The organism is Allopseudospirillum japonicum, from assembly GCF_900108915.1.
GTDB classification, from domain to species: Bacteria; Pseudomonadota; Gammaproteobacteria; order Pseudomonadales; family Halomonadaceae; genus Pseudospirillum; species Pseudospirillum japonicum.
Map to the genome: position 1 here is coordinate 57672 of NZ_FNYH01000003.1, position 57671 is coordinate 115342.

The following is a 57671-nucleotide window of genomic DNA, read 5'->3' on the forward strand; positions in this document are numbered from 1 at the left end:
ATGCGGAAATTTCCAATTCATTATGCGTCTTGCCAGCTATATTTTAAACAAAGAGAGTTAAACCGCTGGCAATTATTGGCCCGCCTACGCGAAGGGTTAGTGACGCAAATGCATGAGTATCAACCGCATATTTTGCGTCTTTTGGATCAATTTCATGCATTACTCGCGAGCAAGCAATCACTGAATGCCGAAATTCAGCAAATGCAGGAAAATTTTGCGCAGTTACACCAAGAGTTAGCACATCAGTTACAAAATCAGCGCGGTTTGCAAAGTGAATTTGCGGACTTACCCAAAAATGCTCAGCAAATCGAAACGATTATGGCTACTATTGCAGGCATTGCGGAAAAAACCAATTTATTGGCCTTAAATGCAGCGATTGAAGCGGCACGCGCTGGTGAGCAGGGGCGAGGTTTTGCAGTGGTTGCCGATGAAGTCCGTACGTTAGCAAGCCATGTGCAGGCTTCTTTAAATCAGACCAGTGATTCTATCCAACGCCTGACTCAAAGTGTAGGCCGTATTAGTGAGCAATTAAGCGGCAGTGAAGCAGGTATTGAGCAAGTCGAAAATCAGTATGCACAGGCAGAAAACCTAATTACTGGATTATTAAGCGAAAATGCACGCAATTTAGCACAGGTACAGGAAGTATTAACTGAGGTTAACCAAGTCAATCAGCAAGTGGATGCAGTAGGGAGAGAAATTCAATTGATTGATCGGCTGGAATCCCAACAAAACGCTATTTAAATCAGATGCCGGCCGCCATCCATAGGTAAGGTTGCGCCGGTAATATAATGATTTTCTAGTAAAAAAAGTAAACTTTGTACAATGACTTCTTCGCCCGGCTCAATTTGCATAGCGGATTTTTTAAGTGCCTGCATTTTATAATTTTCATCGTCATCATCATTGAACTTAATTAAAGCCGGTGCAATTGCATTCACTTGAATATCTGGTGCATAAAGTGCAGCAAAAGAACGTGTGAGATTATCTAATCCTGCTTTGGTTGCTGCATAAGCCGCATGTTTTTTGGAACCTTTTTGCACGACATAATCTGTCATATGGACAATATCTTTATGGGGATCAGGTGATTTTAACAACAAATCATGGCAGTGCATATTGATTAAATAAGGTGCTAGCATATGCACTCTAAATAAGGCTTCAAAGTTATCAATTGCAGCCATCCCTAGGGTATCTTTACTCCAAGTCGAGGCATTATGCACAATGCCTCTTAGGCTATCTGTAATCATTTGTAGACGGTTAATAAAGTCTAAAATCCCTTGACTGGTAGAAAAATCTGCATGCAAAGTGCGTATGCCTAAATGCTCTAATTCTTCAATTAAAGGCCGATGTGTACGATAGCTAATAATGACTGGGTAGCCGGCATGATGTAAACGGCGTGCGCAATATAAACCCAAACGTTGTGCACCTCCGGTAATCAAAATCGGCGAACGGCTACCCATCAATTTCTCCTGCAAAATGTTCTATATCCCAGCATCTGGGCGGTCGGCTTATTTTAGCTCTTTAAGCTCTGTACGCGGCGCATAGGCAAATACATCAGAATGAATGCGGTCGTGGAATAGCTCGCGCGCTTCGAGGGCATCTTGTACGGCGTATACCATACCGGGTGAACCACTCACATACACTTCGCAATCACTAAAATCCGTATGATCTGCTAACAGAGCATCCACAACATGCCCTTTGCGACCACTCCAAGTGGTATCCACTTGTTCAGCTAAAATGACGGCTTCAAAATTAGCGTACTGTGCGTCCCAAGTTTTAACCAGTTCTTCTAAATAGTGGCCACCACTGCTACGCGCTGCCCAGTATAAAGTGATTTTATTAGCATATTGTGTTGGATTAGCAAAAGCATGCTCTAGCATGGCCTTCATTTGTGAAAAGCCAGTACCTGCGGCAATAAGTAATAAATGATCTTGCTCAGTTGGGCGCAAGATACAATCGCCTTTGGGGATATTGACTTGTACAGGCTCGCCAGATTGCAGCAAAGCAAGCAAGGCTTTGGAGTTTTCCCGTTCTGGTAAATATTGGATATGCAATTCTAGACTTTTACCATCACAAGCACTCGCAATTGAAAAGGCTGGGGTTTCACCCGTTGGCAAGACAATTTCTAAATACTGGCCTGCATCATACACCAGTTTGGTACCTTCTGGGGCATCAAGGCGTACACGGTATACATTGGCGGTGAGGTCTTGTACCTCTTGCACCTCTAAAGTCAAAGTTTCCACGTTTGCGGCTCCTTGGTAAGGGTCTGTTCTAGGGAAGATGAGTTTTTAGCTTTCTATGCCTAAATCTGGCCAGAGAGCATCAATTTTTTGTTTAATTTTTGCGTCCATGGCGATGGCACGCCCCCATTCACGTTGGGTTTCTCCCGGCCATTTATGCGTCGCATCCAAGCCCATTTTGGAACCTAAACCAGAAACAGGGGAGGCAAAATCCAAATAATCAATGGGGGTATTATCAATCATGACGGTATCGCGTTGTGGATCCATACGCGTGGTCAGCGCCCAAATCACATCTTGCCAATCACGCGCATTAATATCCTCATCGGTGACAATCACAAACTTGGTATACATAAACTGGCGTAAAAAGCTCCATACCCCCAGCATGACGCGTTTGGCATGCCCTGGGTATTGCTTTTTGATGGTCACCACTGCCATCCGATAAGAACAGCCTTCCGGTGGTAAATAGAAATCAACAATTTCAGGAAATTGTTTTTGCAAGATAGGCACAAATACCTCATTTAACGCCACACCTAAAATTGCAGGTTCATCAGGGGGACGTCCAGTATAAGTACTGTGATAAATGGGATTTTGTCTGTGCGTGATACGTTCCACAGTAAAAACTGGGAAGTGATCCACTTCATTATAATAACCTGTGTGATCACCAAAAGGACCTTCAGGGGCCATATCCTGTGGGTAAATATGGCCTTCCAATACGATTTCCGCACTGGCAGGCACTTGTAAATCTGAACCTAAACAAGGGGTCACCTGAGTACGACTACCACGTAATAAACCTGCAAAGGCGTATTCAGATAAGGTATCTGGCACTGGGGTAACAGCACCTAAAATGGTGGCTGGATCTGCACCTAAAGCCACTGCTACAGGAAAAGGGGTATTCGGATGGGCTTGTTGCCACGCCTGGAAATCTAAAGCCCCACCACGGTGCGATAACCAACGCATAATTAAACGGTTTTTACCAATGACCTGCTGGCGATAAATCCCTAGATTTTGCCGTTTTGCATGCGGTCCTTTGGTAATCACTAAAGGCCAAGTAATTAAAGGTGCGGCATCTTCCGGCCAGCAATGCATAATCGGCCATTGGCTTAAATCAACTGCATCCCCCTCTAACACGACCTGCTGACAAGGTGCCTGTTTAATTTCTTTGGGGGCCATTGCTAGCACTTGCTTAAAAATAGGCAACTTTTCCCAAGCATCACGCATACCCTTGGGGGGATCTGGCTCTTTTAAAAAAGCTAATAAACGCCCGACTTCACGCAGGGATTCGACTTGGGTTTGCCCCATACCCATAGCTACCCGTTTAGGAGTACCAAATAAATTGGCTAGGACAGGGACATGGTGACCTTTAGGATTTTCAAACAAGAGCGCAGGCCCGCCTGCCCTTAAGGTACGATCACAAATTTCTGTCATTTCCAAATAAGGATCAATCGGCTGGTGAATACGTTTAAGTTCACCTTGGGCTTCGAGTTGCTGGATAAAATCCCGTAAGTCCTTATATTGCATGTAGAAAGTCCCCTAAAAGGATCAGGCACGCGGCTAGATACTTGAGTAATTGAGTCGGATAAAACCTTAAACCTTATGTGGATTTTGATGATGACAAAAATGCGCAAGGGCAAGCCTGTGCCTGCCCCCTGCTTGGGTAACGCAAAAATACTGAATTATTTGCGTTTCATCGCTTCAAAAAATTCATCATTGGTTTTGGTATCCTTTAGACGCTCAACTAAAAATTCCGTTGCGGCCACATCTTCCATTGGGTTGAGCAGCTTGCGCAAAATCCACATTTTTTGCAGCTCTTCTTCAGTGGCGAGTAAGTCTTCACGTCGAGTGCCAGAACGGCGGATATTGATGGCAGGATAAACACGTTTTTCTGCGATCTTACGATCTAAATGCACTTCCATATTGCCTGTGCCTTTGAACTCTTCGTAGATGACTTCATCCATTTTAGAGCCCGTATCGACTAAGGCTGTGGCAACAATTGTCAAAGACCCACCAAACTCGATATTACGAGCGGCACCAAAAAAACGTTTCGGTTTTTCTAATGCATGGGCATCAACACCCCCTGTCAGGACTTTACCAGAGGAAGGTTGCACTGTGTTATAAGCACGTGCTAAGCGGGTAATAGAATCAAGTAGAATGACAACGTCTTTTTTGTGCTCCACCAAACGCTTGGCTTTTTCAATGACCATTTCAGCCACTTGCACATGGCGAGCCGGTGGCTCATCAAAGGTAGAAGCAACCACTTCGCCACGTACGGTACGCTGCATTTCGGTCACTTCTTCGGGGCGTTCATCAATTAATAAAACAATTAAATGACATTCAGGATTGTTACGTGTAATCGAATTAGCGATATTTTGTAACATTAAAGTTTTACCCGCTTTTGGCGGGGAAACAATCAAGCCACGTTGGCCTTTACCAATAGGGGAAACAAGATCAATGACACGCGCGGTTAAATCTTCGCTGGAACCATTGCCGACTTCCATATATAAGCGGGATTGGGGAAATAAAGGGGTGAGGTTTTCAAATAAAATTTTATGTTTGGCGTTTTCAGGTTTATCAAAGTTAATTTCGTTAACTTTCAATAACGCAAAATAGCGTTCCCCTTCTTTAGGCGGGCGAATTTTGCCTGAAATCGTATCCCCCTTACGTAAATTAAATCGCCGTATTTGACTGGGGGAAACATAAATATCATCTGGGCCGGCAAGATAAGATGAATCAGCAGAACGTAAAAAGCCGAAACCATCTTGTAAAATTTCTAGGACACCATCGCCATAAATATCTTCACCACTTTTAGCATGTTTTTTCAGTATGGTGAAAATAATATCTTGTTTGCGTGAGCGGGCGAGATTGTCGATCCCCATTTCATGGGCGATATCCAGCAGTTCTTGGACTGTCTTTTGCTTGAGTTCGGTAAGATTCATGAGTGCAAAGAGTGATTATTATTGCTCGAGTTGATGGCGTATCGGCACATTGGATTGGGTAGTGGCGGGACATGTATCCATAGAAACTTAACATCCTTAAACACACAAGGGGTAACAGCAAGCGTCTATAATGCAATGACAGCGTAACGCCACAACTAGGATCCACACAGCTTAGAGTTTACACTGCAGCGGCTGGGATAAGCGACCGACAATATATATGCTGGTGTTCTTTGTCTACAAAACTTCTAGTCTTGTTTAGAACATCACTAGATTATATTCCAAAGCCAGGTCGCTTGCCTGTCTTTGATATAAGCGGGAACTGTGACTCTGTGAGTGTACGGCTACAACTTAATTAAAGTACCCTAAATAATCCTAGTTAGCCTGTAGACAGGAAAACTTGGAAGGCCTGTACGAGCCAGAGGGAGATCGGGTATCACTTTAGGGCTGGCTAAACGTAGGCCTTGAATTTGATTGCATTCGAAGATAACCGAATTTAATACGTATTGCAACTGGCATCCCTGCCATTAAGACTCCCTCACCTTTAATGGAGGAGGGAGCTTACAAACGCAACAGCGCATAGATTAAAGGCTAGCATCCAAAAAAGCCACGAGCTGAGACTTAGATAAAGCACCCACTTTAGTTGCCTCCACTGTGCCATCTTTAAATAACATCAAAGTGGGGATACCACGAATACCAAATTTAGGCGGGGTATCGCTATTCTCATCAATATTGAGCTTGCACACTTTCAACTTGCCCGCATACTCTTTGGCGATATCTTCCAAAACAGGTGCAATCATTTTACAAGGGCCACACCACTCTGCCCAATAATCCACCAACACAGGCATATCGCTTTGCAATACGTCTTCTTCAAAGGAAGCATCAGTCACGGTATAGATGGCGTCACTCATGGGGATTTACTCCAAAGGCTAATTGTATAAAACAACTAATATAACATTTTTTACAGAGAAAAAGCGTGGTACTTGCTGGCATTCTAGAGGAGTCTTAGCAAAGCTGACAACCAGCAAAATGTGTCTCTCGTTTGCAAAAGTTGACGTCCTACCCGCCCTGAAAGGACAGGGGTTCCCGCGCAAAATTATTCGAGCGCTTCTTTTAAGGTCAGGTGAGATACTCAAACTTCAAGAAGAAAACGCATCGACAATCGACCCATGACACCAAGATGGCAGCATTTGGCGTGATCGCGATATCGACTACCAGTTTGATACAAAGTATGGGACTGAGTGCGCATCTTAGTCATTTTTTTGTCATAATTGCTCGCTAACTTGTAACACCCACACTTTCAGTCGATGATCTAACCTGCCTGCTAAAAAAATCCAGTATCCGTCACAAGCCGGCCGGCTTGATCAACACGGATCTATGATGTGAGGAAACTTGTATGCCCCTAAGTCACGAGCCAAGCGAACAACCAGAACAAGAAGCGCCCCAAGGCATCTTAGAAGATGCACCCCTTGCCGCCATTGATCTAGGTTCTAACAGCTTTCATATGGTGTTGGCGCGTGCTGTACAGGGGGAGTTGCGTGTTTTGGAGCGCCTAGGAGAAAAGGTGCAGCTCGCCGCAGGTTTAGATGAGCACCATTGTCTGACGCCTGAAGCACAAGAACGTGCCCTCGCTTGTTTACAACGTTTTGCGCCTTTTCTTAAAGGGATTCCCAATTCCAATATCCGTATTGTCGGCACCAATGCCCTACGCGCTGCGCACAATAGCCACGAATTTTTGCCACAAGCAGAAGCTATTTTGGGCCAAAGTATTGAGATCATTGCCGGCCGTGAAGAAGCACGCCTGATTTATTTAGGGGTTTCACACACACTTGCAGATAATGGCGGCCAGCGTTTAGTCGTTGATATTGGTGGTGGTAGTACAGAATTTATTATTGGTGCTAAGTTTGATCCTATTGAGCTAGAAAGCTTACATATGGGTTGTGTTTCCTATATGCAGCGTTTCTTCCCTGATCAACAAATCAACGCGAAAAATTTTGAACGCGCTGTTGTGGCTGCCCAAAGTGAGCTCCTTAATATTGCCAAACCGTTTAAAAAGTTGGGCTGGCAACAAGCGGTCGGTGCTTCCGGCACGATTAAAGCCGCTGCCCAGTTATTATTACAACAAGGTTGGGGTGATGGCTCTATTACCGCAGATGGCCTTGCCAAGTTAACCAAGCTGATTCTTAAATATAAACATGTCAAGGATTTAGATTTTGGTGGTTTAAAGCCAGAACGTGCAGCAGTTTTACCTGCCGGTTTGGCAATACTACAAGCAGTTTTTGTCACCTTTGATTTACAACAGATGTTCTATTCGGAAGGAGCATTGCGCGAAGGCTTACTCTATGACCAAATCGGGCGCAATAATCATGAAGATGTACGCGAACGCACAGTCGCAGCCTTGATGGAACGTTACACCATCGACAAATTACAAGCCGCCAATGTTGAAGCCACTGCAGAATTTGCCTTGCAACAAGTGCGCGAAGTGTGGGGATTAACGCCCACGCATTTGCAACAAAAACTCCGCTGGGCCGCGCGCCTCCATGAAATGGGCCTTGCGATTGCACATAGTCAGTTCCACAAACACGGTGCTTACTTGTTGCAATATTCTGATCTTGCTGGTTTTACCAAACCTCAGCAAGCCTCCTTAGCGGCTTTAGTACGTGGTCATAGACGTAAATTCCCGCTCAGTGATTTTCGTCAACTTAACCCAGGGTTGCAGCCACAATACACCCGTCTTGCTATCTTGCTGCGTTTGGCTGTGTTATTGAATCACTCCCGCCCTGAAGCGCCGATTCGTAATTTCCGTCTTAAAGTACAAGCAGAACAAATTATTTTAGAGTTCCCCCCTGAATGGCTTGCAGATCAACCTTTACTACAGGCAGACCTTGCCCAAGAAGCTGAATATTTAACGGCTGTAGGTTGGCAATTGAGCTATCAATAGCAATCAAACACCCCAAGGGCGAGTGAGTGTACAAAAGTCTGGCTCGCCCCCTTTTGCTCATGCTGCAAGTGCGCTAAAGTGAAACCTCTTCTTCTCTTTTGATACCTAGTGCTTGTTTGCGGAGTTTGCTCCATGTCACAGATGCGTTATCGCTTCACGCCTGATCTCCAACTTTTTGATTTTGAAGCTTTCCGAACGGCATTAGCAACTGCGCCTCAGCCTATCCCTCTTTTTAAAGCCGCGCTGACCCAAGTCCAACAAGGTCTAGATGCGCGCTTTCGTGCTGGTGCAGATATCCGTGATTTAATCCATGGCCGAGCTTGGTTTATGGATCAATTACTTGCGGCAGCTTGGTATCTATTTGATTGGCCTGATGATCATATTAGCCTGATTGCTGTCGGCGGCTATGGTCGTGGTGAGTTGCATCCCAAATCAGATATTGATTTGCTGATTTTATTAGGCGATGAAGAAGATACGCCTTATCGGGAACATATTTCCGCTTTTATTACTTTTTTATGGGATATACGTTTAGATATTGGCCATAGTGTGCGATCTTTGCAAGATTGTATCCGTGAAGCCGCTGCAGATATCACGGTTGCCACCAATTTATTAGAAAATCGCACCCTCGTTGGTAGTGATCAACTCCGCCAACGTATGGTCGCGAGCCTAGCGCAAGAACATATGTGGCCAAGCGATGCATTTTTTGAGGCCAAATGGCAAGAACAAATTAGCCGTCATTATAAATTTAATAATAGTGAATATAATTTAGAACCTAATATTAAAAGCTCCCCTGGTGGCTTACGTGATATTCAAATGATTGGCTGGGTGGCAAAACGTCATTTTGGGGTTACCAGCTTTGATGATTTAGTCGAACGCAACTTTATTAGTGACACTGAGTTAAGAATTCTCACCCAAGGACAAGCCTTTTTATGGCAGGTGCGTTATGGATTACATATGTTATCTGGGCGTTCTGAAGATCGATTATTATTTGAATACCAACGCCAATTAGCAGAACTTTTTGGTTATAGTGATAATGATGAACGTCTTGCTGTTGAGCAATTTATGAAGCGTTATTATCGTGTGGTCATGTCCTTAGCTGAACTCAATGATGTGTTATTGCAACACTTTGATGAGGTCATTTTAAGTGGTCAACATAGCGAAGAAATTACCACCCTCAATAAACGTTTCCGTATTCGCAACGGTTATATTCAGGCCAATAACAGCCAAGTCTTTGAGCGTCATCCCTTTGCGCTACTAGAAATTTTTCTGCTGATGGCACAAAACCCTGAGATTCAAGGAGTGCGTGCGAGTACCATTCGCGCGATTCGCGATCATCGTCATTTAATTGATGAAGTCTTTCGGCAAGATTTACGCAATCTCAGCCTGTTTATGGAACTCTTGCGTTCAGAAGGTGATGTTGCACGCCAGTTATCACGCATGACTCGTTATGGCGTGTTAGGTAAATATTTACCCGAATTTGGCCATGTGATCGGTTTGATGCAGCATGATCTTTTCCATATTTATACTGTAGATGCGCATACGTTAAAATTGTTAAGATTTTTGCGTGAATTTCAAACTCCAGATGCGCACGAGCGTTTTCCAGTAGCCAGCCAGGTGATTATGCAACTCCCTAAAATCGAGCTGCTTTACATTGCTGGTTTATATCATGATATTGGCAAAGGGCGCGGTGGTGACCACTCCACCTTGGGAGCAGCAGATGCACAAGCTTTTTGTCAGCGTCATCATTTATCTGGCCGAGATACGCGCTTGGTTTGCTGGTTGGTCGAGCATCATTTATTAATGTCTATGACCGCGCAAAAACGTGATATTTCTGATCCAGAAGTGATTCGCGACTTTGCCATCAAAATGCGTGATCAGGTACATTTAGATTATTTATATGTACTGACGGTCGCAGATATTAACGCGACCAACCCAAATTTATGGAATGGTTGGCGCGCGGCTTTATTACATCAGGTGTACACAGAAACCAAACGTGCGCTAAGACGTGGCCTAGAAAATCCGATTGATAAACAAGAATGGATCGAAGAAACCCAGCAAGAAGCCTTAGCTATCTTGCGTGCTTTAGGGGCAGATGAAGCCCAAGTGGCTGTGTTATGGCAACGCTTAGACGATGATTATTTTTTACAAGATTCGCCCAGTGAAGTCGCTTGGCATACCCAAGGCATCTTACAACATGGTGATAACCCTGACCCTTTAGTGCTCATCAGTGCTCCAACCGATGATATGCGTGAGGGCGGGACCAAGGTCTTTATTTATGCACCCGCGGTCGACCATTTGTTTGCAGCAACCGTGGCTGCTATGGAGCAATTAAACTTAAGTATTCATGATGCACGTATTAGTAGCACTTGCGATCAATACAGCCTAGATACCTACATTGTCCTGGAACAAGACGGCAGTGTGATTCGTGATCCCGAGCGTTTACAACAGATCCGCGTACGCTTGATTGAAGAATTGGATGATCCCGAAGATTATCCTGTGATTGTACAAAGGCATACACCGCGTCAGCTCAAGCATTTTACTTTGCCGACGCAAGTGACTATCAGTAATGATCCAAGTAATCAAAGAACCGTGCTTGAAGTCATTACCCCAGATCGTCCCGGCCTTTTAGCACGTTTGGGACGTTTATTTTTGGAGTTTGGTATTAGTCTACAAAACGCCAAAATTGCTACTTTGGGGGAACGTGTCGAAGACATCTTTTTTATTACCGATGCTGACCAAAGCCCAATTAGTGATCCTGAACTGTGCCAGAATTTACAGGCCCATATTTGCGCTGAACTCGACCGACAAGCGAGCCGCTAACGCGGGTGATATGTAAGTTGGCACTGTGCTTGCTTGTGGATAAGCTTATTTTTTGTTTTGACTGACGTATTTTTATTCTTATGACGGATTCAAGCCCCAGCACCACTTTGCCCTACATTATCGACGTTGAAGCCTCTGGCTTTGGACGAGGCAGTTACCCGATTGAAATTGGGATTGCTCGTCCAGATGGTTCCTTGGCGGCTTGGCTGATTCGTCCTGAACCAGACTGGCAACACTGGGACCCAAGCGCGCAAGAAATCCATGGCATTAGCCGTAACCAACTGGTGCAAGAGGGTTTGCCCGTGGCACAAGTGGCCGATGCTTTAAACGAAGAGCTGCGCGGGCAAACTGTATACAGTGATAGCTGGGGATTTGATAGCAGCTGGATTGCCTTGTTGTTCTATCATGCACACAGGTTACAAGGCTTTAAAATCGATGCGTTAACCAAGCTTTTAAGTGAGCAACAAACCCAAGCTTGGGGGCAAATGAAACACCAAGTGATCCAAGAGCTCAAAATCACCCGCCACCGTGCCAGTTCAGATGCCCATATGCTACAACATACTTTTAAGCGTGCGGCCCATGTCCGTAACCAAGTATAAGGACAGCTAAGATGTTAGATTCACTGAAAACCTATGCGTTAGTTTCTCAGCTGATTGGTTTGGTATGCATTGTGGGCTTGCGTACCTATGATGAAAACACCCTGTATTGGCAAGCTTGGGTGTTAGTGGTGATGATGCTAATTGCTTTTGCAATTGCCATTGCACGCTTGTATCAAGCAAAAAAGCTCGCCAAAATCCATGCCGAACGTCAAGCACGTCTTGCGCAATATCAAGCACAGGACCAGGAAGACGCTTAAGTGATCTCCTAGCAAGCGAGGGCACCTTCTACCCTCGCCCAATACAGGCACGGGTTGATGACGGATTTTTGCTAAGTTTGAAACTGCATTGAAGAGTGATGCATCTCGTGAGACAAGCCGCGTAGATTTCTAGCCGCCTGCGCAATTTGGCTAACTGCCGCGTGAGTTTGTTCAGCCATTTGGGCAATTTGCTCTATTTGATAAGCAAGTTGCTGGCTGACGCCTGCTTGTTCATGGAACGAATCATTTAATGCTTGGATTGATGTCGCTGTCTGACTGGATTTTTGTGTGACATCACCAATCACATCACGCGCATTTTGTGCCAACTGGCTGCCTGTATGCACCTGTTCAGCTTGCGACTGAGTAAACTGGTTCGCTTGTGTGGCGCACTGGGTTACTTTTTGAATCATGGTTTGGATTTCTAAGGTCGCACTTGCGGTACGCTCAGCTAGCTTGCGTACTTCATCAGCAACCACCGCAAACCCTCGTCCTTGTTCACCAGCACGCGCGGCTTCAATCGCAGCATTGAGTGCTAAGAGATTCGTTTGATCGGCAATATCGCGAATAATATTGACCACAGAAGCAATTTGCGCCGACATGGCATCGAGTTGGGCCACCGTTTGGCTAGATTCTTGTGCCAATTCTGCAATCTTATTAATTTCATCATCTAAACGTTGAATCACAGCTATCGCTTCATTGATTTGCTGTGCCGTATGTGTAGAGCTTTGACTGACCCCTTGGGCTTGTTCTGAGACATACTCAATACTGGTGCTTAATTCTTCCATCGACGCAGCCATACTTGATGCAGATTGCGATTGCTGCTGGGCGGCACCGCCGATTTGTTCCGTTGCTGAAGAAAGCTCTGTACTTGCGCCTTCAACTTCTTGCGCCTTATGTTGAATCAAGTGAACCGCGTGACGCAAAGCTGTTTGCATCTGGTAAACATGATGCAAAAGACTATCTGTGGTTACTTGTTGCTGTGTTGCGCGCAAATCCCCCGTTGCAATTTGCTTGACCACCTTAAGCACCGCCAGAGGTTCATCACCTAATATCTTGATTAATAAACGATAACTATACAAAAGACCCGCAGACAAACCGATCAGATTAATCGCCAAGGCTGTCCATACCCAAGTGGTAGCGGTTTGTTTGGCATCCAGCGCTTGATCAACAGCACCTTGGGTTCTTTGGTCAAGCAAGACAAAAAACGCATCAATCGGCTGCATAATTTTGGCTTTTTCTTGATGGTAAGCTTGATCATGCATCAAACGTCGTGCCAGTTCGGGGTCAGGCGGGCCTTGACGGGTAAAGTCACCATTTTCGTCAGCAAAAAGGCCCTTCATTGCTTTCATCGCGATGGTTTCTGTCCTAACTAAACCATCAGAATTCGCTTTGGCTTGGTTTAACTTGGCAAACTCAGCGTCAGAAAATCCCGCTTCTTTCATCAAGTCTAAGAGGGCAACTTGGCGGCCCGATGGGCGAGGTTGATTTTGACCGGCAGCAACAAAATCCCAGTAAATCCGCTCATAAGCCTGAGGCATCGGCTTTTCACCATTACGAATTGCTAGAATATCCCAGTATTGTTTTTCGTAGCTATCATCCCCAGTAACGACATAAGTACGTGCTAAACGGGTTAAATCATCTGAACTTTGGCGGAGCATGTCCGCCAATAAATAGGATTGGTAGCGTTTCGCACTTGCCGCCGCCAGCTCGTCGGAAGCACTTGATAGTTTGGTTAAAGCCCCCAAAATCAGTAATAACAAAAGTGTCGAGAAAACAATCAAAGCAAGAAAAATAGCACGCACCCGTACCCCAGACATACTCACTCCTTTATTATTGTTAACTTTTATTACCGCAAAATGTCAGACAATTGATTTTATGCGACCTGCCGATAAAGCGGCAATTATTAATTTTGCACAAATGAATATCAGTCTAAAAAAATATAAATATGTACAATAACACCTAGGTTGCTGGGTTGATCTGATGAGCAAAGATCTTATCTGCTTATAACTCAGCTATAATGCCGCACACTTTCAGCAAACAGACTTTGATCACCTATCAACAACTCACTGTAGGGAACCAAGCCTAGTTCGCTTGATTCTGAATCACGTATTGATGGGTAAAACAGATTCTTTCTTGATACATCTTACTTCATCCATCACAGATCCAGGTTTGACGGGGTGTTTGACCCCAGTGGAATAGAACCCAAATACAGGTAAAGACCTATGCAATGGATACAAGCACTTTTGGCCCTGATAGTGACCTTGGGCATTTTAATTAGCATTCACGAATTCGGACATTTTTGGGTCGCTCGCCGTTGCGGTGTCAAAGTTTTGCGCTTTTCTGTTGGTTTTGGTAAGCCGCTGTGGCGTACCCAAGATCGGCAAGGCACAGAATATACCCTTGCCGCGATTCCTTTAGGTGGCTATGTGCGTATGCTAGATGAACGCGAAGCCCCTGTGCCTGTGGAACTGCAAGCCCAAGCCTTTAACCGCCAAAGCGTGGGAAAACGGATCGCGATTGTGGCCGCAGGCCCTTTAGCTAATTTTTTGTTAGCTATTTTTGTTTACTGGTTAGTTTTTTTACAGGGGATTCAAGTCACACCCCCAGTGATAGGTAAGGTGATCCCTGACTCCCCAGCAGCGCAAGCCGGCTTACAGATACAAGATGAGATTTTAGCCGTTGAGGGTGAGGCAACGCCGAGCTGGCAAGAAGTGAGCTTGAAATTAATTGCGCATCTTGGGCATACCGGCCCGTTAACATTAAGTGTGCAAAGTCATCCGGACCAAGCTCCGCAAGAGGTACAAATCCAAGTCCAACGCTGGCTTGCGGATCAAAGCCAACCAGACCCTTTAGCTGGCTTGGGGATTCAGCCTGATTTACCCCCTATTCCAGCAATTTTAGGAAAAATTCAAGCACAGGGTGCAGCGGCACAAGCAGGTTTACAAGTCGGTGACCATATTCTTTCTGTTGATCAAACTCAGGTAGAAACTTGGCCGCAATTTGTTGAGCTTATCCGCGCTTCTGCGGGACAAGTATTGCAAGTCGAAATCATGCGTGATCAGCAGGTGCAAAGCCTAAGTTTGATTCCTGCGAGCAAGCCCACAGAAGAAGGCGTTTCCGTTGGTTATATTGGCGCAGGCGTGGCACCGTTTGAGACTCAAAAACGTACCCTAGATTATTCACTATTTGGTGCCTTGGGCGCTGCTGTGGCCAAAACGGTAGAAATGAGCCAGCTGACCCTAGCTTCCATCGGTAAAATGCTGACCGGCTTGATTGCGCCAGAAAATCTCTCCGGCCCAATTACCATTGCGAAAGTTGCCAGTGAATCCGCGACCTATGGCTTACAAAGCTTTCTCAGCTTTTTAGCCTATGTGAGTATTAGTTTAGGCGTGTTAAACCTACTACCTATTCCTGTGCTGGATGGTGGGCATTTAGCCTTTTATTTAGTGGAAGCACTACGCGGTGGCCGTCCTTTATCAGAGCGTACACAAGAAGCGGCATCCCGTTTAGGACTCGCTGTCCTTGCCAGCTTAATGTTAATGGCCTTCTATTTTGATTTGATGCGCTTATAAATCCCAGTGAACTGTAACCCATGTTAACCGACTCCTAGGGGTCGGTTTTTTTATGCCTCGCTTTGGTCTATGGGTATGTCAAAGGCCTGTCATAGAAAGCTTACTAAAATGTCATTTCGCCTATGCACAATAAAGCGGCACAGGTGCCAGAGTCAGGAAGGATGCAAATCAATAGGAAAATTAGCCAGTGCTGACATATCTATACTGAAATCTTTGGATAAAGAGGCCAGCAATGCAAGCGTTAGCAAAACGATTTGGCGTACAAGCACGTTTAACAGGGCTGTTATTAATCGCATTTTCAGCCTTAATTTTTGCGATTATTTATTCGGCTAATCTGACTTATCAGGCCGTGCTAGAGCAAAAACGTTTTAAGCTAGGGCAGTTAATGGAACTGGCACTTTCCACCTTAGAATATGCCCATCAGCAAGGCAGCAGCCAAGAAGAAGCTTTACAACGTCTAACCGCCCTCTCCTTTAGCTCAGAGGAGGGAGACAATTATTTTTGGGCAATCAATCGTCAAGGCGAAATTCTTGCGCATCCTTTGTTAGGCACCCAGGCAGCGAGTATTCACCGCTCAGGGCAAAAGATCATTCCGGAAATTTTGCAAGGTCTACAAGGCCGCCATGACTATTCCAGCACCTACCTTGCCCCGAAACAAGGGCACTCAGAACTGGTAGAAAAAATTGGCTACAGTCGCGTGTTTGCACCTTGGGGATTGATTATATCCACCGGCGTCTATCTAGATGATGTAGATACGGCTTTTCGTCAGCAGTTGATTGATATTTTATTGGTCATGGGACCGGTATTTATTGTGATGGCCATCTTATCTAGTCTCGTGGCGCATTCAATTGTCGTACCCATTCAATCTGTGGTAGCCATGCTCAATACTATGGCGCAAGGCGAAGGTGATTTAAGCACGCGCTTACCGAGTGATCAAAGAGGCACCTTGGGCGATTTAGCACGCGCTTTTAATGCCTTTGTCGAGAAAATCCGTGAACTTGTTATTGCCGTAGGACAGTCAGCAGATACCGTCAGTGCCGCCTCAGAAGAATTGTCACGACTCACTGCGCAAAGTGCGGAAAATAATGCAGAACAGGCACGCGAAACGGAACAAGCAGCAGCCGCCATGGAGCAAATGAGCGTCAGTGTGCAAGAAATTGCCCATAATGCCGGCGAAGCTGTGACCAGTACGTTAGAAATTCGTGAAGCCACCCAAACAGGTCAAGGGCGCTTAGATAGAACCATGCACAAGCTAGAATCCCTAGTGGCAAGCATGGATGAAACCCGTGAACAAATGCAGGCACTGAAACAAGGCACAGATAAAATAGGCACTGTATTAGAGGTGATTAGCGGGATTGCCGAACAAACCAATTTACTGGCTTTAAATGCGGCCATTGAAGCGGCCCGCGCTGGCGAACATGGACGCGGTTTTGCCGTGGTCGCCGATGAGGTACGCACGTTGGCGGCAAATTCACAAAAAAGCACCTTGGAAATTCAAGGGATTATCGATGAGCTACGCAACCGGAGTGATTTGTCTTGGCAGAAGATGCAACAAAGCCGCGCCTGGGTAGAAGAGGCAGTTGATGATGCGCAAAGTATGCACGGGGTTTTATCTCAGGTAACCCAAGCCATTGATTGTATTTCAGGAATGAATCAACAAATTGCCAACGCGGTAGAAGAACAATCGAATGCCACAGAAGAAATTAACCGTAATGTAGATACCCTCAATCAACTCAGTGCCATGACAGCCCAGCACGCGCAGGATATTACTCAAGCTAGCTTAGAACTTGCCCAGCAAGCCGAGGCATTGCGTGGACAAGTAGGAAGTTTTAAAACTTGATATCCTCAAGAATCGTTGCATTGTCCTTCCTCGTACTAAACTGGCGAGGTTTAACACGTATTTTGATCATCACGGTAGGTTTGCTGAATGTGTGCTACTTCTTGTGGATGATCGTGCAAAGCTTGAATACAACGGGCATCCAGCTTGCCTAAAGCCAACATACGCTCTAGCTCAGCAAAGGCTTGTGCATTAGACCAAGCCTGTTTATAGGGACGCGCGGTCGTTAAAGCATCAAAAATATCTGCAACACTAATAATGCGCGCAGCCAAAGGCACTTGATCGCCTACTAACCCTTGGGGATACCCTTTGCCATCAAGGGTTTCATGGTGGCTGTAAACCACTTGGCGCAGTAGATGAATATTCGGCAAAGCATCTAATTGGTGAAATTTCACAATGGCATCCACCATTTGCGCTCCCTTGGTCGTGTGCTCACGCATCAAGGCAAATTCTTCTTCGGTTAAACGTGCAGGCTTGTGCAAAATTCGATCAGGAATCGCAATTTTCCCCAGATCATGCAAGGGTGCAAATAGGTAGAGATGCTCCACTTCACGATCATTAAGCGCACCTTGCGCACTTAAATCAGAGGCAATCAAACGCGTGTAATGCGCCATACGTTGCAGATGACTTCCAGTTTCAGGGTCTCTATCACTGGTGATATGCAAAGCCGAACGCACCGCAGCGACAAGGGTTTGCAACGCGAGTCGTTCTTGATGGATCAGTAAGGCAATTAATTGAGAGGCTAGCTCAAGGGTTTGCAAGGTCGCACCGACAAAAGCACGACGCTTACCAGAATTAAAAAATACAAAGCCTAGAAAATCCTTATTGTGTAATAAAGGTGCCGTATAACTACTACACCAACCCTGCTCCTTCACCTTTTGTGTATGGGTTCGTTCTGTTTCTAGCTGGCCAAGATCATGCAAAATGCGCGGACGACGTTGACGCGCGATGGTCATCAAAGAACGTGACATCGACAAAGGCGCCTGATACGCACGTAAAGCGCGGCTTGGGGCACTGGTAGAATAAAAGGTTTTCAGCAGATCCGTTTCCGGTTCATAAATCGCTACTGAAAAGCGCTCAATATGCGGATGCATACTACGCAGGCGTTTCCCTAAGTAACACAATTTATCGGGCAAGTGTTCACGTGCATTCATTTCAGCAAGTAGACTGTGTAGCGCTAGCATCCTATACATCCTTGCATGACTTTAAACCAGTGGGCAAAGATCTTCACTTGGTGACTCTTTATAGAGCAAGATACTCGCCAAGAAATTCCGCATACCCCTAAAGTCGAGCCTCACTTAAGGGAGGAACTTGTGCACTCACCTGTAGCGCAGAGTTCAACCTAAGCTCCACTTGATCCCCCGGATGAAGCTCACCGACGCCTGCTGGCGTTCCTGTTAGAACCACATCACCTGGATACAAGGTAAAATGCTGCGCAATAAAGGCCACCAGCGACAAAATAGGCGTTAGCATGTGTTCACTACTCCCTTGCTGGCGTACTTGTTCATTAATGCGTACTTCTAAAGTGAGCTTATCCCAGCGTAAATCCTCAGTCACAGGAATAAAAGGCGATAAAGGGCAACTGGCATCCCAAGTTTTCGCCACTTCCCACGGGTGGCCTGCTGCCTTAAGTTGATCTTGGCGCTGTCTTAAGGTGAGATCCAACGCCAAACCCAAACCGATAATGGCTTGATTGGCTTGCTCTAAACTCGTGTTGCCTTGTAACTTCTGGCCGATTAACAGCGCGATCTCGCCTTCAAAATGACAACTCCCGCGTCCTTGGGGCCAACGAATCTCACCAGGTAAAGCAGTCACTGCGTTCGCTGTTTTACAAAATAATAAAGGCTCGCTAGGAATCGGGTTATTGAGTTCTTGTGCATGAGCGGCGTAATTGCGCCCCACACAGACAATTTTGCTAATCGGGTGTGGATAAGTTTCTTGGTTAATCCATTGTGCGTAAGGCAAAAAAGAGACATCTGACATACGTCCTCCAAAAAAATCAGTGTGTTTGGATCATCCAGCCAAGGCGAGCAAACTTTGCACAAACCTTTCTTTGTACAAACCTTTACCCAATACGGGCGTGGATACAAGCGAAAACTGTGCAAAGGCTTTTCTTGCATCCACCAGCGTACTGATGTCCTGTTCTTGTGAATAGGGGAAGGCGCTGGTTTTTATCTCACTCACTTTCAACAATTCTTTGTACTTTTGGCGCCTTGTGCTCCTTGGCAAAACTCGAGATACTCAAGTTTTGTGCAGCGCAGAACGCACCCTTAACATTGAGGTATTTCAAGGTGGCCAATAAGCTCCAGCAATTACAACAAATGACACTTGTGGTCGCAGATACTGGGGATTTTACTGCGATTAAGGCACTTCGACCCCAAGATGCCACAACAAACCCTTCGCTTATTTTGCAAGCCGCGCAAGACCCCAACAACCAAGCTTTATTAGCACAAGCTTGGGCAGATGCAGGCAAGCAACCCATGCCAACAGAGGCACGTGCCCAAGCGGCCGTCGATATTTTAGCGGCGCGTGTGGGTTGTGCGATTCAGCAAAGTATTCCGGGCTATGTTTCTACAGAAGTGAGTGCACGCCTTTCTTTTGATACTCGGGCTACTGTAGAAAAAGCACGGCGGATGCTGGATTTATATGCAGGTTTAGGGGGAGATACTCAAAGGGTCTTGGTGAAAATAGCAGCTACTTGGGAAGGTATCCAAGCTGCGCAAATTCTGGAAAAAGAAGGGATTGGCTGCAACCTCACCTTATTATTTAGTTTTGCGCAAGCACGCGCCTGTGCCGATGCGGGCGTGACCTTGATTTCACCTTTTGTGGGCCGTATTTTGGATTGGTATCAGGCGCAATACCCAACCCAAGATTTTAGCGGCTTGCAAGATCCTGGAGTGCAGTCGGTCCAAAAAATTTACCAATATTATAAAACCCACGGCTATTCCACCATTGTGATGGGTGCGAGTTTCCGTAATCAAGGACAGATCGAATCTTTAGCTGGCTGTGATCGTCTCACCATTAGCCCCAAGCTCTTGCAAGCTTTAGCAGAAGATACCGGCCAGTTAACACGCCAACTCCATCCACAAGCAAGTACACAAACACCCGAAGACGCCCTCAATGCCGCTGAATTTCGTTGGCAACTCAACGAAGATGCCATGGCAACGGAAAAATTAGCTGATGGTATTCGACGCTTTATGCAGGACCAACAAACATTAGAAAACCTCCTAGTGCGCACCTTTGCTTAAAGGCTTTGTTCACTTAAAAGCTTTGACGCGCGCTCGTGCAGATGTCTTGGATTACTTCGAAGGCATCTGCAACAAATTCCTTCCTAGGCTTGGCCCGCTTTCTGTTACACTGAAATAACCCTTCTCAGGCAGATTCCTCAACACTTTTACAACAATAAAAAAAGGTAGGCTATGACTATCCTGCATAATTTCATCTTACGTACCCTTGATGGGCGTGATATCAGTGCTGCGCAATGGGCGGGATACCCAGTGCTGATCGTGAATGTCGCCAGCGAGTGCGGCCTCACCCCGCAATACCAAGGTCTACAAACCCTGTATGACACACATCCGGGTTTGATTGTGTTAGGTGTGCCTTGCAATCAATTTGGTGGCCAAGAGCCAGGCAGCGAGGCGCAAATTCAGCAGTTTTGTACGCAAGAATACGGTATCAGCTTTCCTATGTTGGCTAAAACCGAAGTAAACGGCAGTAATCGCCATCCCTTGTACGAATGGCTTGCGGGGGAAGGCTCGCCCTTTGCGGGTGATATTGAATGGAACTTCGCCAAGTTTTTGATTGATGTCCAAGGCCACAGGCGCGCGCGTTTTCATCCGCAAATTACGCCTGAAGATCCCAGCCTACGCCAAGCCATTGCGCAGGCTTTGAGTGAACAAGCAAGCTAGTATCGGTAAACCAAGGCAATAAAAAAACCGCCCGTCCAATCACAAGGTTAGGCGGTTTGGGTTTTACCTAGGCTGCGACGATGACCCGAATCGCATCTAGGTGTACTTGGGTTTGATTCAAGGCTTCTGCTAAGGCTTGCTGGCGAATTTTTAACACTTGTACTTCTTCTTCACGGATACAGGTATTAATCTGCTGCAAAGCATGCAAACGCGCAATTTCTTGTTCTAGCTGTTGATGCATTTGGGTTTGTGCTTTTTCCACCAAGGTAGGCATTTCCGCTTGGGCCAGCTTATCCCCTTGTTCGATCAGCTCACGCAAGATGGGCGCGCGCATTTTAACCACTTCACGCGCGACAGATTTTTTCACCCATTCCAATTGGCGACTTAAACCTTTAAAAGAAACACTAGCCGCTAGATTGCGTCCTTGGGTGTCAAGCAATAAACGTATCCCAGTCGGTGGTAAAAAATTCTCGATATTCAAAGCTTTAGGAGCGCTACAAGCCACACGATAGATCAACTCGACTAACAAAGTCCCCGCAGGAATTTTAGGGTTTTTCAGCGTAGCTACCGCACTATTGCCCATTTGGGTGCTGCTGGTACGCTCCATAAAATTTTCGATCAGGGGATGTTCCCAAGTCACAAACTGCAGATCCTCGCGCGCTAAGGCTTGTTGGCGCGAGAGAGTCAGACTAAAACCTTCTTCATCATGACGAATATTGGCAAAAGCATCGGCTTGCATTTCTTTACCGGGGCGCACATGCAGACTGTGCTCGTCTAAATCGTCGCTATCCACGCCAAAGACATCAAAAGCTAACTCAAGATACTCGCGCAATTCTGGGTCTTTATCTTCTGCAGCCAAAGCAGCTAATAAAGGTTGTGCCAGATGTGACCGATTCGAGCTCAGCTCCAACAAGGTATTGCGTCCTTGATCGAGTTCTTCGGTGAGGTGTTCGCGCGCTTGGGCAACCTCTTGTAAAAAGACATCAAGTGCTTGCGCTCGCTCTTGACGTTGACAAAAGGTAGCAAAATAACGATGCCATAAGGTGGCAGCGGCAGCACTGGGTTGGCGAATACAAGCTAATCCCTGATCGTACCAAGTGAGCAAAGCGTGCTGCCACGAGGCTTGCAAATAAGGAATATGCACTTGGATTTGATGCTTTTGCCCGATACGGTCCAAGCGCCCGATACGCTGTTCTAATTGATCAGGATGCAAAGGCAAATCAAATAACACCAGGTGGCGTGCAAACTGGAAGTTGCGTCCTTCCGAACCTATCTCTGAACAAATCAGTGCAGGGGCACCTTCGTCATCGGCAAACCAAGCGGCGGCACTATCACGCTCAATAATACTCATGCCTTCATGGAACACAGGCACATATAAACCACCCAGAATGCGTAAGGCTTCGGTCAGGTCAATCGCGGTTTGCGCATGTGCACAAATTACCAGCACTTTCTCATCTTGTTCCTGCAAGAGAAAATCTAATAACCAATTTAATCTTGGATCAAATTGCCACCAAGGTTCGGCCTCTTCCGCTTGCAGTAAACTATATAAACGCTCTGGATAAGCCGCATTTAAAGGCCAACTCGCTTTGCAGGCATCATCCACCAGTTCTTGCGCGGTTTCATCCTGTGCCAACTGGTGTAACACCTCCTGATAGGCAGAAGGCATACTTTGTGGATAAGTCAGCAGGGTTCGCCCTGCAAAACCTTGTACATGTGCGCGTCGGTTGCGAAATAACACACGCCCTGTACCGTAACGATCCAGCAAATGCTCAATCAGTTGAGTACGTGCACTTTGTTTCTGTTCCGCGCTAGTTTCCGGGTGACACAAGGTCGCTAATAATTCTTGGCTATCATCACTGTGAATCTTCGCTTGCAGCAAGGCTTGATCTTGTGCAGATAAGTTTTGCCCTTCCAATAAAGCACGCACCGCTTGGGCAATGCTTTGGTAATCGGCTTCCTCAGCACGAAAGCGCTCTAAATCTGTATAACGTGCTGGATCGAGTAAGCGCAGGCGGGCAAAATGGCTTTCAATGCCTAATTGTTCTGGGGTGGCCGTTAACAAGAGGACGCCGCGGCTGTGTTCTGCTAAGCTTTGTACCCCTAAATATTCTGGGCTGGCATAGTCTGGCGTCCAACGCAAATGATGCGCCTCATCGACAATCAGCATATCCCAGGTGGCGCTTTCTGCTTGTTGTAAACGTTCCGGATCATCAATCAGCCAATCCAGTGCACAAATGACCAGCTGACTTTGCTCAAAAGGATTTAAACTCGGATCTTCTTCTTCCAAAGCCTCACAATGGGCATCATCGAGCAAACTAAAATGCAGGTTAAAACGCCGCATTAACTCAACAAGCCATTGATGCAATAGGGGTTCTGGTACCAAAATAAGTGCACGTTGGCAACGCCCTTGAATCCTTTGTTGCTGTAAAATCAGGCCGGCTTCTATGGTTTTACCCAAGCCCACCTCATCCGCTAACAGTACACGCGGGGCAAAACGTTTGCCCACCTCGTGCGCGATATACATTTGGTGTGCAATTAGATCAACACGCGGGGCACGCAAACCACGCACTGGGCTTTGATGGAGGCGCTCTTGTTGGCTTAAAGTCAGATAGCGCAAGTTAAACCAAGAGTTGCGGTCGACTTGTCCGGTTAAGAGGCGGTCTTTAGCCTGTTGTAAACGTAGCCGATGGCTTAATTGGGCTTCAGGGAGTTCGCGCCAATCGCCGTCTTCGGTTTCACCGATATAAATCACATGGCCGTCAATTTCTTTAAGGTCATCTACCTGCAAGCGCCAACCCGCATGGCTTTCAATCACATCCCCCTCTGCAAATAACAAACGGGTTAAAGGGGCATGTTGCGTTGAATAACAGCGTGTTTCATCCGCTGCAGGGAAAAATAAAGTGACACTACGCAAATCAGCAGCAAGCACTAAACCTAAGCCAAGATCCTGCTCAGCATCACTAATCCAGCGTTGTCCGGGGGCAAAAACAGACGACATGATAACCTCAAATTTCAGGCGGGAAATGCAAGAAAGAATATGGTAACTCATTTTGTCGTGCGGCTTGAACAAAATGGCGTGCTTTTGCGCAGCCAGTAGGTTGGGTTATTTTGATGTATGAGATTGCCATTAGTAGCCCAACCCACTAGGTGACTTCTTGATGTACTTAAAGTATATTAACGCGCGCGAACACGCTTGAAGACTAAAGTAATTTGATAAATATCAAATCTAATGCGAACGGGTGACTTGCCGACAGGTAGAGAAACTGTAATCATAGTCGCGTATGTTACCCAGTTGAAACAACTTACATCTTGATAACTTGCTTTGAAATCCGCATTCTTAGCCAAGTAAAGTACGACTAGCAAAGTATCAAACGCCTGCGACAAGCAAAGCGATGAATAAAGTAACCGCACCTTAGACCTTGGATCCGCTTTATTCGCGCTGATTTACGGAGAAAAATGGATGGCATTATTAGATGATTTTATCGGTGGTAGCGGTGACGCCAGCGTCACAGGTACGACTGACAACACAGACACAACCACCACAGATACCAGTACCACAGACAGCACACCTGTCACCACAGATACCGGCCTCAGCACAGGCGCGACCGGTGGTTCTGAAACCATTTTAGATGAGCTATTAGGTAACCAAACGGATACCACAGATAGCACGACAGATACAACAAGCGAAGACACTAACGCTTCCGACGATAGCACCAGCAGTGACCAAGGAGAAACTCAGATGACGGCAACTGAAACTTTAATCAATGGCTTGTACAACGAAGTTCTGTATCGTGATGCAGACACAAGCGGCTTAAGCTTCTGGGCTGCGCAATTTGATGCAGGCACCATCAACGAGCAAGGCGTGCGTGATGCACTCGCTGGCTCTGCGGAGTACACCAATTCAGTTGCACCGATTCAAAAACTTTACACTGAAGTCTTAGGTCGTGATGGCGATGCAGACGGCGTAAAATTCTGGGTTGGCTCTGGTGCAGATGCAAAAGCCGTTGCGGCTTCTTTTGCTACCAGCAGCGAGTTTACTGCTTTAGGTTTGAGCGATGCCGATGCGGTTGCGCGTCTAGAAGCGGGTCTCGGTATTGATTTAGCTGGTACTACCCTAGATGCGGTTGTTTCTGAACTGACATCTACTGGTACAGATACCACCACAGACACCACTACGGATACCAACACAGACGACACCACAGATGATGCAGATGGTGGTTTGTTTGATGACTTCCTCGGTGGTGGCAACAACACAGTGAACGACTCAAACGGTGCCGTTGCTGATGGCGGTAGCGATTCTGCTAACACAGATACCACTACAGACACCACAACCGATACCAACACAGACGACACCACAGACGATACTACAGATACCAACACAGATGATGTCATCACAGACGACACGACAGATGACACCACAGACACCAACACAGATGATACTACAGACGACACCACGCCTGAAACTGTCGACGGTGATGCGCTGACCACTGAGTTCGATGCCTCTGCTGGTGCTTTCATCTTTGAATTTGAACAAAAAGCAGCAGTTGTCACTATCGACGGCTTCGGCGAAGACGACGTGATCAAATTCCTTGATGGCGTGGTAGAAGGTGATGTTAACGTAACCAACACCGCCTTCGGTGACGGTGAATTGTTAATGCTGGTCGGTGAGTTAGAAGTGACCCTCACTGGCTTAGCCAACGACTCTGCAATCAATGGCGCAACTTTCGCACAGAATGTAGGCACCATCGAGTACGCGTAAGCTTTAGCTTGCGATTAATCACTGGGGTAAGAGGGTTTTCTCTTACCCTAAATAAGATTTGCGCAGACGTGCGCCTATGATAAAGTGCCGTATCTCTTAAATAGAAGCACTTCATCCAACTTAACTAAGAAGGTTTTAAGTTCATGGCCAAGAACAAACTCGTTTTAAGTGGCGAAGACCAAACGATTACTTTGCCTTTCGATGCAAATATTATCGGTACCAATGCGAACGAAACTATCAAAGTCGTTGCTGGTGTGGATGCCGATTTCTCTGTAGGTTCTGGTGACCGTGTCGAAGTTGCGGGTAACCTTGCAGACTACACAGTGACTGCAAGTGGTAATACGCTGATCCTGACTGATGCTGATGGTAACGAAATCATTTTAGCAGTAGGCGATACCGGCACTTTGGCTTTTGCTGATGGTTCTGCAGCATTAGATTTTGATCTTGCGAACCTGGCAGTGACTGTCGGCGGTGTTACCGTTGATGATAGCTTTGATGCTACTAGCGTGACTTTAGATGCAACTGATAAATCGACTGTAGGTGATAGCACAGTCGATGCAGGTGAAGGTCAAACCTTCACGCTCACAACGGGTGCAGATACGCTATCAGGTACTTCCGGCAGTGATACTTTTGATGCTACAGCATCTGGTACTTTAAACACGACAGACAAGCTGATTGATACCTCCACCACAGATATGGACGTACTCAATGCGCTCTTGCCAGTGGGTAACAGCATCAAACCAACTATCACTAACATTGAGACTTTCAATGCAGAAGTGCAGTTTGGTTCTATTTTGGATTTAGATGACGCTTCTAACCTGCAAGCCTTGAATCTAACGACCAACCAAACCGGTGTTACTTCAACAACTTTGACGAATGTTTCTGATCTATATGCGATTAATGTAGATACAAGCAAGCTCAAAACCTTGAATGTTGATGATGACGCTAAACTGGTCCTTGATGGTGATACACTCACTATTAACAATACCGCAACGTCTGGTAATGCATCCCTAGAAGTAAACAGCACCAATGCTGCAAATACCCTAACCCTAGAAGCTGCTACTAGTGATTTTGATAAAATCACTGTGACCGGCGATCAAGATCTCACCCTCAAAGGTGTAGAAGGTGATGATGAAGTCACCAATAACCTAAGCTCTGGTAGCTTAACGGTTCAATTGGCAGCGGCTGCCACTGGTGATTACACTAAAGTTGATGCAGATACTTTTGTTGGTTCTACTATCGGTACTAAAATTACGGTCGCTGATGGCGCTAGCTTGACGCTAACAGAAGCAAACTCAGGCGATACCATTGACGGTACGGGTACCTTGAATCTAGGTTCTACCTTTGCCAATGAAAATAGTACAGATGAAGATGTCAACATCAATGTGACTGCCTTTAGCATCGTCAACTACACGGTAGGTGCTGATAATCAAGAAGTGACTTTGACTGCCGACACAGGGGATACCTTAAATATTCTTGGTGATAAGACTTTGACCTTTACGGTCGGTAATGATGCCACGCAAACTGTTAATGCCTCAACTTATACAGGCAATATCACCTTTGAATCAGTTGCAAACGCAGCGAATGCAACAACCGCTGAATCTTCTTCTGTGATTGGTGGTACGGGTAACGATACCTTCAAGCTGGGTGCACTTGCTGCCAATGAAGGGATTATTGTGATGGGCGGTGCCGGTGATGATACTGTCCTGATGACTACTGCCAATATTGCTGATAGTACCGGTGAATCCATCGCGATCATTGGTGGTGAAGGGACAGATACTGTCTTATTCCGTACAGATATGAGCGCGGCGTTTACAATTGGCAAATCTGGTGTAGACTCTCAAGTTTACTTTGATGTTGATCAAGTTAAACTCGATGCTAAAGGTGCTGCGGGTACTGCTGGCAATGTGAAATTGACCTTTACTGATGATGATCTGCTCAATGATCAAACCATCAACTTTGTGGGTGCGAATAATACCCAGCTAGTGGATGTTGCTGTTGAGATTAAAGACGATAATGGCAGCATCGATCTGACCGATAGCAATCTAAGCTTCTCCGGCCTAGATGCCTTTAACGTTGTTGCAAATGCTGCAACCACTTCGATTAAAGGTTCTAATGCGGGTGAAACTATTATTGCCACTGCCGCTACTGGTAGCGTAACCATCTATGGTAATGATGGCAATGACACTATTTATGGTGGTGGTGATAATTCTGCTGATGTAGACACTATTTATGGTGGTGCTGGTAACGACATCATTATTGGGGGTGTTGGTGAAGATATCCTCTATGGTGATGAAGGTAACGATATCTTTAGATTAACTGTATTAACTAAAACTGGTGTTGCGACCGGTACACCTGCTGGTGTTGACGCAGCTGTCAGCGCAACAGCAATCAGCGGTGTAGCAGATTTAATCAAAGACTTTACCCAAGGTGAAGATAAGATTGATCTGAGTGAATTACTAGACGCCTATACTGCTGTTGGTGTTGATTTAGCAACTGCTGTTTCAGGTACCTTAGAAGTTGTTGAGAAAGAAGCGACTCAGGTAAGCACAGCTGATGCCACGGCTGATAGTGTTGTTGGAGCTAATGAACTTCTCTTCTGGACTGAGTACAGCAGCACAAATAACGAAACCACTGTTTATGCCCTCTTTGACAAAGATGGTGCCCTTGGGGCAACAACAGGCTTTGATGCAGTTGCAGTGACCTTAACCGGTAATATTGACGTCACTGTTGATGACTTTATCTTTATCTAAGGGTGCAATAATCCTTTAAGATCAATAGGCGTTTAATCTAAGCCGCTTAGGGCCTGTTCCTAGGCGGCTTTTTTCATCTTTGGCTGAAAACGAGCTTTTATTCCTATGCAAACTTCTTTCATTACCCAAGCAGAGCAAGCCTTGCAACAAGATCAGCTAGTGCAAGCCCAAGAAATTTATCAACACCTGCTGGCAGAAGACCCCACCTCGGCACTTGCTTTAGGCGGCATGGCCGCTTTAGCGATGCGTGCACGCGATTATGTGAAAGCCCAAGCCTTTATTCAGCGTGCTCAAGCGGCTGCTCCTGATTCCCTAGGTGCTAAAATTCAACAAATTGATTTAGATCTGATCACGGCAAAATATCCCCAAGCGTATCAAGCCAGCCAGCAAGCGTTACAATTAGTACAACACCCAGTGTTGCATTGGCGTGCCGCTAAAAGCGCCCAAGCGTTAGGCCAATGGACACAAGCAGAAGCTGCTTATCAACAAGCTTTGCAAGGGATGCCGCAAGAGGCTTTATTAGAGTTGGATTATTTATATAGCCAGCAAGAGCAACCACAGGCCCCGCAAATCCCAGACAAGGTGTTTAATACCCCAGTACAAGCGCATTCAGAAGCCATTAATGAGGCCATGGCTTTGTTATGTTTAGCAGGGGAAAAATATACACAGGCAGAATCTTGGATTGCGCCCCGTTTACAAGTCACCCATAAATCGCCAGTGGCTTTGGCGATTCAAGGACGGATTTGTGCGCAGACAGGACGCTTAAACGAAGCGGAAACTTTATTCAATGCGAGTATTGCGACGTTAAGACGTAATCCTTATGCTTATTTTTGGCTTGGTGAATTATTTATCCAATTACATCGTTATACAGATGCTATTTTCTGTTTGCACCAAGCAGTACAACTGCGTCCTAATTTACATCAAGCCTGGTGGCAGCTGGCAGAACTGGTTTATCATCGCAAACATACACCCGACAAAGCCTTTGCTATTTATCAAAAAGCGGTACATTTTAATCCACAATCGGTCCATATTCGCTTAAAAGCGACCTTATGTGCATTAGAAACACAAAAATGGCAGGCAGCGCGTACCCACTTGGATACTTTGATAGAGCAAAAATTAAAGGGAGAAGCGGCAGGACGTTGCGCCGCTTTAAACGCTTGGTGGGCAGCACAGCATCAAGATGAAATCGGTTTTCGTACTTGGCTCAATCAAGCACGGATGCAAGCACCAAAAGATATGTACACCTTAGCGATGCAAGGGCAAGCTGCGCTTAAAGACAAAGACTATAAGCAAGCAGAGACTTATTTTAAACAGGTGTTAAAAACCAGCGAATATCCAGAAAAGTACCGTATTCAGCTCGCAGAAGCGCAAATGGGACGCCACAAATGGGCACAAGCAACGAAAACGCTAGAAATCTTGCTACAAGAACGTCCCCATTTTTTAGCTGCCCGTGAAATGATGATGGAAGCCTTGTTTAAACAAAAGCGCTTGCCTGAAATTCTTCCGCACGAAAACTGGATTATGCAATATGCACCAGCAAAAGCGGAACAAATGGTGAAAGAAGCTTTAGAAAAAGATCCAGAAAACCCTAAGCGCTTATTTAATTATGCCAAAGTGCTATACAAGCAAGAAAAACGTCGCCAAGAAGCGCTTGATTATGTGAATCAAGCACTAGAAAAAGATCCAAAGTTTTATAAAGCTTGGAACTTAAAAGGGAATATAGAACGTGATTTAGAAGACTTTTCTGCTGCTAAACAGAGCTTTGAAAAAGCGATTGCTTTAAAACCAGAAGATAACTCTGCCTATATTGGTTTAGCACAAGCACAAGTTGCATTAAATGCTTGGCAAGAAGCACGTGACGCTGCTGAAAAGGCCTACAGCTTACAATTAGATTATCAAGCCTGTATTAGCTTGGCGCTAATAATGAAGGAATTAGGTGGTAATGTAGAGCAAGTAATTAATTTATATGACCAAGCAATCACACTTGCCCCTCAAGACCCTGTAGCTAAATGGAATAAGTCCCTTGTATTACTTGACTCAGGTTCTATAAAAGAGGGCATGGAGTTATATGATTTTGGTTTTGAAGCTGGCCCACGCAAACCAAACCGAAAATTTGCAGTGCCGCAGTGGCAGGGGGAATCTCTTGAGGGTAAGAGCATTTTAGTTTGGCGTGAACAAGGTGTGGGTGATGAAATTAAAGATATGCAATGTCTGCGCCCTTTAGTCGAGCAAGCCAAAAGAGTTGTAATGGAGGTCAGCCCGCGTCTAAAGCCTTTGTTTAAACGTACCTTCCCAAATGCTGATGTGGTAATGCAAAGCACTGGAGAAGATGACTTATATCGTAAGGATATTGACTATCATATCCCTATGGCTTCTGTCATTCGTTACTTCCCCAAAGAATATCCTATCCCACCTGTATTCAAAAATTACCTTAGTTTGGATGCTGATTTAGTTGCAAAATGGCAACAAAGGATTCAAGGATTAGGCTCAGGGCTAAAGATAGGATTTAACTGGCGCGGGGGGTTAGTCACGGCACAGCGAGCTAAAGGTTATGCAGCTATAGAAGAATGGGAAAATTTATTTAATCTACAAGGAATTCATCTAGTCAATTTGCTTTATGATGAGTGCCAACAAGAACTTGATTTAGTCAAAGAAAAATTTGGCTGTACTTTACATACTTGGGATGATCTCGATTTAAAGAATGATTTTGATCAAGTTGCTGCTCTTATGAGTCAGCTAGACTTAGTTATTACCCCACAATCATCGGTTGCACGTTTAGCTGAGACTTTAGGTATAGAATCTTGGGTAGCAACTATAGGTGCCACCATAGAAGCAACAGAACCACAAATATCTAAGCGCTATTATCCCAGTCTGCTTTTTCAGCGTCATTATACGGAAGACAAAAAAGCTTTAAATGATCGTGTTGTTGCTTATCTAAAACAACGATTAGCGCTAAAACCAGAGTAGATATTACTATGTTAGATGATCTTTGCATTCTACCTAATGCTCGGTTTCAAGAGGTCCTCGCACAAATCGAGCGTGAGCATAAAAAACTAGTGTTAGTCATTGATGCTGAAAAGCGTTTACAAGGGATTATTACTGATGGAGATATCAGGCGTAAGCTACTATCATTAGATACAAATACATCGCCCTTTGATTTGCAAGCATATCAATTAATGCGAACAAATTATTTGCAGTTAACAAAAGATGCTTGTCGGCAGCAAGTGATTGAGTCATTTAAAGAGGAACGTATAGACTTTCTACCTATTGTTGATCATCAAGGTTGCTTGGTGAATTTGCTAACTAAGCGCCAGTTTCATGTGTTATTACTGGAAGATAAAGACTTTAAGCTAACTGATGATTTCTCAACTTTAGACACCTCGCGTTTGGAACAAGAAATTTATCCGCGTCCTTGGGGATTTTATAAAAGTACGCTATTGACACCAGATGCACAAGCTAAAGTAATTTGTGTAGAGCCTCAAGGGAAATTAAGTTTACAGAAACATTTTCGGCGTGAGGAACATTGGATTGTCATTAAAGGGGAAGGGTGTGTGTCTCTAGAGCTAAGCAATAAAGCTATTTATGCGGGTGATTATATTTATATTCCTAGAGGCTGCAAACACCAGCTGACTAATACTGGAAAAGAAAGATTGATGTTAGCAGAGGTGCAGTTAGGTGATTACTTTGGAGAAGATGATATTATTAGATACCAAGATATCTATGGTCGTGTTTCTAATCATTCACTCTAAAGGCGAAGTATGTCTTCAATTATAGCAATTATTCCAGCAAGAGGTGGCTCTAAAGGCGTTCCTAAAAAAAATATACGCCTACTTGCTGGTAAACCATTACTTGCCCATACACTAGATATTTGTACATGCACACCGAGTATTACAGAGACTTTAGTCACAACGGATTCGACAGAAATTGCACAAGTAGCGCACGAGTATGGTGCTCAAGTGATTCAGCGCCCACAAGATTTAAGTGGAGATCTTGCTAGTTCGGAGTCAGCCTTATCGCATGCATTAAATACGTACTGCCAAAAGCACCAACGACCAGATGCTGTTGTTTTTCTACAATGTACTTCGCCGATTCGTCAAAAAGATGATATTCAAAAAGCAATTGATACTTTTTATAAAAAAAATGCAGACTCTTTGCTGTCAGTTGTTCCATCACATCGTTTTTTATGGAAAAAAGATCATCAAGGTCAAGCAGTATCAGTGAATTATGATTTTAATCACCGTCCTCGGCGTCAAGATATGCAACCTCAATATCAAGAAAACGGTTCTATCTATATCTTTAAACCTTGGGTACTTGAGAAGTTACATAATCGCCTAGGTGGTAAAATTGCTTTATATCTTATGCAAGAAAGCTCCCTAGTTGATATAGATACAGAATTTGACTTTAAATTTGCTGAATTTGTTCTTGGATATCAATCATGATTATAGAAAAAGATCTTGCTAAATACTCCTTAGTAAAAGATGCACCCTTGGTGGAAGCATTAGAAAAAATCAACAAAAATCAAAGTAGGATTTTATTTATTGTTGATAAAAATGGCGTGCTAGAGGCTATATTAACTGATGGAGATTTTAGACGTTGGGTAATACAGCAAGAAAAAATAGATATTAATACTCCTGTCATTTTTGCTGCGAACACGTCTTTTGTCAGTGAGTTAATTGGGGCACCGACAGAAAAAGTTTCCTTATTGTTCTCAGAAAAAGTAGAGCTAGTGCCTTTAGTTAATTCCCAAGGTATTTTGACCGCAATTGCTAGAAATAAAGGAAACTCAGATATTGTTATAGAAAACTTTTCCATTGGAAAAAACCAACCTGTTTTTATTATCTCAGAAATAGGATTAAACCATAATGGCTCAGTTGAACTAGCAAAAAAACTTGTAGATCTCAGTGTAGAGTCAGGTGCCAATTGTGCCAAATTTCAGATGCGAAATTTGAGCTCCTTGTATAAGAACAAAGATCTTGCAGATGATCCTTCTGCAGATCGTGGAGCACAATATACGCTAGAAATTCTTGAGCGTAGCCAGTTAAAAAATGAGCAAATGCTCGAAATATTTGATTATTGTAAGAGTAAAGGTATTCTTCCTCTATGCACACCTTGGGATTTATCTAGCCTGGATGTATTAGAGAACTATGGAATGCCGGCTTATAAAGTGGCTTCTGCAGACATGACAAATCATGAGCTTTTGCGTGCTATAGCAAAAACAGGTAAGCCGATTATTTGTTCCACTGGTATGGCAAATGAAGAAGAAATTCTACAAAGTGTAAGCTTATTAAAGAATCTAGGTGCTTCTTTTGTTTTGTTACATTGTAACTCTACTTACCCAGCACCTTTTAAAGATATTAATTTAAACTATTTAACAAGATTAAGCCAAATTACCAAAGTGCCTGTCGGCTACTCAGGCCATGAAAGAGGAAGCTCAGTTGCTTTAGCAGCAGTTGCCTTAGGCGCTTGTATTATTGAAAAACATTTTACAATAGATAGAAATATGGAGGGCAATGATCACAAAGTAAGCTTATTGCCTCATGAATTTAAGTCGATGGTTGAAGAAATCCGCAACATTGAGCAAGCATTAGGATCAAATTCACCTAGAGTGCTTACGCAAGGTGAGATGATGAACAGAGAAGTGCTTGCTAAAAGCTTAATAATTAATAGAGCACTAGCTAAAGGTGAAAAAATCACTCGGGATATGATAGATATAAAAAGTCCGGGTCAAGGACTACAACCTTGCTATATTGATGAAATTGTAGGTTGTACTGCAAAGCGCGATTTCCAGGCTGGAGATTTCTTCTTCATGAGTGACTTACAAGATGATGTAGTGCAAGTTCGGCCTTACAAATTTAAGCGACCTTGTGGCATTCCTGTACGTCACCATGATTACGAACGTTTAGCTAAATTAACAAATTTAGATTTTGTTGAGTTCCACCTAAGCTACCGAGATATGGATCTTGATATTAATAATTTTGTGGATGGAGTGCAAAATATTGGTTTAGCAGTACATAGCCCAGAGCTTTTTGCAAATGATCATATTATGGATATGTGCGCGCAAGAAGATAGCTATCGCCAGCATTCTATTAAAGAACTTAAACGAGTGATAGAAGTTACTCGTACTATGAAAACACTGTTTCCAAAAACAAAACACCCTGTTATTGTTACTAATGTTGGTGGCCATACAAAAAATGGATTTTTGGACAAAAAAGATCGAGCACTTTTATATAGTAAAATTGCGGAAAGTCTGGCGAGTGTAGATCAAGAAGGTGTAGAGGTTATTATTCAAACAATGCCCCCCTTTCCTTGGTACTTTGGTGGGCAATGGTATCAGAACATCTTTGTAGATGCAGACGAAATAAAAGAATTCTGCGAAAAATATGGTTACCGTATTTGCTTTGATATCTCTCATTCACAGTTAGCATGTAACTATTACAAATGGGATTTTAGAGAATTTACGAAAAAAGTTGCTCCCTTTGCAGCACACTTGCATATTGTTGATGCGGATGGTGTAGACGGAGAAGGTGTACAAATAGGTACAGGGAATGTCAATTTTGCTGCTCTAGCAGAAGATCTAAATATGTATGCTCCAAATGTACAATTTATTCCTGAAATCTGGCAAGGCCATAAGAATAATGGTGAGGGTTTTTGGGTGGCTTTAGATTATCTAGAAAAATACTTTTGATAACAAATGAGAGAAATTTATGCACACGATTAAAACATGTTATCTATGTGGTTCTGATCAATATTCAATTCGCCCAGGATCAGTTAGGGATAAACCAGAGTTACAGGTTTTAGAGTGTGCTTCTTGTGGACTTGTCTATTTAAGTGATTTTTCGCACATCAATGATGCATTCTATGAAGATTCAGGGATGCATCAAGCACCAATAGATATTCACGCGTGGCTCGCAAATACTCATGCAGATGACATGCGACGTTTCGAGCTTCTTAAAACAAGCCTAACGAACAAGGAAATTCTTGACTTTGGCTGTGGCCATGCTGGTTTTTTAATTAAAGCTAAAGAATTTGCTAGCTCTGCAACCGGTATAGAACTGGAATCTAGACTGAGTGAGTGGTTTTTAGAAAATGATATTAATGTTTATAAAAAAATAGATCAGCTCAAGGATAAATCATTTGATATAATTACAGCGTTCCATGTTGTTGAGCACTTACCTAATCCTGCAGAAATCATTATGGCGCTATCTGAAAAATTAAAAGAAAATGGGAAAATCATTATTGAGGTGCCTAATGCAAATGATGCATTACTAACACTATACGAGAATCAGGCATTTTCTAATTTTACTTACTGGAGTTGCCATTTATATTTATTTAATGGAGCCACCCTAGAAGCTTTGGCTAGAAAAGCAAACTTAAATCTAGATTATATAAAATATGTACAAAGATATCCTTTGTCTAATCATTTACATTGGCTAGCTAAAAATACCCCAGGTGGACATCAGGTTTGGTCTTTTATAGACAATAATGATTTAAGTAAAGCTTATGAATCCACTTTGGCATCTTTAGGAAAGACAGATACTTTAATCTGTCAACTTACCAGAAAATAAGGCTAATTTTTAATGACTATTAAAAAACACCTTGTACTCTATTTTTTATTCGCTTGGATACTCCCCCCAGTCGCCATGTTACTTTTGATTCGCTACAACATGTTCCATACTTGGGTGTGGTTTTTAATGATTTTATATATTCCAGGGACTATATTTTATTTTTTCTGGTATATCTTTCCAGGTCGCACTCCAAAAGAATATTTACAAGACGAGTCATCAACCTAACACATAAATAACCAAACCGCCCGATCTTGTTCTTGGATAGGCGGTTTTTTTATGGTTTTGGTTTACCGACACAAATGTTGGGTGATTAAAATCACCCTAGTGACTCATCTGGTATTTCTTACTGACCCAGTATACGAAGATTTCATGTCTCAATTACATATAAGCTGGCAAACTTGTGCCGATAGCTTAGTCAGGCTGTATCCGCAGTGGCAAAATTTGTTCCAGCACCAGCCAGTAACGACAGGCTTGTTTGCTAGTCCAGATTTTATTCAAAATTATTGGGCGTTTTATAAACCAACAGACAGCGGCGTGTTAACAGTCACTGAGGCCCATAATGGACGTTTGCTCGCTGCTATTGCATTGCAAATCTTTCACTTGGAACATAACGGACGTCAGTATCGTTGTGCACGTCCAGTAGGCGCAAACTACGCTCCTTTTTTCGAATGGCCTTTTGCTAGTGAAAATCGCCGTGAAGTGATCAATGCCGTATTAAATCAAGGTATGCAGGCAATACTTAGATTAGATGTGGCCTTTATGGGCCCTTTGCATGAAGGCTCTATTCTTTATCAGCTGCTTGAAGACTTTACGGGAAGTGAATCTTTAAAAATCTGGCGTTTTCCTCGAAACCTCCACGAGATTGACACCCGAGGCCGAAACTTTGAGGCGTACCAAAGGTTATGTTCCAGTAAAGCCTTTAAAGCAGCTCGCTATGCTGAACGCAAACTAGCACGAGAAAAAGGGCCGCTTAGTTGGCATGCTCCAGCAACGCCATCAATTGCTTATGATGTTGTTCAAACCTTGTGTGAACAAGAGTTAACTCACTTTGGTACACAGCATGTCCATAACCACCACCCAGAGTGGCCATCTTTTATGGCAGCTTTTGTTCGTGATCTACAATATGGTGCGCAAGCCGATGTTCAGCAATTGTATGTTGATGGTCATCTGGCCTTGACAAGTCTTGCATTACGTCACCAGCAACGCTTGTACTATATGGTCTCACGCCCTCATCCAGATTATGTCACTTACTCAGTAGATAGAATCTTACAAGCTCGGTTGATTACACAAAGCTTTGAACGCCAAGAGATTTTCTGTTTCGGAGCAGGTGATTATGCTTACAAGCGCTATTGGGCACCCACTGTTGGCGAACTTAAGTGCGCACTAATCTTTTTTAATGTACATACCAGACGGGCCTTAGATCCTTTGCTGGAACCAAAATCATTTGCTCGTTGTGTCGCTTTTTAACGATTAAACGCAAGATTTACTGGGAAAGCACTCAATGCGTTAACGGTTGATGTGTCGGGCTAAAGCCGCGACCTACATTTACCCAACCCTGTAGGTCGTCCTTTAGGGCGACAAAAAACAAAGCAATAAAAAACAACCCGTCAACCTGTCGGGCTAAAGCCGCGACCTACATTTACCCAACCCTGTAGGTTGTCCTTTAGGGCGAAAAAAGCAAAGCAATAAAAAACAACCCGTCAACCTGTCGGGCTAAAGCCGCTACCTACATTTATCCAAGGCTGTAGGTCGTCCTCTAGGGCGACAAAAAACAAGGCCATAAAAAACAACCCGTCAACCTGTCGGGCTAAAGCCGCGACCTACATTTACCCAACCTTGTAGGTCGTCCTTTAGGGCGAAAAAAAACAAAGCAATAAAAAACAACCCGTCAACCTGTCGGGCTAAAGCCGCGACCTACATTTACCCAACCCTGTAGGTCGTCCTTTAGGGTGACAAAAAACAAAGCAATAAAAAACAACCCGTCAACCTGTCGGGCTAAAGCCCGACCTACCTTTATCTAACCCTGTAGGTCGTCCTTTAGGGCGACAAGGTGCAAGGGAGGTGCATAAATGCCTTGGAATGATTTGAGACGAGGCCGCTATACCCAACAAGGTGGTGAATACTTTATTACCTTTACAACATTCAGGCGGCAGCAACTATTCTGCAGTTATGATCTGGCAAAAATTGTCTATCAGCACATTCAAATCAATGAAAAGGTTTGTAGGTGTCGTTGGTTTACCTGGGTGTTGATGCCGGATCATTTTCATGGCTTGCTACGCATAGAAGGTGATACAGATTTGTCTTCTGTCGTGGCTAAACTCAAAGGGAAAAGTGCTTATCTTATCAACCAATACAGAGGGCAAAACGGTAAGGTATGGCAACCAGCGTTTTATGATCGAGCATTACGTACTGAGGATAGCCGTAGAGATATTGCCCGATATATTGTGGCAAACCCTATACGTAAAATGCTTGTTCAGTCAGTAAGGCAGTATCCTTTTTGGAATTCAGACTTTTTATGAAGGGTTATTTTTTTGTTCGTCGGGCTAAAGCCACGATCTAAATTTACCCAATGCTGTAGGTCGTCCTTTAGGGCGACAAAAAACAAAGCAACAAAAAACAACCCGTCAACCTGTCGGGCTAAAGCCGCGACCTACATTTATCCAACCCTGTAGCCGGCGTAGGTTGGGTTGCTGGTTGTTTGGCAACCCAACCCAAACCCCTAGGTCACAAGCGGTGCTAACCACTGTCCCGTCAGGGAGTTTGGCTGCTGCGCAAGTGTTTCTGGGCTGCCGCTTGCCAAAATAGACCCACCGGCTTCCCCGCCTTCTGGGCCTAAATCAATCACCCAATCCGCGCATTTAATCACATCAAGATGATGCTCAATCACAACCAAGGTGTTGCCCTGATCACGTAAGGCATACAAAACCTTTAATAAATGAGCCACATCTTGCAAGTGCAATCCGGTGGTGGGTTCATCCAAAATATACAAGGTTTTACCTGTCGCGCGTTTGGCTAGTTCACGCGCCAGCTTCACCCTTTGTGCTTCCCCACCGGATAAGGTGGTGGCGCTTTGTCCTAGGGTAATATACCCCAAACCCACATCCATCAAGGTTTGCAAACGTTTGGTAATGGCACCGTGATGACTAAAATGTTGCAAGGCATCCTCAACAGATAAAGCAAGTACCTCCGCAATGGATAAGCCTTTATAACGAATTTCCAACACATCCTCTTGATAACGGGCCCCGTGACACTGATCACATTCCACATAAATATCAGGCAAAAAATGCATTTCCACCCGAATCACCCCTTCCCCTTGGCAGGCTTCACAGCGGCCCCCTTTGACATTAAAGCTAAAGTGGCCTGGGCTATAACCTCGGGTGCGGGCTTCTGGAGTCGCGGCAAATAACTCACGAATCGGGGTTAACACCCCTGTATAGGTTGCGGGATTGGATCTCGGGGTACGCCCAATCGGGGATTGATCAATCTGAATCACCTTATCCAAGTGCGCTAAACCTTCAATCGCTTGATAGGCCTCAGGTGCTGCGGCAGCTGAATCCTTATGCAAAGCATGGGCAACGCAAGGGTACAAGGTGCGATTAATCAGCGTCGATTTACCCGAGCCAGAAACACCTGTGATACACACCAAATGCCCAAGGGGTAAATGCAAATCCACCTGTTTGAGGTTTTGTCCGCTGGCCCCTAATAACTTTAACCAAGGTGTGTGTTGATCAACGATTTTCGCAGGGGGACGTACAATGGACTTGCGTCCACTAAGATAAGCGCCGGTTAAAGATTCAGGGTGCGCCGCAATTTGCTCTGGCGTGCCTTGGGCAACAATTTGCCCACCGTGGACACCAGCGCCTGGGCCAATATCCAACACATGATCCGCTAAGCGAATTGCAGCATCGTCATGCTCAACGACCAACACACTGTTTCCTAAATCACGCAACTTCAGCAAGCTTTCCCATAAGCGCTGTTGATCGCGTGAATGCAAACCAATCGAGGGTTCATCCAGCACATACATCACCCCCACTAAACCAGAACCAATTTGACTGGCTAAACGAATCCGTTGGGATTCGCCCCCTGAAAGGGTATCTGCACTCCGAGCTAAGCTCAGGTAACCCAAGCCAACATCCAGCAAGAAGCGCAAGCGGGCACGAATTTCCCGCAGAATCGGCGCAGCAATCTGTGCTTCTGCACCGGCTAAAGGTAGCTGTTCTAAAGTATCGGCCAACTGATGCAAGGCTTCTTGGGTCAGCTGGGGCAAGCTGGTGCGTGTTTGTGGCCAAAATACAAAACGTGCACTCGGATTTAAGCGTGTCCCTGCACAGGTTTGGCAAGTCCCATAGCTAAGATAACGCCCCAAAGCCTCACGCAGTTTGGGGGATTGTGCTTCCCGGTAGCGTTGTAATAAGGTCGCTTCAATACCAATAAAACCTTGATATCCATACAGAATCTTTTTTTGTGCGCTAGCTGCCAACTGGTTCCAAGGCGTATGAATATCTAAATTAACACTCTGCGCCCAACGCAGCAGTTGGGGTAGCTGATTGCGCTGTAAAAAATCCCAACCCTGCAAGACACCTTGCGCCAAGCTAAGCTGTGGATTATCAATCACAGTATGCAAATTAATTTGCTGTTGTTGTCCTAAACCTTCACAGGTTGGGCAAGCCCCCGCAGGGCTGTTAAAGGAAAACAGTTTAGGCTCTAACTCAGAGACGGAGAAACCGCATTCAGGACATGCATAACGTGCTGAGAGCGTCAGCGGCAGGCCTTCAGGTATCGGCTGGCTGGCTGTAGCACTGGGATAATAATCCAGTATCAACAAGCCACCGCTTAAATGAAGGGCCGTATTGACTGAATCTTGCAAACGGGTTTTTTGCTCAGGATGGAGTTTAAAACGATCTACCACCGCCTCAATATGGTGGCTGCGTTTTTTATCCAAAGTGGGACAAGCTTCTAGATTGTAAATCTCTCCATCAATACGGACTCGGCTAAAGCCTTGCGCCTGTAGCTTTTCCAGCACTTGCACATGCTCACCTTTGCGTCCTTGTACCAAGGGGGCTAACAGCATTAAAGGGGTGCCTTCTGGTAAGCGTAAAATACGCTCGACAATTTGCGGGGGGGTCAGTGCTTTTAACGAGTGCCCATGTTCTGGACAGTGCGGCTCGCCAATCCGCGCAAAGAGTAAGCGCAGATAATCATAAATTTCGGTGACTGTGCCCACGGTAGAACGCGGGTTGTGCGAGGTGGTTTTTTGCTGAATCGCAATCGCAGGTGATAAGCCTTCCACCTTATCCACATCGGGCTTATCCATCATGGATAAAAACTGGCGTGCATACGCAGACAGGGATTCAACATAACGGCGTTGCCCTTCAGCATACAGGGTATCAAAGGCAAGCGAGGATTTGCCTGAGCCTGATAACCCAGTGATAATCACCAGTTGATTTCTGGGAATTTCCAGACTGAGATTTTTAAGATTATGGGTGCGAGCCCCTTGGATCTTGATTACTTGCATGCAAGCCCCTTGCGCATAAGCCGCTGGTCGTAGATTCGATGGCTTATTTTACAAGGCTTATTGAAAAATGACTAATGTATAACTTATGTATAGTTATGATCGATTGGGTTACCTTGGCAACCCAATCGATAGTCTTTAGGCTTTTTTTACAAACTCAGATTTGAGCATCATAGCGCCTATCCCTTCTAGACGGCAGTCAATATTATGATCCCCATCCACCAAGCGATTAATCTTCACTTTAGTGCCAATTTTGGCCACAGAAGACGAGCCTTTCACCTTTAAATCTTTAATTAAGGTCACATGATCCCCTTCATTCAGCTGGGTACCGTGTGCATCTTTCACTATCAGCACCTCAGTTTCTGCTGCGGCCGTATTAGGATTCCATTCGTGGCCACATTCAGGGCAAATATATTGGCCTTGGTCCTCATAAGTATAAATAGAAGCACATTGCGGACAGGCAGGTAATTGACTCATAAAAACCTCAAGATTCGATAAATACGCTGGATGGATCAGGTGATCAGCGTCGAAGAGACGGCTTGCACCTGTTGCCACACCTGTTCTGGCGTGATCAGGTGTAAGCACTGGGTATGCCCCAAGGGGCATTGACGTTTAAAGCAAGGTGAGCAGGACAGACCTTGCCAATAAATATGGGCTTGGTCAGTCAAAGGCGGCGTGTATTGAGGGGAAGAAGAGCCATAAATCGCATGGACAAAAATACCCACAGCGGCTGCCACATGCATAAGACCCGAATCATTACTGATAGCTTGTGCACATAGGGCTAATAAATCAATACATTCAGTAAGTTGCGTTTTCCCGCACAGGTTATAAGCATGTGGCAGTTGCGCACAAATCGCTTGCCCTAGAGGCGCTTCCTTTGCAGAACCAAGCACCCACACTTGATACCCTGCAGCAATCGCCTTTTGTGCCACTTGATGAAAATACGCGCTTGGCCATTGCTTGGCAGGGCCATATTCTGCACCTGGTAATAAAGCCAAACAAGGGCGTTCTAGGTTGAGCTGCAAACGCGTTAGGCTTTGGGCTTGTTGATCCGTATGCACAGTGAGTTGAGGTTGGCTAATCTGTAAATCTTGCGCCTTGGTAGGATGTACCAAGCTGACAAAACGTTTAACGGTTTGGTCTAGGCGGCTTTTATCTAACACACGAATATCATTGAGTAATCCGTATCTTTGTTCGCCTAAAAAGCCGGTACGTCGAGGAATACCCGCAGCCCAAGGCACCAAGGCCGCTTTCCAAGACCGTGGTAAGACCCAAGCTTGCTGAAACTGATAAGCACGCAATTGGCGCCCGAAACGCCAGCGCGTATAGGGTGCAAAATCGCCATGTCCCAAAGGTAAGGCCCAAGCGCGGGCGACTTCTGGCATACGTGCCAATAAGGGATGGGTCCAAGCAGGGGCCAGGACATGTAAATCTGCCGTTGCAAAAGTGCGCTTGAGGTGCTGAAAGGCACTTTGTGCCATCACCATATCCCCAACCCAAGCCGGCCCCACCACCAACAAGGGTGCGTCTGCATACTGCACAGAAGCATTTTCTTTATGCATGTTGATGATTTAAAGCGTCAAGATAGGCATACGTCCCCTGGGCAACCGTACGGAAAGGTCGTTGGTAACCAGCATTTCTAAGCTGTTGTATATCAGCACAAGTGTAGCTTTGATAGTGGCCCTTTAAACTTTCAGGGAAATCAATATATTCGATTTCACCTTGGCCATGATACTCAACCACAGCGTCCGCAATGGCCTTAAAAGGCTCTGCGCGACCTGTGCCTAGATTGTAAATCCCAGTTAGGCGTTCGTCTTGCTCCAAAAACCACAAATTCACATCGACGACATCTTGCACATAAATAAAATCTCGGCTTTGCATACCGGCTTCATAGCCATCATAAGCACCGAAAAGTTTTAAGGATTCACCACGGTTGAATTGTTGATTCAGGTGATAGGCTACACTGGCCATTTTGCCTTTGTGCTGCTCGCGTGGACCATAGACATTAAAGTAACGCAATCCCACCACAAGGCTTTTAAACTCCTTGCGAACATGGCGTACATATTGATCAAAGAGCAGTTTGGAGTAGCCATACACATTTAAAGGTTTTTCATACGCTGGCTGCTCGATAAAAGTTTCACTGCCCCCATACACAGCCGCAGAGGAAGCATAAATAAAGGGAATTTCTTGGCGTAAGGAGTAATGCAACAGGCTTTTTGAATATTCGTAATTGGTTTTCATCATATAGCGCCCATCCCATTCTGTGGTATCTGAACAGGCGCCCTGATGTAAAATCCCTGTAATTCCTTCACTAAACTGGCTTTTTTCAAGTCGCTGTAAAAAGTCGTCTTTGTCGATGTAATCCGCGATATGGCAATCTGCAATATTGACGAATTTTTCGCCTTGGGTCAGATCATCAACCACAATAATATTCGTATGGCCACGCTCATTCAGGGCTTTGACCAAATTACTACCGATAAAGCCTGCACCGCCTGTGACTACAATCATGCTTCATCCTCAAACTGACATACTTAAAATGGCTTCAAGTATACGCCAAAGGCAGTAAACTTGGAAAATCTTGCCCTTGCAGCGCACGGAAATCACTTGCACCCCTTTATATAAGTGTGTTATCAATTAATTTGTATTACAAATAAACAAATTGAGCACAAGGAGTCATCTTCATGTCAATTAGCCGCTTCCCTGTCCCTGAATTAGAAAATGTGCCTGAGGATATCCGCCAAAGTATATTAAGTGTGCAAGAAAAAGCAGGCTTTGTGCCCAATGTCTTTTTGATGCTGGCACACCGTCCGGACGAGTTCCGTGCCTTTTTTGCCTACCATGACGCCTTAATGCTGCGCGAGTCTGATACTTTAACACCTGCAGAAAAAGAAATGATTGTTGTAGCCACGAGTGCGCGCAATCATTGCTTATATTGCGTGGTGGCGCATGGTGCGATTTTGCGTATTTATAGCAAAAATCCTTACAGTGCCGATCAGGTAGCGATTAATCATAAAACTGCAGAAATTAGCGAACGCGAGCGCGTAATGTTGGATTTTGCTCTATATGTATCGCAGGAAACAGGTGAGTTAAATGATCAGTGGGAAGCCCGCTTACAGGCCGTTGGCTTCACGCGTGAGGATATTTGGGATATCGGTGCGATTACGGCCTTCTTTGGTCTTTCAAACCGTTTGGTCAGTTTGACAAACACCCCACCAAATGCAGAATTTTACTTGATGGGGCGGGTACCTAAACAAAAATAAGCACCTGCTGGCCAAGTTAAATCCTCCCCCATGCCAAGGGGGAGGGCGCATCAACCACTTTAAAAGCCCATACATAAAAACTTCGTTTCTAAGTAATCATCCAAGCCGTGGCGCGAACCTTCACGCCCTAAACCAGATTCTTTTACACCACCAAAAGGAATCGCGGCATTGGAAATAATCCCCTCATTAATCCCTATCATGCCGTAATCTAAGGCCTCCGCCACCCGCCAAATGCGGCCTATATCACGCGCATAAAAATACGCAGCCAAGCCATACGGCGTCGCATTAGCCCTTTGAATCACTTCGGCTTCCTCTTTAAAGGTCATCAAAGCAGAAACAGGGCCAAAAATTTCTTCTTGTGTCAGTGCCATCGCTTCTGTGACTTGGGTGAGTAAAGTCACAGGATAAAAGTGGCCTTGGGTATCGTCTGGTATGGCTCCTTGATAGGTCAACTTGGCCCCTTGGCGTATGGCATCTTTTACAAGCGCATCCACTTTGGCACACGCGGCTTGATTAATTAAAGGACCAATTTGGGTATCTGCCTCTGTCCCTGCCCCTGTTTTTAATAAAGCCACTTGGCGCGCATATTCAGCAACAAAGGCATCATAAATGCCTTCTTGAATATAAAAACGGTTGGTACACACACAGGTTTGCCCTGCATTACGATATTTGGAAGCGAGGGCACCCTGCACCGCTGCAGGAATATCCGCATCATCAAACACAATAAAGGGCGCATTACCACCCAGTTCCAGAGAAACACGTTTCACACTGGAAGCGGCAAGATGGGCAATATGTTTACCAATCGGGGTCGAGCCAGTAAAAGAAACTTTGCGCACTTGGGCATGAGTACACAAAACTTCGCCAATGGGTGCAGGACGTGAAGTGGTGACAATATTAATAGCACCTGCTGGTATCCCTGCTTGTTCTGCTAACGCGGCTAAGGCTAAAGCAGATAAAGGGGTATCTTCTGCGGGTTTGACCACACAGGTACAACCCACAGCAAGCGCAGGGGCTAGCTTACGTGCCAACATGGCATTAGGGAAATTCCACGGCGTGATAATCGATACCACACCAATAGGCTGCTTGATGGTCAGTAAACGCGTATGCCCTGTATTTGAAGGCGTCACATCGCCATAAGCGCGTACAGCTTCTTCAGCAAACCATTCAATATAAGAGGCACCGTAAGCAATTTCTCCGCGTGCTTCTGCTAAAGGTTTGCCTTGCTCTGTGGTGAGTAACAAAGCGAGTTCTTCTTGGTGAGCCAATACCAAATCATGCCAACGGCGTAAGGCTTTCGAACGCTCACGCGCCGTTAAAGAACGCCACTGTGGGAGGGTTTGGGTTGCTTGCGCAATCGCGTGTTCTGCATCATGCGCATCCATATCAGGGACTTGCAAAATCGTGCTGACATTTGCGGGGTTGTCGATAGAATATTGGGTACTGGGTCGAGGGTGTTTGATATGCAAATAGGCTTGCACTAGGTTGAGTGCATCTTTTAACAGGTCAGACATAAACATTCCTTTATGTATCTAGGTCATGGATCAGACCTAGATACTTTTCCAGTTTCACGCCATCACTGCAAGGTTGTATCTGTTGATTTACACCTTAACGAAACAAGCCTTTCAGCACATCACCAATTTGATCGCCAACCTCCTCGCCTAACTTCTCGCGTAATTTTTCTTGCAGACGTTCCTCAGCACGCGCGCGTTCAGCATCAATCTTTTCTTGCGCCCGCGTTTTGGCTTCTTCAACAGCGACTTGCTCAAGTGCAGCTCCAAGCCCTTGGGTATCGAGTTGGCATAACTTGCTCGCTTCTGTGCTTAAAGGGCCTTGACAACGCATTGGCCAACGAATCCGTTCTAGATAAGGGTTCACCTTACAAGCATGTTGATCCGCAGTATTGGTAAAACGGGCACCCAGTTGATAATCCAAAGTTTGCGCGACTAAATCGACATCTCCTTGCCCTGTCAGCTCCAACCCTGGAATCTGTGCATGAAAGTCTGGGTTGTTGGCCTTGCCTTGCTGAAAAATCAAACGGGCATTAAGACGCTCGAATTCCGTATCTTGGCTCCAAGTCCGCGTCAGTTGACGATTTTGTGCAAGTGCTACAGCGTTGCATAAATCACGCGAGATATTCATCCCTTGCAAGGCACCTTGCTGGATTTGCGCTTGTAGCTCCCCTGATAAGTTGGCTAACAAACTTTGTGTGTTTTGGCCTTGGGTTTGATACTGGCCTTGCGCCGATAAGCGCCCACGAAACAGCTGCATATCCGCCATCTGTTGTAATAGCGCTTGGGTTTCAACGCCTTGGATTTGATGTTGTAACTGCCAACGTGCTGGCTGTGCTTGCGTATCAATTGCCGCTTGCATTTGAATTTGTCCGCCATAAACGGTCAATTTAAGCGGGTTAATTTGCAACTGACCCTGATGCGCGCTGACCTTCGCTTGAATCTCTTCTAAGGGTACGCCTTTCACTTGTAAGGAGCGCATACGTGTACTCAAATCCAAGTTGAGGCTTTGTAAGGCTTCGAAGGACCAATTTTGAGGCTTGGTTTCTGTGGGCATGTTTGCAGTTGATGCATCAGCCTCGCTCACAGTTTCTGCTGGTAAATAGTCATCTAAATTCAGCGCACCTATCCCTAAAGCAGCTTGGTAAGCCCCTTGCTCCAGTTGAAGTTGGGCTTTGCCCTTAATGCCAGTGCTATCCAATTGCGCCTGTAGTGGATTGAGGATGATTTGTGGCCAAGTACCACCAATTTGCGTATTAAAACTGAGATGGCGCAAAGTCGTTTCTGGTGAGGCCATATCCGGTAACACCAAGCCGAGTTGCTGGGCGAGCTGACGAATATCTACAGGCTTCAACTGGATAGCACCTGTAAGCTTGCTTTGAGGTTGTAATTGTAATTGGCCTTGGAGATCTAACTCCCCAAGTTGCAGCTTGATTCCTTGCGTGCCTGCACTGATTTGTTCGCCATACTGGCCTTCTAGTTGCAACGCTTGTAAGACAAGGGGAAGCTGTTGCAACTCGCCTTGCAGATTAAAATGCGCCATTTCAACTTGCTGGCTTTGTGGCCACACTTGGATTTGCGTGCTGACATTGGCTTCTAGCGGCCAAGCAGGCATTTTAGCCAGTTGTACTTGCGTGGGTGCAACCTGGATCTGTAAAGGTTTCAGCTCAAGATAAGGGGTTTTGCCCCAATGAAAACGCCCTTGGGTTGCCAGCTGTATCGGCAATTGAGTGGCTTGTACTTGGCTTTGTAGCTGGGCGCGTAACTGGGTGAGATCTAGGCGTTCTTGTGTCAACCAAAGATTAAAATCTGTGTGCACTTCGCCTTGGATTTGTGTGCCTTGTAGCGTGAAAGGTGCCAGTGCCAGTTGCAAATTTTGGACTTGCACTTGTTCAGGCGTGGCAATCACTTGAGGCAGCGCAATCGCCAAAGCCAGTTCGGTATTTTCCCATAACGCAGCGCGTGCCTTGATTTGCGCGTGTAAAGCCTCTAGCTGGTAAATTTGCTGTGCCCAATCAAGATGAACTTGCGTTTCTAAGCTGAGTGCAGCCTGAATCTGTGCGGGTTGACTAGTGAGCGCTAAACGCACAGAGACAGGAAAAGCGTTTTGTAAGCTGATCTCTTGGCTGTCGATAAAAACATCTTCAAGTTGCCAATGATGGTGCGCATCTTGGTAGCTGATACGGGCATCCTGAATGTCTAAGCTTTGAATTTGTAACTCTGGGAAGGTATCAGCGGCTTCCTTCTCAGACTGAGGCGCGGCTTCTTGAGGGGTTTTTTCTGCCGAACTTTGTGGCCAATTAGTCGCCCCTTGGGCATCTTGGACAAGCTGCAAATCCAATCCTTGGATACGCAAGTCTTGGGTATGGACACGACCTTGTAATAAATCCACAAGGGATAAGCTCATGTGCGCCTGTTGAATACTGGCTAAAGGTGGAAGATGGGTATGGGTCAAAGTACGTACTTGCGTTTGCCCGACTTGTACTCCTAACCAAGGGTAAAATGACCACTGCAAATCGCCCTCTATATCGACCTCAAGCTGGGCATGTTCACGCGCACTTTGCGCAATATAGGGTTTCAACTGATTAGGATCTAATCCCCAATAGATATAGGCGAATACCCCACCAATCCCCATCACCAGCAAGAGGATACTCGCCAATACCGCTTTGACTAAGTGTCGCATGAGCCTACCTCTCCTTAAGTCATCTTAATGACGTACATGCCACAAATAGGATTCACTCGCTGCATCCAGTTGATAACCCATTTTTTGCAACAAAATATGATCTGGCATTTCCAATGCATATAAAGGCGACGTCAGGCTTTTATTCACTTGTGCCGCTTCAGCTGCTACCAATGCCAATAAACGCGAAGCCACTCCACGACGACGGGTCACCCGACGTACACATAAATGTGAGATTTGCCAGACATCCTCTTGCTCTTGCACGCGTAAAGCCGCAATCAAATGATCATTAAACAAAGCGGCTGCAAAATAGGCCCCTGCCTGCAGGCTTTGATCGACAAAGGTTGGTGCATCTAAAGGGACTTGGCTCGCATCGAGCTGGCGGCGCTGTTCTGGCGCATCTGCATAGATTTTATAGAGGTCGTGCTGCCATTGTGGATATTCATTTAAGCTGGCACTACTGACCTTGCGTAATACAACAGGCATGAGACAAACTCCTTACACCATCAATAAAAAGGGGAACCGAAAACCGCTTCCCTAAAACAAATCCTGAATATATGAGTATACTCAGCGTCCAAAGACCAGCCGCAAAAGCCAAGAAGAGAGCTTGATCTCTTGTGCCTATTGTAGCGGATGCCAGTGAAGATTCTCTATAATCCCTATTTGTGCATTTTATTTCTGTCTATTTTTTGTTTCTTAAGCACCCTGCTTATCTCTTTATCCAAACCCCGTTGTGGAGAAATACATGACCCCCCGCACTGCACAAGTTACCCGCCACACGTTAGAAACCCAAATTAGCGTGCGCCTAAATTTAGAGGGTACAGGTCAATTTAGCAGCAACTCTGGTATTGGTTTTCTTGACCATATGCTAGAGCAGATCGCACGTCATGGTTTAATTGATATGCACTTCGAAGTCGTTGGCGACCGCCATGTGGATGACCACCATACGGTCGAGGATTTAGGCATCACCCTAGGGCAAGCCTTTGCACAAGCAATTGGTGATAAAAAAGGCATGACACGCTACGGACATGCTTATGTGCCTTTGGATGAAGCCTTAAGCCGTGTGGTGTTGGATTGCTCTGGGCGTCCTGGTTTATTTATGGACGTGAATTTTACCCGTGCTAGCATCGGCAGCTTTGATACCCAACTGTTTTGGGAGTTTTTCCAAGGCTTTGTCAATCATGCGCAAGTCACCTTACATATTGATAACTTAAAAGGCTTTAACGCACATCACCAAGCAGAAACCATCTTTAAAGCCTTTGGGCGTGCATTACGGATGGCATTAAGCCCAGATCCACGGATGCACAATCAAATTCCGTCCACTAAAGGTAGCCTCTAAGTAGAAGGAGAAAGACGTGAGTCTAATTGCGGTCGTTGATTACGGCATGGGTAACTTACATTCGGTTGCCAAAGCATTAGAAAAAGTGGCCCCAGATGCCCGTGTTCAGGTGACATCTGATGCGCAAACGCTTGCCCAAGCCGAACGCGTTGTTCTACCCGGGGTTGGGGCAATTCGCGATTGTGTCGGACAAATGTATGCCAGCGGTTTGGTCCCTGCGATTAAGCAAGCCATGGTCGAAAAACCTTTTTTAGGAATTTGCGTCGGCATGCAGGCACTTTTTGATTTTAGCGAAGAAAATCAAGGGGTTGAGTGTTTAAAAGTCTTACCTGGGCGAGTCAATTTCTTTGGTGATCCCTTACTCGATGCCCAAGGCCAGCGTTGCAAAGTCCCCCATATGGGCTGGAACCAAGTGCAACAAACCCAAAATCATCCCATTTGGGCACAGATTGCTGATTTAAGTCGTTTCTATTTTGTACATAGTTACTATGTAAAAGCCGCTACGGCCACAGATGTGATTGGCCAAGTCCAGTATGCAGACATCACCTGTGATGCTGTCGTTGCACGCGATAATCTGGTGGCAGTGCAATTCCACCCAGAAAAAAGTGCCCAAGCCGGTTTGCAACTTTTGGCCAACTTTACCCAGTGGCGCCCTTAAACCCAATCCATTCATTGATTTAGGAAAAAAACTTCATGCTCGTCATTCCCGCAATTGATTTAAAAGATGGCCATTGTGTACGTTTAAAACAAGGACGCATGGAAGACGCTACAGATTATGGCAGTGATCCTTTAGCCATGGCGCAACGCTGGGTTGAGGCAGGGGCACGCCGTTTGCACTTAGTGGATCTCAATGGTGCTTTTGACGGTCAGCCCGTCAATGCCCAAGCTGTGACTCGGATTGCGGCAGCCTATCCAGAGTTACCGATTCAAATCGGTGGCGGTATCCGTACGCCAGAAACCATAGAAACTTATTTAAATGCTGGCGTGCAATATGTGATTTTGGGCACTAAAGCCGTACAAGAACCTGAGTTCGTCACCGAGATGTGCCGCCTGTTTGCTGGGCATATTATTGTGGGGATTGATGCGAAAGACGGTTATGTCGCCACACACGGCTGGGCGCAAGTCTCCGATGTGCAAGCCTTAGATTTAGCCAAGCGCTTTGCCGATGTTGGTGTTTCTAGCCTTGTTTATACAGATATTGCCCGCGATGGCATGATGCAAGGGGTGAATGTAGAAGCGACTTTGCAAGTCGCACAAGCAGGTTTACCTGTGATTGCTTCCGGTGGGGTCACTCATATTGAAGATATCCGCACTCTCAGCCAAGTGGCTAGGCAGGGTTTGCTTGGTGCCATTACCGGACGTGCCATCTATGAGGGCACCTTAGATCTTGCCGAAGCACAAGCATTGGCAGACGAACTTCACCCTCAAGCCTAATCAAGTGGGGCTTGCTTGTATCACTATCAGTCAACCAAGGAGCTAAAGAAAAGATTATGGGGCTTGCAAAACGCATTATCCCTTGCCTCGATGTCGATCAAGGTCGAGTGGTCAAAGGGGTGAATTTCGTCGATATCCGTGACGCCGGTGACCCTGTGGAAGTGGCCAAAGGCTACAATGCCCAAGGTGCGGATGAAATTACTTTTCTTGATATTACCGCCAGCCATCAAGAACGCGATACCACCTTGCATATGGTGGAAGACATCGCCAGCCAAGTCTTTATTCCCCTGACAGTCGGAGGTGGTATCCGTACTTGTGAGGATATTCGCCGTCTCCTGAATGCAGGTGCAGATAAAGTCTCCATTAACACAGCGGCTGTGTTTAATCCTGAATTTGTGCGTGAAGCTGCGCAACGTTTTGGCAATCAATGTATTGTGGTAGCGATTGATTGTAAAAGCGTGCATCAGGCCGGTGAAACACCACGTTGGGAAATTTTTACCCACGGTGGCCGCAAACCGACTGGGTTAGATGCCATCGAGTGGGCACGCAAAATGGTCGATTATGGTGCTGGGGAGATCTTGCTCACCAGTATGGATAGAGACGGCACAAAAAACGGTTTTGATTTAGGTGTCACCCGTGCAATTAGTGATGCGGTTTCTGTGCCTGTGATTGCCTCCGGTGGCGTTGGTAACTTACAGCATTTGGCCGATGGGGTGTTACAAGGCGGGGCGGATGCCGTCTTGGCCGCCAGTATTTTCCACTTTGGTGAATACAGTATTGCTGAGGCAAAAACCTTTATGGCAGCCCAAGGCATTGAAATGCGCTTAGAAGCTGAATAGGAAGAATCCATATGCACAATCAAGACCCAGCACAAGTCGTTCATATCCTCAGTGAAGCCTTGCCCTACATTCAGCGCTTTTCTGGCAAAACCCTGGTGGTGAAATATGGCGGCAATGCCATGACAGAGGATGATCTGATTGATTCTTTCTGTCGTGATATGGTGCTGCTTAAAGAAGTAGGCATTAATCCTGTGGTTGTCCACGGAGGCGGCCCACAAATTGGCCATTTATTAGAGCGCTTAAATATAGAATCTCGCTTCGTCAATGGAATGCGTGTCACCGATAGCGCGACAATGGATGTGGTGCAGATGGTGCTCGGTGGTTTGGTCAACAAAGAAATTGTTAACCAAATTAATCTAGCCGGCGGCAAAGCGATTGGTCTTACCGGCAAAGATGGCCAATTAATCCGTGCCCATCAGTTAAAGGTGCGTCATAAAACCCCAGAAATGACTGCTCCCGAGATCATTGATATTGGCCATGTCGGTGAAGTCACCAGTGTGGATACGGATTTGATCGAAATGCTCACGCATAAAGATTATATCCCTGTGATTGCCCCAATTGGCGTGGGTGCTGATGGTACCTCTTACAACATCAATGCGGATCTGGTTGCCGGCAAAGTCGCTGAGGCCTTACAAGCAGAAAAACTCATGCTGCTGACCAATGTGTCCGGTTTGCTCGATAAATCCGGTCAGGTCTTAACAGGGTTAAGTACCCAAGAAGTGGACGCCTTAATTGAAGATGGCACCATTTACGGTGGTATGCTGCCTAAGATCAGCTGTGCCTTAAATGCAGTCAAAGCTGGGGTGACCAGTGCGCATATTATTGATGGGCGGGTGCCTCATGCAGCTTTGTTGGAAATCTTCACTAATGCAGGTGTAGGTACCTTGATTACCAATCAGGAAAGTTAACCTAACTATAAAAAAAAGCCGCTTCCGGAGGTGAGAAGCGGCTTTCAAGACCGTGATTAGCTTGATGATGAGGAGATAACCCAATTAAAACCCGAGGGAACCTGACCTTTCCTGTGCTTTAAATTCTGGGTGTATCCTTGGCTAGTGACCCTGTATTCCCTAACCATGTTGCAAATGATAACTCATCTCATTTATAAGTCAAGCCATTTTAAGAATTAATCTCATTTAGGTTAATGTGTACGTATCCATAAATCAATATTGCGTATAAAAAAAGCCGCCTTGCAAAACAAGGCGGCAAAAAGACCGTGATTAGCTTGATGATGAGGAGATAACCTAAGTGTAAGACCTTAAAAAATAAGCAGGAACCTGACCTTTCCCACCGCCTATACTTGGGTTATATGTGGTCAAGTACCCTGTTTCCTGACCACGAGATAAATGATAACACTTCTTATTTAAGGATCAAGCTTTTTTTGAGAATTATTCTCATTTTTAGGGAGTCTTTTGCTATGCCCAGCTTACCCACCTGTCTTCATCCACATTGGAAAGCCCCCGCATCTGTACATAGCCTAGTGACAACACGCGAACATGGCCCCAGCCAAGCCCCATTTGCACATTTTAATTTAGGCGATCACGTCGGTGATAACAGCACAGAGGTTGAGCAATGCCGCCTCCTGCTGCAACAAAAAGTGGGCTTACCTCTACTGTGGTTAGATCAGGTACACGGAAATCAAGTCATCACGGATTGGCCACAAGGAGTTAAGGTGCCACCGCAAGCCGATGCTTGTGTCAGCACTAGCTTTGAGTATGCTTGTGTGGTCTTAACCGCAGATTGCTTACCTATTTTTTTATGCACCCAAGCAGGAGATCAGGTAGGCGTGATCCATGCAGGCTGGCGTGGTTTAGCCGCTGGCGTGATTGAAGCCAGTGTTGCCGCTTTTCATACACCAGCCGAATATCTATTGGCTTGGTTAGGCCCTGCCATTGGCCCGAAAGCTTTTGAAGTGGGCCCAGAAGTCCGTGAAACTTTTACCCAAATTGATCCTCGTCTAGCGGATGCTTTTACTCCAAGCCCCTACCGCTTGAATTATTTTATGGCAGATATTTATCAGTTGGCCCGTCAACGCTTGCAAGCGATGGGCGTGCATCACATTTATGGCGGTGGTTTTTGCACCTTTACCGATACCCAACGTTTTTATTCCTATCGTCGTGAAGGGCGTACTGGGCGTATGGCGAGTGTCATTTGGTTAGCAGAACCTGAATCAGCCTAGGTGCTCAAGCGCCTCTTGCAGGCAAGTGACACCGATGAGTTGCATATCAGGTAAAGACTCACGCGGCAAATTGGCTTGTGGCACTAATGCTCGCTTAAATCCATGTTTGGCCGCTTCTTTTAAACGCTCTTGCCCTGAGGGCACAGGGCGGATTTCTCCCGATAGGCCAACTTCACCAAAGATTAATAAATCAGCAGCTAAAGGTATCTGTCGCAAACTGGAAACCACAGCACAAATGACCGCAAGGTCCGCACTGGTTTCTAGTACGCGAATCCCTCCGGCGACATTAAGAAATACATCTTGATCCCCAGTAAAAAGCCCCCCGTGTCGATGCAAAACCGCCAGCAACATCGCCAAGCGATTAGCATCCAAGCCGACAGCCACCCGCCGTGGATTGCCTAGGGAAGATTCATCCACTAAGGCTTGTACTTCGACTAATAAAGGGCGGGTGCCTTCCCAAGTTGCCATCACGGCGCTGCCACAGGTTTGAGCCTGTGAGCGTGTTAAAAACAAAGCACTCGGATTTTTGACTGCCTTGAGCCCTGTATCCAACATCGCAAAAACACCCAACTCATTCACCGCACCAAAACGGTTTTTATGAGCGCGCAAGGTACGATAGCGTGAATCACTCTCCCCTTCTAACAATAAGGAGGCATCCATCATGTGTTCAAGCACCTTGGGTCCAGCTAAACTACCGTCTTTAGTGACATGGCCTACTAACAGCAAGACGGTATGGGTTTGTTTCGCAAAGCGGGTCAATAAGGCGGCACATTCACGGACCTGCGCCACACTGCCAGGTGCGGAGCTCAGCTCTTCTAAATAAAGGGTCTGGACTGAATCGACAATCAGGATTTTGGGTTGTACGGCTTGAGCCGCCGCCAGCAAAGCCTCTACATGAGTTTCTGCTAGCATTTGCAAGCCTTGGGTTGGTAAGTGCAAACGATGCGCACGCATGGCGACTTGTTGTAGCGATTCTTCTCCTGTGACATAGAGCACAGGATACGCCTGTGCTAATTGACAGGCAGTTTGTAGCAACAAAGTTGATTTCCCTGCCCCTGGATGCCCTCCTAATAAAATGGCAGAACCTGGCACCAAGCCACCACCTAATACACGGTCAAACTCAGCACAAGCACTAGAAAAACGCGGAATTTGCTGCAAATCGATGCTAGCCAAAGTTTGTACTTGTGTACTGGTCGCCCCAGCAAAGCCTGAACGCGCATCTTTCAGTGCCCTATTGGGGCTGGCAGCCAGACGCATCTCTTGTAAGCTGTTCCATGCATGGCATTGGCTACATTGGCCTTGCCATTTGCTGTAATCTGCGCCGCATTCACTACATACAAAGGCGCTTTTTGCTTTCGCTTTTGCCATACTCTGCCTACTCAAAAGACGTGTTCAATCAGGAAATTTGCGTTTTTATAAGTTAAAAGTTATAAATGATGCAGATTTTAATAACCAAAATAAGGGAAAATCGACAATGAAACGCGAAACCCTCGCTTTACATCATGGCTATACCCCAGACAACCAACATGCGGTGGCAGTCCCAATTCATCAAACTACCTCTTTTAGTTTTGATGATGCCCAGCATGCGGCTGACTTGTTCGATTTAAAAGTGCAGGGCAATATTTACTCCCGCATTATGAACCCAACCTGTGATGTGTTAGAGCAACGCGTGGCTGCGTTAGAAGGCGGTATCGCTGCTTTAGCCGTGAGTTCTGGGATGGCCGCAATTACTTACAGCATCCAAACGATCGCCTCAGTGGGTGATAATATCATTTCGATGAGCGAACTGTATGGCGGTACTTACAACCTATTTGCACATACTTTGCCACGCCAAGGGATTCAGGTGCGCTTTGCGGATAAAGATGATTTCGACGGCATTGCCGCTTTAATTGACGAGCGCACCAAGGCCATCTACTGCGAATCCATTGGTAACCCTTCCGGTAGCCTAGTTGATATTGAACGCCTTGCAGACATTGCCCACGCTGCAGGCGTACCCCTGATTGTCGATAATACAGTCCCTACCCCTTTTCTATGGCGTCCGATTGAGCAAGGTGCAGATATTGTCGTGCATTCGGCTACCAAATATATCGGGGGTCATGGAACAACCGTCGGCGGTGTGATTGTAGATTCTGGACGTTTTCCTTGGGCAGAACATGCCGAGCGTTTCCCACTACTTAATGAGCCAGACATTTCTTATCATGGTGTGAGTTATACCCGAGATGTCGGGGCAGCAGCTTTTATTGCTCGTGCGCGTGTAGTGCCTTTACGGAATATGGGAGCTGCGCTGGCGGCGCAAAGTGCTTGGAACCTTATGCAGGGCTTAGAAACCCTCAGCCTGCGCATTGAACGCGTATGCGAGAATACGCAAAAAGTTGCCGAATTTTTACAACAACATCCACAGGTAAGTTGGGTAAAATATGCCGGTCTTAAAGAACATAAAGATCACGCCCTAGCACAAAAATACATGCAAGGACGTGCATCCGGTATTTTAAGCTTTGGGGTGAAAGGTGGACGTGATGCCAGCATCAAGTTTTACGATGCACTCCAGCTCATTTTACGTTTAGTGAATATTGGCGATGCGAAAAGCTGTGCGGCGATTCCAGCGGCTACCACCCACCGCCAGCTAAATGCACAAGAGCTCGCAGCAGCAGGTGTCAGTGAAGATATGGTGCGCCTTTCCATCGGTATTGAGCATATTGATGATTTATTGGCCGATTTAGAGCAAGCCTTGGCGGCGTCAATATAAGT

Annotated in this window: 44 protein-coding genes (1 of these 44 only partly in view); 26 read left to right on the forward strand and 18 right to left on the reverse strand. The window is 45.5% G+C overall.

The genetic code is table 11. The features are described from left to right. Positions 1-741: the 3' end of a methyl-accepting chemotaxis protein gene (locus BMX05_RS12865; RefSeq protein ID WP_093308713.1), read on the forward strand. It extends 1296 nt beyond the left edge of the window; 741 of the gene's 2037 nt are visible here — the last part of the coding sequence; its start codon lies off the left edge, out of view; the stop codon is at positions 739-741. Here the strand turns inward: BMX05_RS12865 and folM are convergent. The 5 genes from folM to trxA form a co-directional block, all read right to left on the reverse strand. Then, positions 738-1454 (reverse strand): dihydromonapterin reductase, encoded by a 717-nt coding sequence (folM, locus tag BMX05_RS04165; protein ID WP_093308714.1) that lies wholly within the window; start codon positions 1452-1454, stop codon positions 738-740. The two genes, BMX05_RS12865 and folM, sit on opposite strands and share 4 nt — an antisense overlap. Positions 1455-1502: 48 nt before the next feature. Continuing rightward, complete coding sequence (locus BMX05_RS04170; protein ID WP_093308715.1) at positions 1503-2237, reverse strand: NAD(P)H-flavin reductase; 735 nt, start codon at positions 2235-2237, stop codon at positions 1503-1505. A 45-nt stretch (positions 2238-2282) separates the two neighbouring features. Continuing rightward, the gene (ubiD, locus tag BMX05_RS04175) at positions 2283-3752 is read right to left on the reverse strand and encodes a 4-hydroxy-3-polyprenylbenzoate decarboxylase (protein WP_093308716.1); all 1470 of its coding nucleotides are present in this window, start codon (positions 3750-3752) and stop codon (positions 2283-2285) included. A gap of 155 nt (positions 3753-3907) precedes the next feature. After that, positions 3908-5167 carry a transcription termination factor Rho gene (rho, locus tag BMX05_RS04180; protein ID WP_093308717.1) on the reverse strand — a complete coding sequence of 420 codons (1260 nt, stop codon included), beginning with the start codon at positions 5165-5167 and terminating at the stop codon, positions 3908-3910. Positions 5168-5748: 581 nt separating this feature from the next. After that, complete coding sequence (gene trxA, locus BMX05_RS04185) at positions 5749-6075, reverse strand: thioredoxin TrxA (protein ID WP_093308718.1); 327 nt, start codon at positions 6073-6075, stop codon at positions 5749-5751. A gap of 485 nt (positions 6076-6560) precedes the next feature. On the opposite strand from trxA, the gene ppx reads away from it, so the two are divergent. The 4 genes from ppx to BMX05_RS04205 all read left to right on the forward strand — a co-directional run bounded on the left by ppx (position 6561) and on the right by BMX05_RS04205 (position 11781). Next, the gene (gene ppx / locus BMX05_RS04190; RefSeq protein ID WP_093308719.1) at positions 6561-8105 is read left to right on the forward strand and encodes an exopolyphosphatase; all 1545 of its coding nucleotides are present in this window, start codon (positions 6561-6563) and stop codon (positions 8103-8105) included. 132 nt (positions 8106-8237) lie between these two features. Further along, positions 8238-10925, forward strand: a complete 2688-nt coding sequence (locus tag BMX05_RS04195; RefSeq protein WP_093308720.1) for a [protein-PII] uridylyltransferase — start codon at positions 8238-8240, stop codon at positions 10923-10925. 80 nt (positions 10926-11005) lie between these two features. After that, complete coding sequence (locus BMX05_RS04200) at positions 11006-11524, forward strand: 3'-5' exonuclease (protein ID WP_093308721.1); 519 nt, start codon at positions 11006-11008, stop codon at positions 11522-11524. Positions 11525-11535: 11 nt separating this feature from the next. Then, the gene (locus BMX05_RS04205) at positions 11536-11781 is read left to right on the forward strand and encodes a hypothetical protein (RefSeq protein ID WP_093308722.1); all 246 of its coding nucleotides are present in this window, start codon (positions 11536-11538) and stop codon (positions 11779-11781) included. A gap of 71 nt (positions 11782-11852) precedes the next feature. Here BMX05_RS04205 and BMX05_RS04210 read toward each other — a convergent pair whose 3' ends face one another. After that, entirely contained in the window at positions 11853-13598 is a 1746-nt protein-coding gene (locus BMX05_RS04210) for a methyl-accepting chemotaxis protein (RefSeq protein WP_093308723.1), read from the reverse strand. A gap of 405 nt (positions 13599-14003) precedes the next feature. Here BMX05_RS04210 and rseP point away from each other — a divergent pair, with 405 nt between their 5' ends. Together rseP and BMX05_RS04220 are read left to right on the forward strand one after the other, a co-directional pair. After that, the gene (gene rseP / locus BMX05_RS04215; RefSeq protein ID WP_093308724.1) at positions 14004-15353 is read left to right on the forward strand and encodes an RIP metalloprotease RseP; all 1350 of its coding nucleotides are present in this window, start codon (positions 14004-14006) and stop codon (positions 15351-15353) included. 232 nt (positions 15354-15585) lie between these two features. After that, a complete protein-coding gene (locus tag BMX05_RS04220; RefSeq protein WP_093308725.1) occupies positions 15586-17193 on the forward strand; it encodes a methyl-accepting chemotaxis protein in 1608 nt (535 codons plus the stop codon). 50 nt (positions 17194-17243) lie between these two features. On the opposite strand, the gene BMX05_RS04225 is transcribed toward BMX05_RS04220, so the two are convergent. From BMX05_RS04225 to BMX05_RS12465, 3 genes are all read right to left on the reverse strand, one after another. After that, a complete protein-coding gene (locus tag BMX05_RS04225) occupies positions 17244-18374 on the reverse strand; it encodes an HD-GYP domain-containing protein (RefSeq protein WP_177166790.1) in 1131 nt (376 codons plus the stop codon). A 97-nt stretch (positions 18375-18471) separates the two neighbouring features. After that, positions 18472-19173 carry a fumarylacetoacetate hydrolase family protein gene (locus BMX05_RS04230; RefSeq protein WP_093308727.1) on the reverse strand — a complete coding sequence of 234 codons (702 nt, stop codon included), beginning with the start codon at positions 19171-19173 and terminating at the stop codon, positions 18472-18474. Positions 19174-19203: 30 nt separating this feature from the next. Then, entirely contained in the window at positions 19204-19374 is a 171-nt protein-coding gene (locus BMX05_RS12465; RefSeq protein ID WP_177166791.1) for a hypothetical protein, read from the reverse strand. A 107-nt stretch (positions 19375-19481) separates the two neighbouring features. Here BMX05_RS12465 and tal point away from each other — a divergent pair, with 107 nt between their 5' ends. Continuing rightward, on the forward strand, positions 19482-20438 hold the full coding sequence (tal, locus tag BMX05_RS04235) for a transaldolase (RefSeq protein ID WP_093308728.1): 957 nt from the start codon (positions 19482-19484) through the stop codon (positions 20436-20438). 171 nt (positions 20439-20609) lie between these two features. Next, complete coding sequence (locus tag BMX05_RS04240) at positions 20610-21098, forward strand: glutathione peroxidase (protein ID WP_093308729.1); 489 nt, start codon at positions 20610-20612, stop codon at positions 21096-21098. A gap of 67 nt (positions 21099-21165) precedes the next feature. Here BMX05_RS04240 and rapA read toward each other — a convergent pair whose 3' ends face one another. After that, a complete protein-coding gene (rapA, locus tag BMX05_RS04245) occupies positions 21166-24096 on the reverse strand; it encodes an RNA polymerase-associated protein RapA (protein ID WP_093308730.1) in 2931 nt (976 codons plus the stop codon). A 462-nt stretch (positions 24097-24558) separates the two neighbouring features. Between rapA and BMX05_RS04250 the strand changes: the two genes are divergently transcribed. The 9 genes from BMX05_RS04250 to BMX05_RS04295 all read left to right on the forward strand — a co-directional run bounded on the left by BMX05_RS04250 (position 24559) and on the right by BMX05_RS04295 (position 38694). Further along, positions 24559-25857 (forward strand): DUF4214 domain-containing protein, encoded by a 1299-nt coding sequence (locus tag BMX05_RS04250; protein ID WP_093308731.1) that lies wholly within the window; start codon positions 24559-24561, stop codon positions 25855-25857. A 143-nt stretch (positions 25858-26000) separates the two neighbouring features. Beyond that, a complete protein-coding gene (locus BMX05_RS04255) occupies positions 26001-28610 on the forward strand; it encodes a beta strand repeat-containing protein (RefSeq protein WP_093308732.1) in 2610 nt (869 codons plus the stop codon). Between the two features lie 105 nt (positions 28611-28715). After that, positions 28716-31577 (forward strand): tetratricopeptide repeat protein, encoded by a 2862-nt coding sequence (locus BMX05_RS04260; RefSeq protein WP_093308733.1) that lies wholly within the window; start codon positions 28716-28718, stop codon positions 31575-31577. Between the two features lie 8 nt (positions 31578-31585). Next, entirely contained in the window at positions 31586-32359 is a 774-nt protein-coding gene (locus BMX05_RS04265; protein ID WP_093308734.1) for a CBS domain-containing protein, read from the forward strand. Positions 32360-32368: 9 nt separating this feature from the next. Further along, positions 32369-33049 carry an acylneuraminate cytidylyltransferase family protein gene (locus tag BMX05_RS04270; protein ID WP_093308735.1) on the forward strand — a complete coding sequence of 227 codons (681 nt, stop codon included), beginning with the start codon at positions 32369-32371 and terminating at the stop codon, positions 33047-33049. Then, entirely contained in the window at positions 33046-35295 is a 2250-nt protein-coding gene (locus tag BMX05_RS04275; protein ID WP_093308736.1) for an N-acetylneuraminate synthase family protein, read from the forward strand. Before BMX05_RS04270 ends, BMX05_RS04275 begins: the two co-directional genes overlap by 4 nt. Before the next feature lie 19 nt (positions 35296-35314). Continuing rightward, positions 35315-36175, forward strand: coding sequence for a class I SAM-dependent methyltransferase (locus tag BMX05_RS04280; RefSeq protein WP_093308737.1), 861 nt, complete (start codon positions 35315-35317; stop codon positions 36173-36175). 369 nt (positions 36176-36544) lie between these two features. Next, positions 36545-37642 carry a GNAT family N-acetyltransferase gene (locus tag BMX05_RS04290; RefSeq protein ID WP_177166792.1) on the forward strand — a complete coding sequence of 366 codons (1098 nt, stop codon included), beginning with the start codon at positions 36545-36547 and terminating at the stop codon, positions 37640-37642. A 602-nt stretch (positions 37643-38244) separates the two neighbouring features. Next, on the forward strand, positions 38245-38694 hold the full coding sequence (locus BMX05_RS04295; protein WP_093308740.1) for an REP-associated tyrosine transposase: 450 nt from the start codon (positions 38245-38247) through the stop codon (positions 38692-38694). A gap of 200 nt (positions 38695-38894) precedes the next feature. Here the strand turns inward: BMX05_RS04295 and uvrA are convergent, their stop codons facing one another. The 4 genes from uvrA to rfaD form a co-directional block, all read right to left on the reverse strand. Next, on the reverse strand, positions 38895-41690 hold the full coding sequence (gene uvrA, locus BMX05_RS04300; RefSeq protein WP_093308741.1) for an excinuclease ABC subunit UvrA: 2796 nt from the start codon (positions 41688-41690) through the stop codon (positions 38895-38897). 135 nt (positions 41691-41825) lie between these two features. After that, on the reverse strand, positions 41826-42164 hold the full coding sequence (locus BMX05_RS04305) for a zinc ribbon domain-containing protein YjdM (protein ID WP_093308742.1): 339 nt from the start codon (positions 42162-42164) through the stop codon (positions 41826-41828). A gap of 35 nt (positions 42165-42199) precedes the next feature. Next, a complete protein-coding gene (waaF, locus tag BMX05_RS04310) occupies positions 42200-43228 on the reverse strand; it encodes a lipopolysaccharide heptosyltransferase II (protein ID WP_093308880.1) in 1029 nt (342 codons plus the stop codon). A 13-nt stretch (positions 43229-43241) separates the two neighbouring features. Further along, entirely contained in the window at positions 43242-44195 is a 954-nt protein-coding gene (rfaD, locus tag BMX05_RS04315; RefSeq protein ID WP_093308743.1) for an ADP-glyceromanno-heptose 6-epimerase, read from the reverse strand. 173 nt (positions 44196-44368) lie between these two features. On the opposite strand from rfaD, the gene BMX05_RS04320 reads away from it, so the two are divergent. Continuing rightward, positions 44369-44947 carry a peroxidase-related enzyme gene (locus BMX05_RS04320; RefSeq protein WP_093308744.1) on the forward strand — a complete coding sequence of 193 codons (579 nt, stop codon included), beginning with the start codon at positions 44369-44371 and terminating at the stop codon, positions 44945-44947. 59 nt (positions 44948-45006) lie between these two features. Here BMX05_RS04320 and BMX05_RS04325 read toward each other — a convergent pair whose 3' ends face one another. From BMX05_RS04325 to BMX05_RS04335, 3 genes are all read right to left on the reverse strand, one after another. Then, positions 45007-46458: an NAD-dependent succinate-semialdehyde dehydrogenase gene (locus BMX05_RS04325; protein ID WP_218138979.1), complete on the reverse strand. Its 1452-nt coding sequence runs from the start codon at positions 46456-46458 to the stop codon at positions 45007-45009. 94 nt (positions 46459-46552) lie between these two features. Then, on the reverse strand, positions 46553-49138 hold the full coding sequence (locus BMX05_RS04330; protein ID WP_093308746.1) for an AsmA family protein: 2586 nt from the start codon (positions 49136-49138) through the stop codon (positions 46553-46555). A 24-nt stretch (positions 49139-49162) separates the two neighbouring features. Then, entirely contained in the window at positions 49163-49621 is a 459-nt protein-coding gene (locus tag BMX05_RS04335) for an acetyl-CoA sensor PanZ family protein (RefSeq protein WP_093308747.1), read from the reverse strand. A gap of 259 nt (positions 49622-49880) precedes the next feature. Between BMX05_RS04335 and hisB the strand changes: the two genes are divergently transcribed. From hisB to pgeF, 6 genes are all read left to right on the forward strand, one after another. Further along, positions 49881-50474 carry an imidazoleglycerol-phosphate dehydratase HisB gene (gene hisB, locus BMX05_RS04340; RefSeq protein WP_093308748.1) on the forward strand — a complete coding sequence of 198 codons (594 nt, stop codon included), beginning with the start codon at positions 49881-49883 and terminating at the stop codon, positions 50472-50474. Between the two features lie 16 nt (positions 50475-50490). Beyond that, the gene (gene hisH, locus BMX05_RS04345) at positions 50491-51132 is read left to right on the forward strand and encodes an imidazole glycerol phosphate synthase subunit HisH (RefSeq protein ID WP_093308749.1); all 642 of its coding nucleotides are present in this window, start codon (positions 50491-50493) and stop codon (positions 51130-51132) included. Between the two features lie 35 nt (positions 51133-51167). Continuing rightward, complete coding sequence (gene hisA, locus BMX05_RS04350; protein ID WP_093308750.1) at positions 51168-51908, forward strand: 1-(5-phosphoribosyl)-5-[(5-phosphoribosylamino)methylideneamino]imidazole-4-carboxamide isomerase; 741 nt, start codon at positions 51168-51170, stop codon at positions 51906-51908. A 56-nt stretch (positions 51909-51964) separates the two neighbouring features. Beyond that, positions 51965-52747, forward strand: coding sequence for an imidazole glycerol phosphate synthase subunit HisF (gene hisF, locus BMX05_RS04355; protein ID WP_093308751.1), 783 nt, complete (start codon positions 51965-51967; stop codon positions 52745-52747). Positions 52748-52758: 11 nt separating this feature from the next. Next, entirely contained in the window at positions 52759-53655 is an 897-nt protein-coding gene (argB, locus tag BMX05_RS04360) for an acetylglutamate kinase (RefSeq protein WP_395854959.1), read from the forward strand. Between the two features lie 506 nt (positions 53656-54161). Next, positions 54162-54923 (forward strand): peptidoglycan editing factor PgeF, encoded by a 762-nt coding sequence (gene pgeF, locus BMX05_RS04365; RefSeq protein WP_093308753.1) that lies wholly within the window; start codon positions 54162-54164, stop codon positions 54921-54923. Here pgeF and radA read toward each other — a convergent pair. After that, positions 54915-56291 (reverse strand): DNA repair protein RadA, encoded by a 1377-nt coding sequence (gene radA, locus BMX05_RS04370; RefSeq protein ID WP_093308754.1) that lies wholly within the window; start codon positions 56289-56291, stop codon positions 54915-54917. The two genes, pgeF and radA, sit on opposite strands and share 9 nt — an antisense overlap. Before the next feature lie 106 nt (positions 56292-56397). Between radA and BMX05_RS04375 the strand changes: the two genes are divergently transcribed. Beyond that, the gene (locus BMX05_RS04375; protein WP_093308755.1) at positions 56398-57669 is read left to right on the forward strand and encodes an O-acetylhomoserine aminocarboxypropyltransferase/cysteine synthase family protein; all 1272 of its coding nucleotides are present in this window, start codon (positions 56398-56400) and stop codon (positions 57667-57669) included. Positions 57670-57671 lie beyond the last annotated feature (2 nt).

Excerpts from the sequence above, each read along its gene's own strand:
- folM (WP_093308714.1), bottom strand. The coding sequence starts at position 1,454 with ATGGGTAGCCGTTCGCCGATTTTGATTACCGGAGGTGCACAACGTTTG.
- ubiD (WP_093308716.1), bottom strand. The coding sequence starts at position 3,752 with ATGCAATATAAGGACTTACGGGATTTTATCCAGCAACTCGAAGCCCAA.
- rho (WP_093308717.1), bottom strand. The coding sequence starts at position 5,167 with ATGAATCTTACCGAACTCAAGCAAAAGACAGTCCAAGAACTGCTGGAT.
- trxA (WP_093308718.1), bottom strand. The coding sequence starts at position 6,075 with ATGAGTGACGCCATCTATACCGTGACTGATGCTTCCTTTGAAGAAGAC.
- ppx (WP_093308719.1), top strand. The coding sequence starts at position 6,561 with ATGCCCCTAAGTCACGAGCCAAGCGAACAACCAGAACAAGAAGCGCCC.
- BMX05_RS04195 (WP_093308720.1), top strand. The coding sequence starts at position 8,238 with ATGTCACAGATGCGTTATCGCTTCACGCCTGATCTCCAACTTTTTGAT.
- BMX05_RS04200 (WP_093308721.1), top strand. The coding sequence starts at position 11,006 with ATGACGGATTCAAGCCCCAGCACCACTTTGCCCTACATTATCGACGTT.
- BMX05_RS04205 (WP_093308722.1), top strand. The coding sequence starts at position 11,536 with ATGTTAGATTCACTGAAAACCTATGCGTTAGTTTCTCAGCTGATTGGT.
- BMX05_RS04210 (WP_093308723.1), bottom strand. The coding sequence starts at position 13,598 with ATGTCTGGGGTACGGGTGCGTGCTATTTTTCTTGCTTTGATTGTTTTC.
- rseP (WP_093308724.1), top strand. The coding sequence starts at position 14,004 with ATGCAATGGATACAAGCACTTTTGGCCCTGATAGTGACCTTGGGCATT.
- BMX05_RS04220 (WP_093308725.1), top strand. The coding sequence starts at position 15,586 with ATGCAAGCGTTAGCAAAACGATTTGGCGTACAAGCACGTTTAACAGGG.
- BMX05_RS04225 (WP_177166790.1), bottom strand. The coding sequence starts at position 18,374 with ATGCTAGCGCTACACAGTCTACTTGCTGAAATGAATGCACGTGAACAC.
- BMX05_RS04230 (WP_093308727.1), bottom strand. The coding sequence starts at position 19,173 with ATGTCAGATGTCTCTTTTTTGCCTTACGCACAATGGATTAACCAAGAA.
- BMX05_RS04240 (WP_093308729.1), top strand. The coding sequence starts at position 20,610 with ATGACTATCCTGCATAATTTCATCTTACGTACCCTTGATGGGCGTGAT.
- rapA (WP_093308730.1), bottom strand. The coding sequence starts at position 24,096 with ATGTCGTCTGTTTTTGCCCCCGGACAACGCTGGATTAGTGATGCTGAG.
- BMX05_RS04250 (WP_093308731.1), top strand. The coding sequence starts at position 24,559 with ATGGCATTATTAGATGATTTTATCGGTGGTAGCGGTGACGCCAGCGTC.
- BMX05_RS04255 (WP_093308732.1), top strand. The coding sequence starts at position 26,001 with ATGGCCAAGAACAAACTCGTTTTAAGTGGCGAAGACCAAACGATTACT.
- BMX05_RS04260 (WP_093308733.1), top strand. The coding sequence starts at position 28,716 with ATGCAAACTTCTTTCATTACCCAAGCAGAGCAAGCCTTGCAACAAGAT.
- BMX05_RS04265 (WP_093308734.1), top strand. The coding sequence starts at position 31,586 with ATGTTAGATGATCTTTGCATTCTACCTAATGCTCGGTTTCAAGAGGTC.
- BMX05_RS04270 (WP_093308735.1), top strand. The coding sequence starts at position 32,369 with ATGTCTTCAATTATAGCAATTATTCCAGCAAGAGGTGGCTCTAAAGGC.
- BMX05_RS04275 (WP_093308736.1), top strand. The coding sequence starts at position 33,046 with ATGATTATAGAAAAAGATCTTGCTAAATACTCCTTAGTAAAAGATGCA.
- BMX05_RS04280 (WP_093308737.1), top strand. The coding sequence starts at position 35,315 with ATGCACACGATTAAAACATGTTATCTATGTGGTTCTGATCAATATTCA.
- BMX05_RS04290 (WP_177166792.1), top strand. The coding sequence starts at position 36,545 with ATGTCTCAATTACATATAAGCTGGCAAACTTGTGCCGATAGCTTAGTC.
- BMX05_RS04295 (WP_093308740.1), top strand. The coding sequence starts at position 38,245 with ATGCCTTGGAATGATTTGAGACGAGGCCGCTATACCCAACAAGGTGGT.
- uvrA (WP_093308741.1), bottom strand. The coding sequence starts at position 41,690 with ATGCAAGTAATCAAGATCCAAGGGGCTCGCACCCATAATCTTAAAAAT.
- BMX05_RS04305 (WP_093308742.1), bottom strand. The coding sequence starts at position 42,164 with ATGAGTCAATTACCTGCCTGTCCGCAATGTGCTTCTATTTATACTTAT.
- rfaD (WP_093308743.1), bottom strand. The coding sequence starts at position 44,195 with ATGATTGTAGTCACAGGCGGTGCAGGCTTTATCGGTAGTAATTTGGTC.
- BMX05_RS04320 (WP_093308744.1), top strand. The coding sequence starts at position 44,369 with ATGTCAATTAGCCGCTTCCCTGTCCCTGAATTAGAAAATGTGCCTGAG.
- BMX05_RS04325 (WP_218138979.1), bottom strand. The coding sequence starts at position 46,458 with ATGTCTGACCTGTTAAAAGATGCACTCAACCTAGTGCAAGCCTATTTG.
- BMX05_RS04330 (WP_093308746.1), bottom strand. The coding sequence starts at position 49,138 with ATGCGACACTTAGTCAAAGCGGTATTGGCGAGTATCCTCTTGCTGGTG.
- BMX05_RS04335 (WP_093308747.1), bottom strand. The coding sequence starts at position 49,621 with ATGCCTGTTGTATTACGCAAGGTCAGTAGTGCCAGCTTAAATGAATAT.
- hisB (WP_093308748.1), top strand. The coding sequence starts at position 49,881 with ATGACCCCCCGCACTGCACAAGTTACCCGCCACACGTTAGAAACCCAA.
- hisA (WP_093308750.1), top strand. The coding sequence starts at position 51,168 with ATGCTCGTCATTCCCGCAATTGATTTAAAAGATGGCCATTGTGTACGT.
- hisF (WP_093308751.1), top strand. The coding sequence starts at position 51,965 with ATGGGGCTTGCAAAACGCATTATCCCTTGCCTCGATGTCGATCAAGGT.
- argB (WP_395854959.1), top strand. The coding sequence starts at position 52,759 with ATGCACAATCAAGACCCAGCACAAGTCGTTCATATCCTCAGTGAAGCC.
- pgeF (WP_093308753.1), top strand. The coding sequence starts at position 54,162 with ATGCCCAGCTTACCCACCTGTCTTCATCCACATTGGAAAGCCCCCGCA.
- radA (WP_093308754.1), bottom strand. The coding sequence starts at position 56,291 with ATGGCAAAAGCGAAAGCAAAAAGCGCCTTTGTATGTAGTGAATGCGGC.
- BMX05_RS04375 (WP_093308755.1), top strand. The coding sequence starts at position 56,398 with ATGAAACGCGAAACCCTCGCTTTACATCATGGCTATACCCCAGACAAC.